At 59.6% G+C, this 55,696-nt stretch carries 61 protein-coding genes (1 of these 61 cut by a window edge); 29 read left to right on the top strand and 32 right to left on the bottom strand.

Annotation, left to right across the window (positions count from 1 at the left end):
- Positions 1–20 precede the first annotated feature (20 nt).
- Positions 21–254 carry a hypothetical protein gene (locus TL5118_RS09800; RefSeq protein ID WP_058260783.1) on the bottom strand — a complete coding sequence of 78 codons (234 nt, stop codon included), beginning with the start codon at positions 252–254 and terminating at the stop codon, positions 21–23.
- 370 nt (positions 255–624) lie between these two features.
- Positions 625–1,005 (bottom strand): VOC family protein, encoded by a 381-nt coding sequence (locus tag TL5118_RS09805; protein ID WP_058242439.1) that lies wholly within the window; start codon positions 1,003–1,005, stop codon positions 625–627.
- Between the two features lie 39 nt (positions 1,006–1,044).
- Between TL5118_RS09805 and TL5118_RS09810 the strand changes: the two genes are divergently transcribed.
- Positions 1,045–1,590 carry a winged helix-turn-helix transcriptional regulator gene (locus TL5118_RS09810; RefSeq protein WP_058242438.1) on the top strand — a complete coding sequence of 182 codons (546 nt, stop codon included), beginning with the start codon at positions 1,045–1,047 and terminating at the stop codon, positions 1,588–1,590.
- 90 nt (positions 1,591–1,680) lie between these two features.
- On the opposite strand, the gene TL5118_RS09815 is transcribed toward TL5118_RS09810, so the two are convergent.
- A complete protein-coding gene (locus tag TL5118_RS09815) occupies positions 1,681–2,817 on the bottom strand; it encodes an acyl-CoA dehydrogenase family protein (RefSeq protein WP_058242437.1) in 1,137 nt (378 codons plus the stop codon).
- Positions 2,818–2,962: 145 nt separating this feature from the next.
- Here TL5118_RS09815 and TL5118_RS09820 point away from each other — a divergent pair, with 145 nt between their 5' ends.
- Together TL5118_RS09820 and TL5118_RS09825 are read left to right on the top strand one after the other, a co-directional pair.
- Positions 2,963–3,382, top strand: a complete 420-nt coding sequence (locus TL5118_RS09820) for a hypothetical protein (RefSeq protein ID WP_131727433.1) — start codon at positions 2,963–2,965, stop codon at positions 3,380–3,382.
- Between the two features lie 87 nt (positions 3,383–3,469).
- Complete coding sequence (locus TL5118_RS09825; protein ID WP_058242435.1) at positions 3,470–3,661, top strand: hypothetical protein; 192 nt, start codon at positions 3,470–3,472, stop codon at positions 3,659–3,661.
- Between the two features lie 17 nt (positions 3,662–3,678).
- Here TL5118_RS09825 and TL5118_RS09830 read toward each other — a convergent pair whose 3' ends face one another.
- Complete coding sequence (locus TL5118_RS09830; protein ID WP_207383446.1) at positions 3,679–4,155, bottom strand: Lrp/AsnC family transcriptional regulator; 477 nt, start codon at positions 4,153–4,155, stop codon at positions 3,679–3,681.
- A gap of 43 nt (positions 4,156–4,198) precedes the next feature.
- Here TL5118_RS09830 and TL5118_RS09835 point away from each other — a divergent pair, with 43 nt between their 5' ends.
- Complete coding sequence (locus TL5118_RS09835; protein WP_058242433.1) at positions 4,199–4,510, top strand: cupin; 312 nt, start codon at positions 4,199–4,201, stop codon at positions 4,508–4,510.
- A 93-nt stretch (positions 4,511–4,603) separates the two neighbouring features.
- Here the strand turns inward: TL5118_RS09835 and TL5118_RS09840 are convergent, their stop codons facing one another.
- The 3 genes from TL5118_RS09840 to TL5118_RS09850 all read right to left on the bottom strand — a co-directional run bounded on the left by TL5118_RS09840 (position 4,604) and on the right by TL5118_RS09850 (position 7,315).
- Complete coding sequence (locus tag TL5118_RS09840; protein ID WP_058242432.1) at positions 4,604–5,509, bottom strand: LysR family transcriptional regulator; 906 nt, start codon at positions 5,507–5,509, stop codon at positions 4,604–4,606.
- A 150-nt stretch (positions 5,510–5,659) separates the two neighbouring features.
- The gene (locus tag TL5118_RS09845) at positions 5,660–6,568 is read right to left on the bottom strand and encodes an AEC family transporter (protein ID WP_058242431.1); all 909 of its coding nucleotides are present in this window, start codon (positions 6,566–6,568) and stop codon (positions 5,660–5,662) included.
- 45 nt (positions 6,569–6,613) lie between these two features.
- The gene (locus TL5118_RS09850; protein WP_058242430.1) at positions 6,614–7,315 is read right to left on the bottom strand and encodes an ArsR/SmtB family transcription factor; all 702 of its coding nucleotides are present in this window, start codon (positions 7,313–7,315) and stop codon (positions 6,614–6,616) included.
- A gap of 101 nt (positions 7,316–7,416) precedes the next feature.
- Here TL5118_RS09850 and TL5118_RS09855 point away from each other — a divergent pair, with 101 nt between their 5' ends.
- The 3 genes from TL5118_RS09855 to TL5118_RS09865 all read left to right on the top strand — a co-directional run bounded on the left by TL5118_RS09855 (position 7,417) and on the right by TL5118_RS09865 (position 8,779).
- Positions 7,417–7,761 (top strand): NIPSNAP family protein, encoded by a 345-nt coding sequence (locus TL5118_RS09855; protein ID WP_058242429.1) that lies wholly within the window; start codon positions 7,417–7,419, stop codon positions 7,759–7,761.
- Positions 7,758–8,102 carry an antibiotic biosynthesis monooxygenase family protein gene (locus TL5118_RS09860; protein ID WP_058242428.1) on the top strand — a complete coding sequence of 115 codons (345 nt, stop codon included), beginning with the start codon at positions 7,758–7,760 and terminating at the stop codon, positions 8,100–8,102. Before TL5118_RS09855 ends, TL5118_RS09860 begins: the two co-directional genes overlap by 4 nt.
- 248 nt (positions 8,103–8,350) lie before the next feature.
- On the top strand, positions 8,351–8,779 hold the full coding sequence (locus TL5118_RS09865; protein ID WP_058242427.1) for a GNAT family N-acetyltransferase: 429 nt from the start codon (positions 8,351–8,353) through the stop codon (positions 8,777–8,779).
- Between the two features lie 44 nt (positions 8,780–8,823).
- On the opposite strand, the gene TL5118_RS09870 is transcribed toward TL5118_RS09865, so the two are convergent.
- The 3 genes from TL5118_RS09870 to TL5118_RS09880 all read right to left on the bottom strand — a co-directional run bounded on the left by TL5118_RS09870 (position 8,824) and on the right by TL5118_RS09880 (position 12,519).
- Positions 8,824–9,774, bottom strand: coding sequence for an HNH endonuclease (locus TL5118_RS09870; protein ID WP_242601766.1), 951 nt, complete (start codon positions 9,772–9,774; stop codon positions 8,824–8,826).
- Between the two features lie 140 nt (positions 9,775–9,914).
- On the bottom strand, positions 9,915–11,939 hold the full coding sequence (locus TL5118_RS09875) for an NADPH-dependent 2,4-dienoyl-CoA reductase (RefSeq protein WP_058242425.1): 2,025 nt from the start codon (positions 11,937–11,939) through the stop codon (positions 9,915–9,917).
- A gap of 109 nt (positions 11,940–12,048) precedes the next feature.
- Positions 12,049–12,519, bottom strand: a complete 471-nt coding sequence (locus TL5118_RS09880) for an Lrp/AsnC family transcriptional regulator (protein WP_058242424.1) — start codon at positions 12,517–12,519, stop codon at positions 12,049–12,051.
- 126 nt (positions 12,520–12,645) lie between these two features.
- Here TL5118_RS09880 and TL5118_RS09885 point away from each other — a divergent pair, with 126 nt between their 5' ends.
- The gene (locus TL5118_RS09885; protein ID WP_058242423.1) at positions 12,646–13,488 is read left to right on the top strand and encodes a PhzF family phenazine biosynthesis protein; all 843 of its coding nucleotides are present in this window, start codon (positions 12,646–12,648) and stop codon (positions 13,486–13,488) included.
- An 88-nt stretch (positions 13,489–13,576) separates the two neighbouring features.
- Here the strand turns inward: TL5118_RS09885 and arsH are convergent, their stop codons facing one another.
- From arsH to TL5118_RS09925, 8 genes are all read right to left on the bottom strand, one after another.
- Complete coding sequence (gene arsH, locus TL5118_RS09890) at positions 13,577–14,302, bottom strand: arsenical resistance protein ArsH (RefSeq protein ID WP_058242422.1); 726 nt, start codon at positions 14,300–14,302, stop codon at positions 13,577–13,579.
- A complete protein-coding gene (gene arsC / locus TL5118_RS09895; RefSeq protein ID WP_058242421.1) occupies positions 14,295–14,717 on the bottom strand; it encodes an arsenate reductase (glutaredoxin) in 423 nt (140 codons plus the stop codon). The genes arsH and arsC overlap by 8 nt, the downstream gene beginning before the upstream one ends.
- On the bottom strand, positions 14,714–15,409 hold the full coding sequence (locus TL5118_RS09900; RefSeq protein ID WP_058242420.1) for an aquaporin: 696 nt from the start codon (positions 15,407–15,409) through the stop codon (positions 14,714–14,716). The genes arsC and TL5118_RS09900 overlap by 4 nt, the downstream gene beginning before the upstream one ends.
- On the bottom strand, positions 15,406–15,912 hold the full coding sequence (locus TL5118_RS09905; protein WP_058242419.1) for an arsenate reductase ArsC: 507 nt from the start codon (positions 15,910–15,912) through the stop codon (positions 15,406–15,408). The genes TL5118_RS09900 and TL5118_RS09905 overlap by 4 nt, the downstream gene beginning before the upstream one ends.
- Positions 15,913–15,941: 29 nt before the next feature.
- Positions 15,942–16,271 carry an ArsR/SmtB family transcription factor gene (locus TL5118_RS09910; RefSeq protein ID WP_058242418.1) on the bottom strand — a complete coding sequence of 110 codons (330 nt, stop codon included), beginning with the start codon at positions 16,269–16,271 and terminating at the stop codon, positions 15,942–15,944.
- A 202-nt stretch (positions 16,272–16,473) separates the two neighbouring features.
- The gene (locus TL5118_RS09915; RefSeq protein WP_058242417.1) at positions 16,474–16,851 is read right to left on the bottom strand and encodes a hypothetical protein; all 378 of its coding nucleotides are present in this window, start codon (positions 16,849–16,851) and stop codon (positions 16,474–16,476) included.
- 12 nt (positions 16,852–16,863) lie between these two features.
- Positions 16,864–17,640, bottom strand: coding sequence for a DUF6478 family protein (locus TL5118_RS09920; RefSeq protein ID WP_179945275.1), 777 nt, complete (start codon positions 17,638–17,640; stop codon positions 16,864–16,866).
- A gap of 69 nt (positions 17,641–17,709) precedes the next feature.
- A complete protein-coding gene (locus TL5118_RS09925; protein ID WP_058242416.1) occupies positions 17,710–18,549 on the bottom strand; it encodes a hypothetical protein in 840 nt (279 codons plus the stop codon).
- Positions 18,550–18,749: 200 nt separating this feature from the next.
- Here TL5118_RS09925 and TL5118_RS09930 point away from each other — a divergent pair, with 200 nt between their 5' ends.
- The 5 genes from TL5118_RS09930 (at position 18,750) to TL5118_RS09950 (ending at position 24,020) form a co-directional block, all read left to right on the top strand.
- Complete coding sequence (locus TL5118_RS09930) at positions 18,750–19,664, top strand: CPBP family intramembrane glutamic endopeptidase (protein WP_058242415.1); 915 nt, start codon at positions 18,750–18,752, stop codon at positions 19,662–19,664.
- A gap of 4 nt (positions 19,665–19,668) precedes the next feature.
- On the top strand, positions 19,669–20,580 hold the full coding sequence (locus TL5118_RS09935; protein ID WP_058242414.1) for a CPBP family intramembrane glutamic endopeptidase: 912 nt from the start codon (positions 19,669–19,671) through the stop codon (positions 20,578–20,580).
- Between the two features lie 65 nt (positions 20,581–20,645).
- Positions 20,646–21,605, top strand: coding sequence for an acetyl-CoA carboxylase, carboxyltransferase subunit beta (accD, locus tag TL5118_RS09940; RefSeq protein ID WP_058242413.1), 960 nt, complete (start codon positions 20,646–20,648; stop codon positions 21,603–21,605).
- Complete coding sequence (locus TL5118_RS09945; protein WP_058242412.1) at positions 21,602–22,873, top strand: bifunctional folylpolyglutamate synthase/dihydrofolate synthase; 1,272 nt, start codon at positions 21,602–21,604, stop codon at positions 22,871–22,873. Before accD ends, TL5118_RS09945 begins: the two co-directional genes overlap by 4 nt.
- A 226-nt stretch (positions 22,874–23,099) precedes the next feature.
- Complete coding sequence (locus TL5118_RS09950; protein ID WP_058242411.1) at positions 23,100–24,020, top strand: AEC family transporter; 921 nt, start codon at positions 23,100–23,102, stop codon at positions 24,018–24,020.
- On the opposite strand, the gene TL5118_RS20915 is transcribed toward TL5118_RS09950, so the two are convergent.
- Entirely contained in the window at positions 23,970–24,956 is a 987-nt protein-coding gene (locus TL5118_RS20915) for a family 16 glycosylhydrolase (RefSeq protein ID WP_082626166.1), read from the bottom strand. The two genes, TL5118_RS09950 and TL5118_RS20915, sit on opposite strands and share 51 nt — an antisense overlap.
- A 149-nt stretch (positions 24,957–25,105) precedes the next feature.
- Entirely contained in the window at positions 25,106–25,798 is a 693-nt protein-coding gene (locus tag TL5118_RS09960; protein WP_131727434.1) for an OmpA family protein, read from the bottom strand.
- 51 nt (positions 25,799–25,849) lie between these two features.
- Between TL5118_RS09960 and TL5118_RS09965 the strand changes: the two genes are divergently transcribed.
- The 5 genes from TL5118_RS09965 to TL5118_RS09985 all read left to right on the top strand — a co-directional run bounded on the left by TL5118_RS09965 (position 25,850) and on the right by TL5118_RS09985 (position 32,383).
- Entirely contained in the window at positions 25,850–26,995 is a 1,146-nt protein-coding gene (locus tag TL5118_RS09965) for an acyltransferase family protein (RefSeq protein ID WP_058242408.1), read from the top strand.
- A gap of 119 nt (positions 26,996–27,114) precedes the next feature.
- Positions 27,115–28,506, top strand: coding sequence for a sugar phosphate nucleotidyltransferase (locus TL5118_RS09970; protein ID WP_058242407.1), 1,392 nt, complete (start codon positions 27,115–27,117; stop codon positions 28,504–28,506).
- Positions 28,503–29,249, top strand: a complete 747-nt coding sequence (locus tag TL5118_RS09975) for a hypothetical protein (protein WP_058242406.1) — start codon at positions 28,503–28,505, stop codon at positions 29,247–29,249. The genes TL5118_RS09970 and TL5118_RS09975 overlap by 4 nt, the downstream gene beginning before the upstream one ends.
- A gap of 30 nt (positions 29,250–29,279) precedes the next feature.
- The gene (locus TL5118_RS09980) at positions 29,280–31,085 is read left to right on the top strand and encodes a glycosyltransferase (RefSeq protein ID WP_082626163.1); all 1,806 of its coding nucleotides are present in this window, start codon (positions 29,280–29,282) and stop codon (positions 31,083–31,085) included.
- The gene (locus tag TL5118_RS09985; protein ID WP_058242404.1) at positions 31,082–32,383 is read left to right on the top strand and encodes a DUF3131 domain-containing protein; all 1,302 of its coding nucleotides are present in this window, start codon (positions 31,082–31,084) and stop codon (positions 32,381–32,383) included. Before TL5118_RS09980 ends, TL5118_RS09985 begins: the two co-directional genes overlap by 4 nt.
- Before the next feature lie 96 nt (positions 32,384–32,479).
- On the opposite strand, the gene TL5118_RS09990 is transcribed toward TL5118_RS09985, so the two are convergent.
- Positions 32,480–33,928: a hypothetical protein gene (locus tag TL5118_RS09990; RefSeq protein ID WP_131727435.1), complete on the bottom strand. Its 1,449-nt coding sequence runs from the start codon at positions 33,926–33,928 to the stop codon at positions 32,480–32,482.
- Positions 33,880–35,472, bottom strand: coding sequence for a DUF3131 domain-containing protein (locus tag TL5118_RS09995; protein WP_242601767.1), 1,593 nt, complete (start codon positions 35,470–35,472; stop codon positions 33,880–33,882). The genes TL5118_RS09990 and TL5118_RS09995 overlap by 49 nt, the downstream gene beginning before the upstream one ends.
- 280 nt (positions 35,473–35,752) lie before the next feature.
- Between TL5118_RS09995 and TL5118_RS10000 the strand changes: the two genes are divergently transcribed.
- The 6 genes from TL5118_RS10000 to TL5118_RS10025 all read left to right on the top strand — a co-directional run bounded on the left by TL5118_RS10000 (position 35,753) and on the right by TL5118_RS10025 (position 41,927).
- Entirely contained in the window at positions 35,753–37,762 is a 2,010-nt protein-coding gene (locus TL5118_RS10000; protein ID WP_058242401.1) for an ATP-binding cassette domain-containing protein, read from the top strand.
- On the top strand, positions 37,743–39,035 hold the full coding sequence (locus TL5118_RS10005) for a hypothetical protein (protein WP_058242400.1): 1,293 nt from the start codon (positions 37,743–37,745) through the stop codon (positions 39,033–39,035). Before TL5118_RS10000 ends, TL5118_RS10005 begins: the two co-directional genes overlap by 20 nt.
- A 67-nt stretch (positions 39,036–39,102) precedes the next feature.
- On the top strand, positions 39,103–39,933 hold the full coding sequence (fghA, locus tag TL5118_RS10010; RefSeq protein WP_058242399.1) for an S-formylglutathione hydrolase: 831 nt from the start codon (positions 39,103–39,105) through the stop codon (positions 39,931–39,933).
- Positions 39,930–40,382, top strand: coding sequence for a YaiI/YqxD family protein (locus TL5118_RS10015; RefSeq protein ID WP_058242398.1), 453 nt, complete (start codon positions 39,930–39,932; stop codon positions 40,380–40,382). Before fghA ends, TL5118_RS10015 begins: the two co-directional genes overlap by 4 nt.
- A 4-nt stretch (positions 40,383–40,386) precedes the next feature.
- Positions 40,387–41,013 carry an HAD family hydrolase gene (locus tag TL5118_RS10020; protein WP_058242397.1) on the top strand — a complete coding sequence of 209 codons (627 nt, stop codon included), beginning with the start codon at positions 40,387–40,389 and terminating at the stop codon, positions 41,011–41,013.
- Entirely contained in the window at positions 41,010–41,927 is a 918-nt protein-coding gene (locus TL5118_RS10025; protein WP_058242396.1) for an ornithine cyclodeaminase family protein, read from the top strand. Before TL5118_RS10020 ends, TL5118_RS10025 begins: the two co-directional genes overlap by 4 nt.
- 62 nt (positions 41,928–41,989) lie before the next feature.
- On the opposite strand, the gene TL5118_RS10030 is transcribed toward TL5118_RS10025, so the two are convergent.
- Positions 41,990–43,225 (bottom strand): MFS transporter, encoded by a 1,236-nt coding sequence (locus TL5118_RS10030; protein ID WP_058242395.1) that lies wholly within the window; start codon positions 43,223–43,225, stop codon positions 41,990–41,992.
- A 163-nt stretch (positions 43,226–43,388) separates the two neighbouring features.
- Between TL5118_RS10030 and zapE the strand changes: the two genes are divergently transcribed.
- Complete coding sequence (gene zapE / locus TL5118_RS10035) at positions 43,389–44,450, top strand: cell division protein ZapE (protein WP_058242505.1); 1,062 nt, start codon at positions 43,389–43,391, stop codon at positions 44,448–44,450.
- A 105-nt stretch (positions 44,451–44,555) separates the two neighbouring features.
- Here the strand turns inward: zapE and mbfA are convergent, their stop codons facing one another.
- Complete coding sequence (mbfA, locus tag TL5118_RS10040; protein WP_058242394.1) at positions 44,556–45,530, bottom strand: iron exporter MbfA; 975 nt, start codon at positions 45,528–45,530, stop codon at positions 44,556–44,558.
- A gap of 185 nt (positions 45,531–45,715) precedes the next feature.
- On the opposite strand from mbfA, the gene TL5118_RS10045 reads away from it, so the two are divergent.
- Complete coding sequence (locus TL5118_RS10045) at positions 45,716–46,348, top strand: TetR/AcrR family transcriptional regulator (RefSeq protein WP_058242393.1); 633 nt, start codon at positions 45,716–45,718, stop codon at positions 46,346–46,348.
- On the opposite strand, the gene TL5118_RS10050 is transcribed toward TL5118_RS10045, so the two are convergent.
- The 6 genes from TL5118_RS10050 to paaI form a co-directional block, all read right to left on the bottom strand.
- A complete protein-coding gene (locus TL5118_RS10050; RefSeq protein WP_058242392.1) occupies positions 46,349–46,924 on the bottom strand; it encodes an ATP-dependent Clp protease proteolytic subunit in 576 nt (191 codons plus the stop codon).
- A 79-nt stretch (positions 46,925–47,003) separates the two neighbouring features.
- Positions 47,004–48,116, bottom strand: a complete 1,113-nt coding sequence (locus TL5118_RS10055; RefSeq protein ID WP_058242391.1) for an S-(hydroxymethyl)glutathione dehydrogenase/class III alcohol dehydrogenase — start codon at positions 48,114–48,116, stop codon at positions 47,004–47,006.
- A 65-nt stretch (positions 48,117–48,181) separates the two neighbouring features.
- Positions 48,182–48,619, bottom strand: coding sequence for a c-type cytochrome (locus tag TL5118_RS10060; protein WP_058242390.1), 438 nt, complete (start codon positions 48,617–48,619; stop codon positions 48,182–48,184).
- A 120-nt stretch (positions 48,620–48,739) separates the two neighbouring features.
- Positions 48,740–49,315, bottom strand: a complete 576-nt coding sequence (locus tag TL5118_RS10065; RefSeq protein WP_058242389.1) for a TetR/AcrR family transcriptional regulator — start codon at positions 49,313–49,315, stop codon at positions 48,740–48,742.
- Positions 49,316–50,626 carry a phenylacetate--CoA ligase PaaK gene (gene paaK / locus TL5118_RS10070; RefSeq protein ID WP_058242388.1) on the bottom strand — a complete coding sequence of 437 codons (1,311 nt, stop codon included), beginning with the start codon at positions 50,624–50,626 and terminating at the stop codon, positions 49,316–49,318. It abuts the gene before it with no gap.
- 51 nt (positions 50,627–50,677) lie between these two features.
- Positions 50,678–51,103, bottom strand: a complete 426-nt coding sequence (gene paaI, locus TL5118_RS10075; RefSeq protein ID WP_058242504.1) for a hydroxyphenylacetyl-CoA thioesterase PaaI — start codon at positions 51,101–51,103, stop codon at positions 50,678–50,680.
- A gap of 153 nt (positions 51,104–51,256) precedes the next feature.
- On the opposite strand from paaI, the gene paaZ reads away from it, so the two are divergent.
- From paaZ to TL5118_RS10090, 3 genes are all read left to right on the top strand, one after another.
- Positions 51,257–53,278, top strand: a complete 2,022-nt coding sequence (paaZ, locus tag TL5118_RS10080) for a phenylacetic acid degradation bifunctional protein PaaZ (protein ID WP_058242387.1) — start codon at positions 51,257–51,259, stop codon at positions 53,276–53,278.
- Positions 53,279–53,391: 113 nt separating this feature from the next.
- Positions 53,392–53,736, top strand: coding sequence for a DUF2794 domain-containing protein (locus TL5118_RS10085; protein ID WP_058242503.1), 345 nt, complete (start codon positions 53,392–53,394; stop codon positions 53,734–53,736).
- 13 nt (positions 53,737–53,749) lie between these two features.
- Positions 53,750–54,682 (top strand): 3-hydroxyacyl-CoA dehydrogenase NAD-binding domain-containing protein, encoded by a 933-nt coding sequence (locus tag TL5118_RS10090; RefSeq protein WP_058242386.1) that lies wholly within the window; start codon positions 53,750–53,752, stop codon positions 54,680–54,682.
- A gap of 25 nt (positions 54,683–54,707) precedes the next feature.
- Here the strand turns inward: TL5118_RS10090 and TL5118_RS10095 are convergent, their stop codons facing one another.
- Both TL5118_RS10095 and TL5118_RS10100 read right to left on the bottom strand, forming a co-directional pair.
- Positions 54,708–55,568 (bottom strand): C40 family peptidase, encoded by an 861-nt coding sequence (locus tag TL5118_RS10095; protein WP_058242385.1) that lies wholly within the window; start codon positions 55,566–55,568, stop codon positions 54,708–54,710.
- Between the two features lie 3 nt (positions 55,569–55,571).
- Positions 55,572–55,696: the end of a leucyl aminopeptidase family protein gene (locus tag TL5118_RS10100; RefSeq protein ID WP_058242384.1), read on the bottom strand. 1,261 nt of this gene lie beyond the right edge of the window; only the last 125 of its 1,386 coding nucleotides appear in the window; the start codon falls outside the window, past its right edge; its stop codon occupies positions 55,572–55,574.

Genomic DNA, 55,696 nt, shown 5'->3' on the forward strand with positions numbered 1-55,696 from the left:
GACATCTAGCAGGCACTCCATCACGCCGTCAGAGCGGGGACACCGGACGGATACGCTATTTCTTTAACACTAAGCTCTCTTCCGACGAGCCAGCCAAGCTGTTCATATCCCAAAATGAATATTTCGTCTCTGAGGACTCCCAAAAGCCCTTCGTGGATCTTTAGGGCTTCCTCGATTTGGCGCGCCTCCAATCGAGTTAGATCCTTTAGCTGTGTAGTAAACCTTATGAAAATCTCTGCTTCTTTTGTGGCCATCTAAGATCTTCCCAACAAGGGTTTCTGGCAATCTCGGTTATTCGGTTGGAATAAAACAAAGGTAGTTTTGTCCGCAGAGCGGGCCAAATCACACACACCCTCCAAATACAGATGGCGCGGCGATTGCGCCAGCCGGAACTGCGGATAGCGCTGCCACGGCACATATGAACGAGTTGATTTTGAAATTCACAGGATCACCTCATCTAATTGAGCACAGTGAAACACTCTATAGGTGATCGCGCAACAAGAAGTACCATCTTTGGCGCGTAAAACTTACCTCTTCGATGGCAAAGATACGTCACCATAGAAGACCCCCGCAATGGCGGCGCCCATTGCCGGGTGAAATCATACATCGAGGCTGGACGGCGGGTTATTCGGCCGCGCCGGTCAGGTCTTCGGCCAGCATCAGCGCATTGCCGTCTGGATCGTAGAACGTCGCGGTTTTGACCATGCCTTCGACAACGTCGGTATCCCCGTCAAACTTGACTTTCGCCTGTTCCAGCTTCTGCCGCGCGGCGTCCAGACCCGCGATGCCAAACACCGGCACACAATTGCCCGGCGCGGGCTTGGTGTGCTCCCCCAGGCCGATGGTCACACCGGCGGTGTTTGTCTGCACCTCGGACCAGCCCGCCTCATCCGCGTGGTAGAGAAGTTCAAAGCCCAACATCTCCTGATACCAAGTTGCGCTGGCGTGGCGGTCTTTGACCGATAGGGCGATTGTAATTGTTTTATCTACAGAAATGAGCGACATAAGCTTTCCTTTAGAGTCATTTTATAGTAACTATACTTTATGGACATTAGGCTGTTTGTCAACATCACCTCAAGAGCCTGGGCTTTGCCCATTCTGGCGCAGCTGGATGCGGGCATTGCGGGCCGGCAAGCCCCATTACTGGCCGCAACTGGCGCCGGCCGAACTGCCTTTGCGCAAAGCATGGATCACCTGATCACGCTGGGATTGATGGAACGGAACCCGGGCTATGGTCACCCGCTGCGGCCGGAGTTTCGACTAACCCCCTTAGGAAAATCAGCCGCCAAGCTGGCAGGTGACATCCACCGCATTGCGGATGAAACGGATCGGGATTTGCTGCGCCGGTCGTGGACGTTGCCGGTTTTGGCGTCCCTACAAACCCCGCGGCACTTTATTGAGATCAAGCGGGATCTGTCACCGATCACGGATCGTGCGCTTTCACAGTCATTGAAAACGATGGAGGCCAGAAATTGGGTCAACCGACAGGTGGACGATCTGACCCGCCCACCCCGCTCGCGCTATTCAGCGGTGAGCACGGGTAGCCTGCTCAGCGATGTGACGGCCTCGGCTGTCACTTTCGTTCAGTAAAAAACGGCAGTTTCGCCAGTATGCTAAAGGGGCGCATCAGTCCGACGCCCCTTTGCAAGTTTCAGTTTGAATTCCGCAGGCCCACGGCACCTAGCCCATCAGCGACCGTGTGATGATCAGCTTCTGAATATCGCTGGTGCCCTCATAGATCTGGCAAACACGGGCGTCGCGATAGATCCGTTCCACCGGGAAATCCTGCATATAGCCGTAGCCGCCAAAGGTCTGGATCGCGTCGGAAATGATCTTCTCCGCCGCTTCTGACGCAAAGAGTTTCGCCATCGCCGCCTCGGGCAGGCAAGGGATGCCCGCGTCTTTCATCCGGGCGGCGTTCAGCACCAACTGCCGCGCGGCCTCCAGCTGGGTGCGCGCGTCCGCCAGGCGGAAGCCCACGGCCTGATGCTGCATCAGCGGCTGCCCAAAGCTTTGGCGGTCTTTGGCATAATCCACTGCCGCCTCCAGCGCGGCCTGTGCCATGCCCACGGACTGTGCTGCGATCCCAATACGGCCGGTTTCCAGGCTGGACAGGGCGATCTTGTAGCCCTCACCCTCTTCACCGATGCGCATGTTGGCGGGCACCCGCATCTCCTCAAACCGCAGCGCGCAGGTGTCGGAGCAGCGTTGGCCCAGCTTCTCCTCAACCGAGGTGACGTGGTAGCCAGGATTGCTGGTTTCCACCAGAAACGCAGTGATGCCTTTCTTGCCCTCGGACCCGTCCATACGGGCAAAGACAACAACCCATTCGCCAATCTCACCCGAGGTGATGAAGGCCTTTTCGCCATTGATCACATAGTCATCGCCATCACGTCGGGCGCGGCTGCGAATGGCCGACGCGTCAGAGCCAGCATGCGGTTCGGTCAGCGCAAAGGCCCCGATGAAGGCACCTTCACAGGCCGGGCGCAGTACGTCTTGCTGCTGCTCAAGTGAGCCATAGCGCTGCAGGATGGCATTGAAGGGCGCATTGTGCACCGACATCACGGTGGAGATCGCACCGTCACCGGCGGCCACCTCCATCAGAGCCAGCGCATAAGACACGTAGTCTGCGCCAACGCCGCCCAGTTCCTCGGGCACTGTCATCCCAAGGAAGCCCAATTCGCCCATCTGAGCCAGGATCTCAGGCTCGATCTGCTTGGATTTATCCCGCGCCGCCGCGCCGGGGGCCAGCACATCGCGGGCAAAGCTGCGCGCCATATCTTGAATCATCTGCTGGTCTTCGCTGATCACACTCATGGGGGGCTCCTTCATCGGTCTTGGGCATTGGTCCTGGGCGGAAAAACAACTTATCAGTGCGGATATTAACGCAAATCCTTGCAGAAGTTTTGCATCAGTGCTTTTCTATAGGCATTCTTTTGATGCCACATTTATGGAAAGTCCATTGTCTGACTTGTCTTCCGCCAATTCACACGAGGGTGACGCGCGCCAAGCGATCGCTTCGCCCGCGCGTAACCAGCTGACACCGCATGTAAAATGGCGCTATCAACCCGGTGACAGAAATCGCCTTGCTGTGATCATGCCCGGGTTGCTTTACCATTGCGACAAACCGCTGTTTCAGGCACTGGCACAGGAATTTCGCCAGCAGGGCATGGGGCTGCTGCAATGTGACTTTGACTATGCCGATGATCCCGACTTCATGAATGCGCCGAAAATGAATCAGCTGGATCAGATCTACCGGGACGGTAAATCGATCGGGGATCTGGTTCAGAGGCTTGGCGATTTTGATGAGATCTTTCTGGTCGGCAAATCGCTGGGCGCGATGGCCATGGCCGCGGCATTGGACAGCGGCAACTTTGACTAGGCGCGGGCGATCTGGGTCACCCCCGGCCTGCAAAACAGTACGCTTGGCGATCAGATCATCGCTCACCCCGGCCGGTCGCTGGTGCTGATGGGCGATCTGGATCCCAGCTGCCTGCCCGAAACCCTTGCGCCGCTAAAAGACGCTGCACAGGTGCATGTCGCCATCATCGAAGGTGCCGATCACGCCTTTGCCGCCAGCGATCTCTTCAGCGAAGAGGATTTGACCCAGGCCGCCATGCAGGCCCTTGCCAATTGGATGCCCCTGCGACCACACGGTTAACAGGCCACGCAAGTCTGTCACAACACCCGCAGGATCACCTGCGACCGCGCCTCAGCAATCAGGTCTGAGCTGCCAATCGCCTCATTCAGATCCGCCAAAGCCGCCACCGAGGGCAGGTTCACCCGCACAACCGCGTCCAACTCGCCGGAGAGGGAGACCACCTCAACCACACCCGTCTGCGCCGCCAAGAACTGCAGCGCCGGGTCGCAGGGTCGCTCGGCGATCCGCACAAACACCATGGCCCGCACACCGCCCGCCTGCCCGATCTGAACGCGGTAGCCCGTAATGACGCCCGCGCCCTCCATCCGTGTGATCCGCTCCTGCACGGCGGGACGGGACAGATTCACCTGCCGCGCAATCTCGGCCGTGGGCAGGCGCGCGTCCTTTTCCAATAGGGACAGGATGCGCAGGTTTGTGTGATCCAGATCCATTTCGCTCGCCTTTCCGTCGATCCGCAGGGCAATGGCGACACTCCGCAACTGGAGCCACCGCATGCCGCTAGATAGCCTGATCCTCTCAGAGACAGGAGCGTAAAGAATGCGGAAAATTGTGCCAACTGACTTCAGCCCGAAACGAGCCTGGGCCGCGCTGGACATTGAACAGATTGAGGGCGCAACAGTGCGCCTGCATTGGACGGATACAGCCTACAAGTGGCACGTGAACGATGGGCCTGAGGTCTTTGTCGTCCTAGACGGTCACGTCGACATGCACGTGCGCGAAGCGGGTGTGGAAACGGTGCTGCCCCTCACAAAGGGCGAGGTTTTTCACGCCGAAACTGGCGACGAACATGTCGCCTACCCCAACGGCCCTGCCCGTGTCCTAGTCATCGAAAAAGCCGGCAGCGTCTGACGATCCGGAAAAAAATGTGCCGAAGCGGGTAAACCACTTCGGCCAGATGCGCTGATTGGGAGGCGCGGGGAGGTAACTGTTACAAGTGCGATCTTACCAGTCGATCGGGCCCTTATCGGCAAATTCATGCACCAGGAAATCGATGAAGGCGCGCACCTTGGGCTGGGTGAACCGGCCCGGCGGGTAAACCGCGTAGATGCCTTGGGTTTCCATGGGTAGCTCAGGGATCACATCTTCGACCAGACCCGCCTTCAGCGCATCGGCGTAGAGGTAGCTGGGCAGATAGGCGATGCCCAGCCCCGCCACCGCCGCGTTCAACAGCGACTGGCCGTCGTTCACGCTCAAGCCGCCAGCGGTGCGCACTTGACGCTTCTCGCCAGAGGGGGCGGTCAGTTTCCAGACATTGCCACTGGACTGGTTGGAATAATGCAGCAGCTTGTGTTCATTCAGATCGTCGATCTTCTTGGGGCGGCCATGTTTTTCAAAATAGGCCGGCGCCGCGATCATGCGTTTGGTGGTTTCCGTCAGCTTGCGGGCCCGCAATGTGCTGTCTTCCAGCTCACCAATGCGGATGGCCATATCAAACCCTTCGGAGATCAGCTCCACGTAGCGGTTGTTCAGCACCATATTGACGTTGATCTCAGGGAAGTCTGACAGAAACTCCCCCAGGATCGGGCTCAGGTGGTTCACACCAAAATCCGTCGCGACCGAAATCCGCAGCAAGCCCGAGGGCGCCGATTGCATCGAGGTCACCAAAGCATCCGCTTCGCCCGCGTCATTCAGCACCCGGCGCGCCCGATCATAATAGGCCAAACCGATTTCCGTCGGTGACACCCGGCGGGTGGTGCGATTGAGCAGCCGCGCGCCCAGACGATGTTCCAGACTGGACACATGTTTGGACACAGCGGATTTGGAAATCCCCATCTTGCGGGCTGCATCCGTGAATCCGCCCTGATCCACGACGGTGGCAAAAGCTTCCATTTCGGTCAGGCGGTCCATTGGCGCGTCCTTTTTGATCTCAGTCTCTCTCAGGGATCAGGTATCGACGCCAAATCAGGCAGGATCTGGGCAGGGTCCAGACAATATCAGGGAATTTGCACAATCGTTCTCAGCGTGGAAACAGCGCAACAATCGGTTCTCAAACGCGCATCAAAGCACCAGTTCGATCACCGTAATCCATATTGGCAGGCTGACCGCCGCCAATAGGGTGGTCTGCGCCACCAACGTCGCGGACAGCTCCCGATCCGCCCCAAACCCGGCCGCCAGCACATGCGCAGCCGAGGCTGTGGGCAGTGCCGCAAACAGCACCAAAGTCGCTGCAATTGCAGGTTCCAACCCCAGGGTAAGGCCCAAACCCAAAGCAAAGGCGGGCAGGAGCACCAGTTTGGTCACCACAATGATCCCGCTGAACCGGTTCAACCGCGCCAGCGCGCCCCAGTTCATCGTCGCCCCCACCGAAATCAGTGCCACCGGGATGGCGGCACGGGCCAACATCTCCAGCGGGGCCATTGCAACCTCTGGAATCTGGATGCCGCTTAACCCCACGATCACGCCTGAGATGGAGGCCAGCAGGAACGGGTTTGTCGCCACTTTGGCGACGGTCTGCATCAGCGACCCGCCGCCGCGCGACAGGGCGGTCACGGCAAAAAGGTTCGCAACCGGGATCGCCAGCCCCACCGCCACGGCCAATTCGCCAAGGGGCGGGTCCATCAAGGTCTCAACCGCAACAAAGGCCATTGCGGTGTTAAACCGCCAAGAGACCTGCCAGGCGCCCGCGAAATCCACAAAGCGATCCGGCCCAAACCGGCGCGCCAGATAGCCCGCAGCCAACCCAAGGGTCAGCACTGCCCAGACTAGCGGCCCGATAGAGGCAATATCGCGCAGTTCAATCGGACGAGAGGACGCCGCCACAAAGATCAGGGCCGGGAACAGGATCTCAAAATTCAGCCGGTCCAACCCCTGCCAGGCATTCACCGACAGCCGCTTGCGGATCAGCCCGCCCAGACAGACCATCAGGAAACTGGGCAACAGCCCAAAAAGAATTGAGATAAAAATCATGGCGCCTACCTTCTGCGCCGATCTAGGGCCAAGGCCCTTATCGCTTCAAGCGAAATCCTCCTGCGGCCGCACAGCTTTGCCAAAATGCTTTTCAAACAGGTGCAGCCCCTGTGGGGTAAACTGCACCACCCGGCTGTCCGCCTGTCGCCGCGCCCAGCCCTCCTCAATGAAATGGCTCAGCAGTGCCCGCCCCAAACGGCCCGCCAGATGGGATTGCCGGGCGCTCCAATCCAGGCATTCCTTGCACATCGGCGCGCGGCTTTTGGGCAGTGATGCCAGATCTAGCCCAAGCGCTTTTAGAAACTGGCGACCGCGCGGACTGACCTGCAGATCGGGCCCAACCAGCACGCCCTGCGCCTGCAGGCTGCGAAACATCTGCACCCCCATTTCCCCAGCCAGGTGATTGTAACAGACCCGCGCCTGCCGCATCGCCTGATCCTTTGGCCCGGTCCGTGTCCGCAGATGCCCCTTGCCCGCCGCAAGCCCCATCAGCGCCTCCAGCACCTCAGCCACCTCTTCCCCGGCCAGGCTGAAATATTTGTGGCGCCCCGATTTGCGCGGCGCAACCAGCCCGCCCTCAACCAACCGTGACAGATGGCTTGAGGCGGTCTGCGCCTGCACGCCAGCCTCCTGCGCCAATTCCGTGGCTGTCAGCGCTTTGCCACTCATCAGCGCGCTCAACATATTGGCGCGGGCCGGATCCCCGATCAGCGCCGCCACCCGGGCGATATCTGGTCCATCTCTCATGCCACACCCGTCGCATATAGTTCGATCTATAGCGAAGCATAAACAGCATGCGATCCGCTAAGCAAGCCCAACACCAAGACAGCGCCAAGAAGGAGCACCCCATGCTGACCTGCATCATCCGCTATGACATTGACCCCACCAAGAAAGCCCAATTTGAACGCTATGCCCAAAACTGGGGTCAGGCGATCCCGCGCAACGGCGCCCAGCTGATTGGTTATTATGCCCCGCACGAAGGCTCCTCCACCCTCGCCTATGGCATTTACAACATCGACAGCCTCGCCGCTTATGAGGCCTATCGCGCCCGGCTCGCCGCTGATCCGCTGGGACGGGAAAACTATGAATTTGCCCAGCGGGAAAAGTTCATCTTGCGCGAAGACCGCACCTTCCTGAAACTGGCCTCTGCACCGCACGCCCCCGCCGCCAGCCCGAAAGGAACCCGCCCATGATCGCCGTCATCTTCGAGGTCGAAATCGCCGAAGGTCAACGCGACGCCTACCTCGACATCGCAGCCGAGCTGAAACCGCTGCTGCAGGAGATTGATGGCTTCCTCTCGGTGGAACGGTTCGAAAGCCTGATGCAGCCGGGCAAACTCCTGTCGCTGTCTTTCTGGCGCGATGAGACCGCCGTGCAAAACTGGCGCGCCCTCGCCGAACATCGTTTTGCCCAAACAAAGGGACGCGCGGGTATCTTTGCCGGCTATCGCCTGCGGGTGGCCGAGGTGGCGCGCGATTACGGCATGGAGGACCGGGCCGAGGCGCCCGGTGACTCGCAAGCCACACATGGCTGACGCTCTGGTGGGCAGGTCTTGCCCACCACCCATCCGCCCCTTACACCAGATGCACCGTAACCCGGAGATTTTATGTCCCGTTGAGACATGGCAGCCTTTAACGTGATCCCTTGATGGACCACAGGTGCGATCCACCAGCTGCCCCCCACGTTTGACACCTAAGACCTGCCAATCCGGCAGGCGGTTGGCGCGTGGCTTCTCTCAACATCGCCTCAAGAGAGGCACCTGACATGAAAGCAAGATCACCAATGATCCGACCCTTTAATTCAGCCGACACTGACGCCGTCATGCAGGCCTGGCACAAGGCCAGCGCCTTGGCCCATCCGTTTCTCAGCGATGAGTTAATCGCCAAGGCGGACGCCCTGATCCGTAACACCTTCCTGCCAATGGCAAATACCTCCGTCATCGAACAGGAGGGGCAAGTGGTGGGCTTCATCGCGCTGCTCGGCCATCAGGTGGGCGGGCTGTTTCTGGATCCGGCCTATCACGGCCACGGACTGGGCAAAGCGCTGATGGACCACGCCGCCCAGAGCCATCCGGTTCTGGAATTGGAAGTGTTCCGTGACAACACAATCGGCCGAGGCTTCTATGCCGCTTACGGTTTTGAAGAACTGGAGGAGAAGACCGACGACTTCTCAGGCCTGCCCGTTCTGCGCCTGCGCTACAGCACCACATAAACAAATAGGAAGGGGCCCACCCGGCCCCCTCCTTTCCCCTAGGCCTAGGCCCAGGGGGTGTCTCCCTCACTGACCACTTGCCCAAACCGGTTTTCCCGATGCCAGCGCAGGTTCTCAGGATGCGGGGCACAGCGTGGATCTGCAGGTGGCAACAGCTTCCCGGACGGGCTGATCAAGCGGTTCACAACATCCTCCGACACCTTGTTGTGCGAAATCAAAATCGTTTCCAGATCCTCAGCTACTGAGATCAACCCGCGATCAAACATCCAATGCAAGGTGCCTGAAAGGGCCAGACCGTTGCGGACCGAGTCGGTGCCGCTTTCTTCAACGGGGCGAATATGTGCCGCCTGCACTTCGGGACGTCCCCCTCCGTTTCGCAGGTTCAGACCCGACATGGCACACCGGTGGTCATAGGCCTGTCGCACTTTTCGCCGGAACACCACATCTCGATAGGGTCGTCGTACCAACCGCTCTATGACGGGCCGCTCAAAAACCAGCGGTTCCTCCGCCAAACCAGAGATATGGCCAGATGTGTGAGGATCGTAACGACGCGCCTCCTGCGCCTCCAGATCATCGGGCAGACCCAGACGGATAATCTGCGCGAAATCCGCATCTGGCAGGCGTCTCACCGCGGATTGGACCACCCCACCGCGGCGCAATGCGCCATCTTCTGCCATAAGCGCCTGTTCCATGGTCCGCCCCTCAATCTGGCGCGGCACCTCTTGGTCGAAATCCAGATAGCTCCCCGGCGCAATAAGGCCAAGATAACGCCCAGGCGATCCCGGCTTTTCGATCACCTGCTGCAACCGCGCCACCGCGAAATAGCCCCGTGGCCCTGCTTTGACAGGCTCATAGTAGACCACCCAATCGCCCACCGCCTCCTGCATGGCGCGGAGATAGGCCTTGGGAAAGTCATAAACCTTGTCGGGTTCGTCCTCGTAGATCGAACCCGGCTTGTGCATCAAAACCAGTTTCACCATTTGACCAGGAAACAAAAACCTCCTGAAATTGCAAGCGGCATGCACCCAACACGCAAAAAGGGGGGCGCCTCCGCCCCCGCTTTCATCGTTCCATAAATACTCTGGGGGAATTGGCCGTCAGGCCAAGGGGGCAACGCCCCCACCCCTGTTCAGCATTACAGGGACGCCGCCAATCGGGTCCCCTGATTGATTGCCCGTTTCGCGTCCAGTTCCGCGGCCACATCTGCACCGCCAATCACGTGGCAGGTTACACCTTCGTCTTCCAGCGCATCAGCCAACGAACGGTCGCTGATCTGACCTGCACAAAGCACAACGGTGTCGCAGTCAATCACCCGCGGGTTTTCGCGTGCTTCGCCAAAGCTGATGTGCAGCCCCGCGTCGTCGATACGCTCGTAGTTCACGCCGCCGATCATCTCGACCTGTTTCATTTTCAGCGCCGCGCGGTGGATCCAGCCGGTGGTTTTGCCCAGCCCTTTGCCCAGCGCCTTGGCTTTGCGCTGCATCAGGGTGACCTGACGGGTGGGGGCCTCGGGCTGCGGGCCGGTTTCGGCCAGACCGCCCCGGGTCTGTTCGGGATCACCAACACCCCATTCCTTCATCCATTCCGGCAGATCCAGCGTCGGGCTGTCGCCGGTCACCAGATACTCAGACACATCAAAACCAATGCCGCCGGCGCCGATCACAGCCACCTTTTGACCCACGTCTGCCTTGTCGCGCAGCACGTCGATATAGCTCAGCACATTGGCGCGGTCCTGACCGGGAATGCCGGGATCGCGCGGCACCACACCGGTGGCGATGATCACCTCGTCAAAGCCTTTCAGGTCATCAACTCCGGCCTCCACGCCCAGTTTGACCGTCACGCCGCTGTCCGCGACCCGCGCCTCAAACCAGTCGACCAACCCGTGGAACTCTTCTTTGCCCGGCACCTGCCGCGCCATGTTCAGCTGCCCACCAACGCGATCCGCGCGATCAAACACCGTGACATCATGCCCCCGCTCAGCCGCCGTCAGGGCCGCCGACAGTCCTGCGGGCCCGGCGCCAACCACGGCGATGGATTTCACCGCCTCGGTAGGGGTGATCGCCAGTTCAGTTTCATGGCAGGCACGCGGATTGACCAGGCAGGAGGTCAGCTTGCCACTGAATGTGTGGTCCAGACAGGCCTGGTTACAGCCAATACAAGGGGCGATCAGCGCGGCTTTGCCCGCCTCGGCCTTCACCACAAAATCGGCATCCGCCAGCAATGGCCGCGCCATGGAGACCATATCGGCGCAGCCCTCGGCCAGCACATCTTCGGCCACATCAGGCATGTTGATCCGGTTCGAGGTGATGACCGGAATGCCCACCTTGCCCATCAGTTTCTTGGTCACCCAGGAAAACGCCCGGCGCGGCACCGAGGTGGCGATGGTCGGCACCCGCGCCTCATGCCATCCAATGCCGGTGTTGATGATGGTGGCGCCCGCTTGTTCCACCGCCTGCGCCAGCTGCACCACCTCGTCATGGGTGGAGCCATTGGGCACCAGATCGATCATCGACAGGCGGTAGATGATGATAAACTTCTCGCCCACAGCTTCCCGCGTGCGGCGCACCACCTCAACCGGCAGGCGCATCCGGTTTTCATAAGATCCGCCCCAGCGGTCCTCGCGTTTGTTGGTGTGGGTGACAAGGAACTGGTTCAGAAAGTAGCCTTCCGACCCCATGATCTCGACACCATCATAGCCCGCCTTCTGGGCCAGCACCGCGGCGTTGACGATGTCGGCGATCTGTTTCTCGATACCTTCTTCATCCAGCTCCTGTGGCGGGAAGGGGGAGATCGGCGATTTCACCGGGCTGGGGGCGACACATTTCGGCGAATAGGCATAGCGGCCCGCGTGCAGGATCTGCATTGCGATCTTGCCGCCTGCATCATGCACCGCCTTGGTGATGACCGAATGGTTTTCGACATCTTCGTCCTTGGTCATCATCGCCGCGCCAGGCAGCACCGATCCTTCAAGGTTCGGGCCAATGCCCCCTGTCACCATCAGCGCAACACCGCCACGAGCGCGCGCGGCATAGAACTCGGCCACACGCGGCCAGTCCTTGGTTTCCTCCAGCCCGGTGTGCATCGAGCCCATGAGGACGCGGTTTTTCAATGTGGTAAAGCCCAGATCCAACGGGGCAAGTAGGTGCGGATAATCTGACATTGCGTGCCTCCCTGCGGTTAATGGCCAGTTGGCCATGACACAGGGGCAATGTCACGCTCGACGCCGCGTAAAATTGACGTAAGGGGCCGTTACGTCACTGCGTGTCACGTCAGGTTTTGCGCCCCTTGTTGGGCTTTGGATCCAGATCCGGCAGACGGTTGCGGATCAGGGAAGATTTCACAATCGAGGTATGCGTTTCGGCCCGTTCGTGCAGGGGCAGCAGGATCTCATCCAGTTCAGAAACTTTCACCAGCATCAGCCGAGCCACGAAACAATCCTCCCCCGTCACCCGATCACAGGCGGTGAGGCGCGGTTCCAGCCGGATCATCTCTTCCACGGCGTGCATCTGTTTCGACCGTGGCTTGATGCGAACGATGGCCTCCATGGTATAGCCCAGCGCCTCGGGGTCGATGCGGGCGGTAAAGCCTTCGATCACCCCCGCCTCCTGCAGACGGCGCAGGCGCTCACCCACCGCCGGTCCAGACAGGCCAACAGTTTTGCCAATCTCCGCCAGAGGTGCACGCGCATCTGCGGCAAGGACATTGATGATATCGCGGTCAGTTTGATCAAGGACTTTCATGGTGAAAGCCTTATCACAACGACACCCGTCATACCGAAAGAATTTTCCGCATTCTCCTTTCGCACCAGCGGGGACAGCACGGTTTTCGAAACCTATCCTGCAGGTAGTCAGGAAAGGATATTCACAATGGACATCAAACATATTGCCGCTTTCAGCACCGGTGACCAAGGTGGCAACCCTGCCGGTGTGGTTTTGGGGGACAGCCACCCTAGCGAGACAGAGATGCGCCGGATCGCGGCCGAATTGAACTACTCCGAAACAGTCTTTGCCATGCCGGTAGACGGTGCGCAGGATCATTGGCGGGCGCGCTATTTCTCACCCGAATCCGAGGTGCCGTTCTGTGGTCATGCCACCATTGCCCTTGGTGCAGTTCTTGGCCAACACGCAGGCGCAGGCCGCTATCAGCTGCGCCTGAATGAGGCGGACATCAGCGTGGAGGCCACCCCTAGCGACGTCGGCATGACCGCGACGCTGGCGTCGCCCCCGACCCGCAGCCGTGAGCTGAACGATGAGGAACTCAGCGACACGCTCACCCTCTTTGGCTTGACCGAGGGAGATCTGGACAGCCGTCTGAAACCGGCCTTCATCCACGGTGGGGCGGATCACATCCTGCTGCCGCTGCGCGATCGCACCACGCTGGCGGCCATGTCCTATGATCTGGATGCGGGTCGTGAGATGATGAACCACCATGGCCTTGTCACCGTGATGCTGGTGAATATCCGCGGCGATCGTGAATTTGATGTGCGCAACGCCTTTGCCTCAGGTGGTGTTCTGGAAGACCCTGCAACCGGTGCTGCTGCGGCGGCGTTTGCCGGACGTCTACGCGATGTGGGCTGGCCCCACGCGGGCAGCTTCACCCTGCATCAGGGCGAAGACATGGGCGCGCCATCGCAGATCCATGTCAGTTTGAGTGACGTGCCCGGATCCTCAGTTCAGGTCACCGGCACAGCGCGCGATATGCGCGGCTAATCCCCAAAGCCCTCCGAAACGCAAAACGGGCGGCCCAACCGGACCGCCCTTTCACCATAACATTGCCAGATGAAGTCACCAGCGGCGCCTATTCCGCGACCGCCTTGGGCATATTCACCCGCTCTGACAGTTTTTCCAGGCTTTCCACCCGTTCCGAATAACGATCCACCAGATAGGCCGATTGGCTGCGGGTCAGCAGGGTGAACTTGGTCAGCTCTTCCATCACATCGACCACACGATTGTAGAACGGCCCCGGTTTCATCCGATCATCTGCATCAAACTCATCCCAGGCCTTGGCGACCGAGGATTGGTTTGGAATTGTGATCAGACGCATCCAGCGGCCCAGAATGCGCAGCTGGTTCACCGTGTTGAAACTTTGCGAGCCGCCTTCGACCTGCATGATCGCCAGGGTCTTACCCTGCGTTGGGCGAATGCCGCCAATTGGGGCCAGCGGGATCCAGTCAATCTGGGTCTTCATGATGCCGGTCATGGCGCCGTGGCGTTCCGGCGAACACCAGACCATGCCTTCGGACCACATCACCAGATCACGCAGCTCCTGCACCTTGGGGTGATCGGCCTCAGCATCATCCGGCAGTGGCAGGCCCGACGGGTTGAACACCCGGGTTTCACAGCCCAGCCGTTCCAGAATGCGCGCGGCCTCTTCCACCATCAGGCGGGAAAAGCTGCGCTGACGCAGCGAACCATAGAGCAGCAGGATACGCGGTTTGTGGCTGGCGCGTTCAGTGGGAAACAGTTTGCTTTCATCAATGGTGTGAAAGCTTTCGTCTTGGATATTTGGGGTGGCGTCAGACAACGCAGTCTCCTTGTTCGTTCAGGATCATTTCGCCGTCCTCTTTATAAAGAGGCCCCTTGGGCCGCGTTTCGAGGAGGTCCAAAACCGCCTCAGACGGGCGGCACAGTCTGACGCCTTTGGGCGTGCAGACGATGGGCCGGTTCACCAAAACAGGGTGTTCCAGCATATGATCCAGCAGCACCTCCTCCGATACCTCTGGATCCAAAAGCCCCAGCTCCTTCGCCGGGGATTTCGTCGTACGCAGGGCGCTGCGCGGCGTCAGACCAGCCGCGGCGAACAACGCCTGCAGCTGTGGCCGGGTCCAACCGGTTTGTAGATAGTCGATGACCACCGGCTCCACCCCGCTGGCGCGGATGATCGCCAGCACATTGCGGGAGGTGCCGCAGGCGGGATTGTGATGGATGACAATGCTCATGCCTGCTCCCCTGCGGTCAGCTCTGCCTCATCCTGAGGCACTGCAAACAGAACGCCTGCCAGAACCATCGCCACCAGCGCGCCAGCGATCTGCGCAATGATAAAGCTGGAAACATCACCGGGATTGATGCCCGCAAAGGTATCCGTGAAAGCCCGCCCAATGGTCACCGCCGGATTGGCGAAGGAGGTTGAGGCGGTAAACCAATAGGCCGCAGTGATATAAAGCCCCACCATCACGGCCACGCTTTCGCTGCGGAAGCGGACCGCACCCAGAATGGTCAGCAGCAGCCCAAAGGTCGCCACACCTTCGGCAAACCACTGCGCACCGCCGGTGCGTGAGGTGGTGGAATATTGCAGGATCTCAAGGTCAAACATGCCGTGCGCGACAAGGCTGCCAAGGATAGCGCCAAGGCTTTGTACAGCCACATAGGGCGCCAGTTCAGCCCAGCGCAGATCGCCACGAATGGCCATCACCAATGACACTGCGGGGTTGAAATGCGCGCCGGAAATTGGGCCGAAGATGGTGATCAGAACCACCAGAATGGCGCCGGTCGGGATCGTATTGCCCAAAAGCGCCAGCGCCACATCCTCGGTCAGCTTATCCGCCATGATGCCGGACCCCACCACGGTGCAGACCAGCAGGGCGGTGCCCAGACCTTCGGCGGTCAGGCGGTGAAACACATCTTGCCTCATGCCGCGCCCTCCAGCTCAGTCCCGATCAGGTTCAGCGCGTTTTTCTGTGCGGCTGCATCCATCTCACCCAAGGGCAGCGCCAGGAACGCTTTCACCCGCGCCTCCATTCGCTGATGCGCCTGACGGAAGGCCGCGCGGTTTTCTTCATCGGTTTCGCCAGCGCCAGCCGGATCGGGGATACCCCAATGCGCCGACACCGGCGCACCGGCCCAATAGGGGCAGGTTTCACCAGCGGCCGAGCTGCAGACCGTGATGACATAATCCATCTGCACCGCACCCTCGCCCGAAAACTCATCCCAGCTTTTGGAGCGAACATAGGAAGTGTCATAGCCAAGCCCATCCAGCAGCTCGACCGCAAAAGGGTTCGGCTTTCCCGTGGGCTGTGAGCCAGCAGAATAGGCGCGGAACCGGCCCTTGCCCAATTCATTGATCAGCACCTCCCCCAAGACCGAGCGGGCGGAGTTGCCGGTGCACAGCACCAAAACGTTTTTGATGTCTCCCATCACAGGGATCCTTCCGTAGTCTGACCCGCTTAGCAGCAGGCAATGTCATCCAGTATCGGGCGGCACAGATCTGGATTGCCGCCACAACAATCCTCCATCAGGAAGCCAAGCAATCCGCGCAGCCCCTGCATATCCACGAAATACCGGATAGAACGCCCCTCCCGGGTGTTACGCACAAGACCCGCCTGATGCAGCACCGAGAGGCTGGCCGACATGGTGTTCTGTTTCACACCCAATGCGTCTGAGATTTCACCTGCCGCCATACCATCACTGCCCGCTTTGATCAGCAGGCGGAAGGCATCCAGACGGTTGGCTTGTGACAGGGCCGCAAAGGCAGAAAGGGCGATCATCTTATCCATACTTCATGAATTATGGATATATTTAGATTCGGCAAGTAAAAACTGTATGACACAGCCTAAGCACCGCGCTATTTCGCGGCCGGCTCTGGGTAGCGGTCGGCTGGGCCAGAATGTCAGCTGCAGCCAAGCCAAGAAACCGCCGCCCAAGACCGCGGTTTTCAAACTGGCGTTGTTCACTTGGAAGGGCGAACGTCCTTAACCGTTACAGCGTTTCCAGACAATGGCGACGGAAAGCCCGTTTCAGCATATCCAGCTCCTCCCGCAGGAGCTGGACCTCCGCCCGGATGTCATCGGCCAGCGCATCACCGGCCAGAATGGCAAAACTGCTGAGCGTTTCGCCGCTTTCCGCATCCAAAATGACAAAGGTCTGCACCCCGTCGGACAGCAATTGTGACGGGATCGGCACCCGCACCAGCCATTCCCCTTCGGTGCTACCTTCCTGCATCGAGTGACCCAAAACCGGTTTATCCAGATGGGTGACCGAGATTTTGGGCTGATAGCGCGCGCCGCGATGGGTTTGCAGCACACCCTCCCAGACCCCTTCCAGAAGCCGGGTTTTGGTCAGTTGCATTTCGCTCATGCTGCAGGCTCCTTACAGTTCGGCGCGGGGCCGGCGCGAGAAGGTCAGGTCGCGCAACACCACCTGGTTCATCTCAGGGCCCTCAAAAATCAGGTCCAGCCAGGCCTTTTCGACCCGCTTTTCGTTCAGCTTTGTATAAGCGAGATCAAATTCCACCATGATCTCTTCTTCGTGCAGCGGCAGTTCGCGCACGATCTGTTCGGTGTTGGGGCCGTGCTTGATGTTGAGCCGGGCAAAAATCTCCAGCGGCTTTTCCATCTCCACAATCGTGTCCATCCGCAGCAGGTGACGGCGTTTCAGCCCCTGAACCGCTTCGGGTGGCAGATCAATCACCAGCGACAGGAAGGATCCGTCAAACTTGAACACGTCCATACGCAGCCCGTAAGGTGCCAGATCCGCTTCGCGGGTGTTGCGCAGCTGGCGCAGGGTCAGCTCGGAAAAGGCGCAGTCGTGAAACAGCGTGACCTCTTCGCCCAGCTGGCTTTTGTTCTGCGCGCTCGACAGGCCGGGCACCGGCAAGGGTCCGCGCCACAGCGCCGGGCGCCAGCCCCAGTCAGACCCTTGCGGGCGGCGAAACTGCGTTGATCCGATGGCGGGCAGGGCCAGACGTTCATCGGCGACGTGAATCAGCTCATTCAAATGGGTGCGCAGCTCGCGCGCCTGACTGCGCTGACGGCGCAGGGCGGCCAGATCTTGGCCCGCCGCAGCGCGCGCGGCTTTGGCCCAGCGTTTCTGCACCCGTTCCGACACAAATGTCTTGATCAGATCGCTTCCCGGCATGCCTGCCATGTGGCGCGTCCCCTCTGCCCGTTTATTGCCTCATCTGCGCGGTCCTTGCCCAATCAGGGCAGCCGCGACTTAGCTGAATATACGACCAAAAATATTACGGAGTATAGGCTTAGCTTTGCCGTCTTCGGCGTCTTTCGCCGCTGGGGCCTCCGTAGTTACCTCAACCGGCAGTTCTTGCAACGCCCCCGGCGTGCCCGGGCGGGCGACCGGCCGGATGGCGCCAAGACCAGTGCGCTGCACCCGTTGCCGGGCCGGCTCCGCCCCTTGCCTTCCGGTATCCGCGGGCGCATCTGCCACCTCAAACGCCGTGGCAGGGCGCGGCCGCTGCGGGCTTTCCTCGCGGATTTGTTCGGCCAGCCACATCAGCTGCGTCAGGCCACGTTCGCCGGTTTCGGCGCTGCCTTTGGCCCCGTAAAGCGCAAGACCAACCATGTGACCATTGATCACCATCATGCCGCGCCAGTGCTTGGGATCGCTTTCCACCGACAAGGGCGCCGGATCCATCACCTGAACCACCGTCAGCCCATCGCCATGCAACCGACGCAGCACTTGCCGATCCCCCAAACCGGCGGAAACCTCTGCCGCGCTGGGTTCAGGGGCCGTGCTGTCCCGTTCAACAGCTGAAATGGTCATGACAACCGGCGGCACCTGATAGCCACTGACAAAACCCGTCAGCCGCTCGCAGGACGCCACAAGCGCGAATCCACCATCCCGGCGGCTTTTCAGACTGTCTTTCTGGATGCAGTAGCCCTGCGGCGGCACGACGATCACCTCGCCCCCGGCCAGGGCCGCGCGGGTCATCACATTGTCTTGCCGGGTGACCGCGCCATCCCCCAGGGACAGACAGCCCGACAATACTGTGGAGAAGGCGAAAAACACCGCCAAACGCAGCCCGTTGCGTGACCTCATTTTGCCTGTGCCACCATGTCGTTAACCCCCTTGCAGCGCGGTAAACCCGCACCTTTTGCGCCCTCACAAACAGCAGCTCCGTGACAACGCGGTTAAGCGTTAGCCGATGCCTGCCCGCGACCTCAAGCCGCTTTTCCATGCTCTGCCCTGTTGTCCCGGACACTGTGGCGTTAGGGTCATCTTAAGGAGATTTTGCGCAGATGAACCGCCCCGGCAGATCGCCCATCCGGGCCTATAGGGCCCATGCCAAATTTATCGCCCCCGCAGGTGATAGCGCAGCAGCATGGCGGCTGATCCCCGGGCTGGTCATGGCGGCGGCGCTGTATTTGCTGATGCTCTGGGCAATGCAAAACCTGCTGCAGATCCTACTCACCCCTGACCAATTCAACGCCTTCACCCTTTCGGTGCAAAACGGCTCCACCGCGATGGGGGTGCTTTACCTGCTATTCAGCTTTGGGTTTCTGGGTCTCGCCATCGCCATTGTCACGGCACAGATGCATCAACGCGCGCCTTTGACCCTGATCGGGCCGCCAAAGGCAGCACTGCGGCAGGGGATTGCCGTCCTAATCGGATTGATTCTGTTAAGCCTTGTGATCTGGATCCTGCCCCCCAGTGAGGTTTTGGCCCCAATCACAGACAGCAAGCCCATTGGTCGCTGGCTCATGCTGCTGCCGGTCGCATTACTGGGGATCTTGATCCAAACCAGCACGGAGGAGCTGATTTTCCGCGGCTATCTGCAACAACAGCTTGCCGTCCGGTTTGACACTCCGCTGATCTGGATGGGCCTGCCTGCCCTGCTGTTTGGCCTGCTACATTACCGCCCCGAAGCCGGTGACAGCGCCTGGCTGCTGATCCTCTGGGCAGCGCTGTTTTCGCTGATCGCGGCTGATCTCACCGCGCGGGCCGGCACCCTAGGCCCGGCAATTGCGCTGCATTTTCTGTCAAATGCCATCGCGATCCTGTTTGTCGCGCAGGATCCGGCGCTTTCGGGGCTGGCGCTTTACAGCGCGCCGATGGATCTGGCGGATCCAGTTGCGCTGCGGCAGGCGCTGACGCTGGATATCGCGCTTTTGGGACTTGGTTGGTTGACGGCGCGGCTGGTTCTGCGACGGTGAACCCATGACAGCCTATCACCCTCACCACGGCTACAGCGCAGCCGCGCGCCTGACCCCTGACCTGCCCCGGCTGGCCCTTGGCTTCGTCCTGATTGAGGTGGGCTATAAACTGGGCCTGAACCTGCTGGATGCTGTGCTGGTCAGTGCCCCGGACAGTTTTGTGGACAGCTACTATAGCGGCACCACACGCAGTGGGTTGCTGCTGCAGCTGTTTGCCTTTTCGCTGCTGATCCTCTCGGTCATCACCGTGACCCGCAAACTGCATTTTCGCAGCGCCGTCAGCCTGATCGGCCCGCCAAATCAAGCCTGGAAGGACCTGCGACAGGTGACATTGGCCTGCCTCGGGGGTTTTCTGCTGATCGAGCTGTTGCCGCCCTACTATTCCTACGCGGGCGGCGTGTGGAACATGCCGTTGGCCTGGCTGACAACTTTGCCGCTGGCCATGATCGCCCTGCTGATTCAAACCGGCGCTGAGGAGCTGCTATATCGTGGCTACCTGCAGCAGCAACTGGCGGCCCGGTTCCGCGCCGCATGGGTCTGGATGCTTGTCCCCAACCTGTTGTTCGCCGCCGCCCATTGGCAGCCCCATGCGGCCAGCAATGAGGCATGGGAATATGTGGCCTGGGCCTTTTTCTTTGGCCTCGCGGCCTCGGATCTAACCGCGCGCAGCGGCACGCTTGGGGCGGCTGTTGGCTTTCATCTGGCCAACAACGCCTTTGCCTTCCTGTTCTTTGGCGAAATGGGCAGCGCGGATTCAGGCCTTGCCCTGATGCTGTTCCCCGCGCCCGAAGCAACGGGCGACTCACTGCTGCCGCCATCCGCCCAAGAGGCCGTTTTCCCCTCTGCCCAACTGATCACTGAACTGCTGGCGATGCTGATAATCTGGCTTTCCGCCCGAATTGCCATCAGGCGCTGATTGCATTTCCGTTACGTCGGGCTTATTTGACTAGCTCACGAACGCAGCAAGCAGGGCAATCGCTCATGAACTGGATCACCAATTATGTCCGTCCGCGGATCAACTCGATCTTCTCGCGCCGTGAGGTGCCTGAAAATCTGTGGACGAAATGTGGCGAATGCGGAACCATGCTGTTCCATCGTGAACTGGCCGACAATCTAAATGTCTGCACCAACTGTGATCACCACATGGCGATCACCCCCCGCGCCCGGTTTGAGAACCTGTTTGATGGCGGCATCTTCACCGAAGTTGAGGTGCCAACGCCGATCACCGATCCGCTACAATTCCGCGATCAGAAAAAATACCCTGAGCGGATGAAAGCCGCGCAGAAGAAAACCGGTGAGAAAGAGGCCATGCTGGTCGCCACCGGCGAAATGGGCCGCACCCCGATTGTGGCCGCCTGTCAGGACTTCTCGTTCATGGGTGGCTCCATGGGCATGTATGTTGGCAACGCCATCATCGCCGCCGCTGAAAAAGCGGTTGAGCTGAAGCGCCCGCTGATCCTGTTCTCGGCCGCTGGCGGCGCCCGCATGCAAGAAGGCATCCTGTCGCTGATGCAGATGCCACGCACCACCGTGGCCGTGCAGATGCTGAAAGAGGCAAACCTGCCCTACATCGTTGTGCTGACCCACCCCACCACCGGTGGCGTGACCGCGTCTTACGCCATGCTGGGTGATGTGCAGATTTCTGAGCCCAATGCGCTGATCTGCTTTGCCGGCCCGCGTGTGATCGAACAGACCATCCGCGAAAAACTGCCCGAAGGCTTCCAGCGCGCCGAATACCTGCTGGACCACGGCATGCTGGACCGCGTGACCAAACGCACCGAAATGCGCGATGAGCTGATCACCATCACCCGCATGCTGCTGGGCCTGTCGCCTGCGATCAAAGGCGACCTGCCGGCCCCGGCACCTGCCGCCGCCAGCGAAGACAAACCCGAAGAGAGCCTGTCAGAGGCCCTCGGCGGCGCTGAGACTAACGCAAAATGAAGCAGGGTTCCGACGCCGTGCTTGCACGGATGATGGCGCTGCATCCCAAAATCATCGATCTGACGCTGGACCGGGTCTGGCGTCTGCTCGACGCTTTGGACAATCCCCAAAACGCCCTGCCGCCTGTGATCCATATCGCGGGCACCAATGGTAAGGGCTCGACCCAGGCGATGATCCGCGCCGGGTTTGAGGCGGCGGGCAACGCGGTCCATGCCTATACCTCGCCCCATCTGGCCCGGTTCCATGAGCGGATCCGTCTGGCCGGGGATCTGATCTCTGAGGCGCATCTGACCGAGATTCTGGATGAGTGCTACGCCAAGAACGATGGCGGCAACATCACCTATTTCGAAATCACCACCTGCGCCGGCCTTCTGGCCTTTGCCCGTACGCCCGCAGATTACACCCTGCTGGAGGTGGGCCTGGGCGGGCGGCTGGACGCGACCAATGTGATCGACCAGCCCGAACTGACCATCATCACCCCGATCTCCATCGATCATGAACAGTTCCTTGGCAACACGCTGACCAAGATCGCTGGTGAAAAGGCTGGCATCATCAAACGCGGCGTTCCTTGTGTTGTTGGTCCGCAGCCGGATGAGGCCATGGATGTGATCGAAGCCACTGCCGCCCGTCTGGGCGCGCCGCTGATCGCCTATGGCCAGCATTGGCACGTCTGGGAAGAGCGTGGCCGCCTGATCTATCAGGATGAACGTGGCCTGCAGGACCTGCCGCTGCCAAACCTGCCGGGCGCCCATCAGATCCAGAACGCCGGTGCCGCCATCGCCTCCCTGCGCCATCTGGGCAAGGATGACAGTGCCGCCGAGGCCGCCGTGACGCAGGCCTTCTGGCCCGCCCGCATGCAACGCCTTGCCGAGGGGCCGCTGGTAGAAGCCGCCCCTGAGGCCGAGCTTTGGCTTGATGGTGGCCACAACCCCGCTGCCGGTCAGGCCATTGGCACCCATCTGGCCAGCCTGCCGAAACGTCCAACCCACCTGATCTGCGGCATGCTCAACACCAAAGATATCTCGGGCTATCTGACCCCGATGATGCCCCATGTTGCCAGCCTGACCGCCGTGTCGATCCCGGATGAGCAAAACACCCTGCCCGCAGACGAGACCGCGCGTATGGCGCGCGAGGTCGGTATGCAGGCCTCAGAGGCCGACGATGTGCAAAGCGCACTGGCGGCGATTGTGGCGGAGGAGCCCAACGCACGGGTGCTGATCTGCGGTTCGCTTTACCTGGCAGGCGCGATTTTACGTGAAAACGGCTAACGAATCGCTCTGTTGACTGATTCGCACCGATTCGCTTAAGGTCGAATCACCGAATTCGAGGGCGGTGATCCACCGCGTGATCCCGGGGGGGACACGTTCGACGGGTTGCACAGGCAAGATGCGCTGGCACCGAAGGCCAGACCGAAGACGTCAGGCAGGGCAAGAAAGAGGGGTCGGGGCAACGGCCCCCTTTTTTGTTTCCGCCCCGCCTGTTACCGCTGTTCCCATGATCGATGTTTTACTTCAGACCCTGCCCTTCTTCCTGCTGATTGCCGTGGGCTACGGCGCGGGCCGCACAGGATTTTTCCCGGAAGAGGCCACCGCCTGGCTCACCCGTTTTGTGTTTTACTTCGCCCTGTCGGCGATGCTGTTCCGCTTTTCCGCCAACCTGACCCTGGCTGAGGTTTTCGATCTGCCCTTTGTCTGGGCCTATCTCACGGGCACGATGGCGGTCTATCTGCTAGCCACTGGCGTCGCATTGTTGCGCGGGCGCGGCGTCGAAGAGGCCGCGGTTGAAGCCCAATGCGGCGTTGTCGGCAACGTGGGTTTCCTGGGCGTGCCAATGCTGGTCATGCTTTTGGGTGAGGCCGCGATTGGCCCGGTGATGCTGGTTCTGGCCTGCGACCTGATCGTCTTTGGCAGCCTGATCGTCATCGTCATCACCGCCCGCCGCGATGGCCGCCTGTCCCCTGGCGTCTTGCTTAGCGTCGGCATGGGATTGCTGAAAAACCCGATGATTGTCTCCATCAGCTTGGGGCTTTTGTGGTCCGCCTCCACCTGGCAATTGCCCGGGCCGATCAATGATTTCCTGGCAATTTTGGGCGCCGCCGCCACCCCCGGCGCGCTCTTTGCGATCGGCGCCTCACTGGCCAGCAAATCCGCCGAGCGTCTGGCCGTGGCGGCATGGCTCAGCTTTGCCAAACTGGTACTGCACCCCGCCGCCGTTGCCGCGACGGCCTATTTTGTCTTCTCGGTGGAGGCCTACTCAGCCGGCGTTATGATCGCCGCCGCTGCCCTGCCGGTGGCAGGCAATGTGTTTATCCTGGCGCAGCATTATGGCGTGGCACCGCAACGGGTTTCGGCCACGATCCTGATCTCAACCGCGCTCAGCATCCTCACGGTTTCGGCGATCATCGCTGGGCTTTGACAGGGGCACCCCTGTCAGAAGATCCTGCAGCGGTGTGAATGTGACAGAAAGGATCCGGGCCTGCGCCCGCGTCCCTTCTGCCGTGCGCCCCGCCCAGCCCTGCAATCGCTGATCCGCGGCCCAAAGGTTAAAAAACAGATAGCTCGGCACCGCGGGTATCGCTGAGGTTTCCGCCCGAACCTCATGCACCAGCCGCCCCTCAACAAACCAGCGCAGCCTGTCGGGATGCCATTCAAAAGCATAAAGCCTCGGACCATCTGCGGCATCGAACCCCAGCGGCACCACATGGCTGTTCAGCACACCATCCACCCACCACGAGAGGTGTAGCTTGCGGGTGTCGCGACCAAGAAATTCGATGTCAATTTCATCATGACGGGTGCCATAATAGGGACCTGTGTAAGTGAAAAACCCGGTCACCACCCCAGCGCCGCGCGCCGGCTGCATTAAGGCCTCATAGCGACCAAAGTGAGTTGTAACCGTTCGCCTGAGCGATCCGCCCGTGAACCCGTTGTCTTGGTATTTTTGCGGTCTAAGCGAGAGCGTTGCACCCGCTGAAATCCGGACGTTCCTGCGTTTCCAATCGGTGTCAAAGTCCGGATGCGAAAACTGATAATCGGCGACATGCCAATCGCGCCTGTTGGGTGGGTCAAAGCGCTCGGTAAAGCCTTCGCCCCTCAAACCACCGCCTCCTTGCACGTGCAACTCTGGTGTGGCCAGCGAGCTTGATCCCGACGCCTCCTGCTCTCGGCCCGGATCAAAAGGCAAGCGCGCCCCGAGACAAGCGTCACACAGGTATGGCTGTTGTAGCCCATCAGCGTTTGCCACCGCTTCATCCGTCTGCACTGCACGCATATCCAGCGCAGGCGTCGGATTGGCAAGGGACACACCCAAAGCCAACGCCAGAAGCCAGAACCTTGGCCATTTGATCGACCCCATGTCTCTGCCCCGTCAAGGTTAACATTTGTTAACACTAACGGTGTGACGAGACAGTTTTCGGCAAATTTTCTGAAGTTATGGTTAATGGCTTGGCCTCGCGCCACCGGGCCCTTTACCAACGCAGGCACCCCAAGTTTTAGATAAGGAGCTTAGCGCACACAGGTCTTTGCCCAGATCTCAACCCGGCGATTTTCCACCGCGGTTGTTGCAAATCCGGCGAGCGGTTGCGCCTCCCCGACACCCAGCACCTCCTGCACCCGTGTGGGATCGTCCAACCGTGCCTTCAACACCTCAGCCACTTGCGTGGCACGTTGCAAAGACAGGGCCTCATTCACCGAAGCACCACCGACGCTATCAGAATGTCCGATCAACCTGAGGCAGGTCTGGCGCATGAATGAAATGTTCAGAACCTCAGACAGTTGCACGATCTGAGCCTGCGCCGCCGCATCCAGACGGCTTCCGCCCGCAGGGAAGAACACATGCGATTCCCGCATGCGCGCCTCAACACCGGCGCTAGCGCCAGCGCCGACTGTTTCACGCGCCGGGCAACCTTCGGCAATCAACTGATATTGTTCAAATATCTGCTCACACACCGCTTGCGCCGGCTGCGACGATACCGGATTTCCCCAAAACAACAACAACGACATGGGCCATACGACCCACCAAAATCTTCGATCTAATGCAAAACGGTTCATAGCGACCTCCAGCGCCAAAGCTAACAGGGCGATGCTAATAAAAGGTGAATAGATCGTAGAGATTGCGTCGCCGGGCGCGCTGCCAAACACCATCCGAATCAAACGAAAAAATCGCGCGTCCATTAACTGATTGTTGTGATTCTTCACGCAACGGTGGTGCCATCGTCGGCTCTGCGGGGCCTGCAGGAGGCTTCGGACATGCAGGACATCAAAACATCACGTCACACCTGGATCGACGGGCTACGCCTGTGCGCCGGTGTGTCGATGGTGGGTCTGCATGCCACGTCAAATTCTGCCGGGCTCCCCTTCCCGGAGGCCGCAGCGGCGGAGCGGATTGCCCCAATGCTGCTGCGCGCCGTTCTATATACCGCCCGGACAGAGCTGTTTTTGCTGATCTCGGTGTTCCTCTTACTGCTATCGCTGGATCGGCGACCGCGCGGTTATCGGGCCACAATCGCGCAACAAGCCCGCCGGCTGCTGCCCCCGTTTGTCTTTTGGACACTGTTCTACGCCCTTTATAACCTATTGAAAGCTGGCGCTTTTAATTACCATCCGCAGGCACTGGACCAGCTGACAGATCCCGTGGCATGGGCAGGTTTCCTGCTCTTGGGAGATGTGAAATATCACATGCATTTCATCCCTACGCTGATTGGTCTCCTGCTTCTCTATCCGCTGTTTTTGGCCGCCGTAACCCGCCCTTGGATGGGAATTCTGGTCATCTTGGGACTGCTTGCGAAATGGCATTTGGACGCTTGGGCCTACAGAACGCTTTGGGACAGTCCCAGCCTGCCCTATGTGCTGCGAGTGATTAAGATACTGAGCTACAGCGGCTATGGGTTTGCGGCTGCCGCCCTCGCTGGCCTTTGGCTGCGACACGGGTCAAAGCTGGCCATGCGTACCCTATGGCCACTTCTCGCGATCTGCGCCGTTTTCGCGCTGGTCCTGATGTGGCTGAAGCTGCAAACAATGGCGATCGTCATTCAGACCGGTGCCTGGGCCTACGGAAATGAACCGGGCTATTGGGCGGACTTTCTGATGCCATTGGTCTTGATGAGCCTCGCCATGCTTCTGTGTGGTCTCAATTGGCCTGAGAAGCTCGCGGTCTGGGCGCCCTATTCATTTGGCATTTACCTGTGCCACCCCATTTTTCTCGATCTCGCCGAAATCTTCATTCCAGCGGGTTGGTCGCCAAATCTGAACATTGCAACGAAGATTGCCTTTGCCCTGCCAATGACCATTTGCCTGATCCGCACAATAGCCTGTAGCCAACATCTCGGCTGGACCATTGGGCTGGGTCAATTGCCCCAAGTCACATTGCCAAAGCGGCGGTCGCTGCGCCCCTGAAAGGAGAACTCCATGCTCATCAACACCGAAACTACGGTCGCATCTCGATCCTGCGTGCCAGTTCTTATCGGCTGACGTCATCGGATCTTGGGCCGCTGCTTATGGCTCGGGAACAAATGATGAACGATGGCAGTGCGGCCACGATTGTTGACCTCGCCAAAGTTCGGCGGGTCACCTATGCCGGTTTAGGGGCACTGGTTGAATTTACTGCGCAGTTCAAGCTTGGCCAGCCACTGGCCTTCTGCAATGCCACTCCTGCGGTGGACCGGTTCATTCGCCAAAGCCCCGCCGAGCAGCTGTTGCCCTACTATGAAACCATTGAAGACGCATTGGATACCGTCGATTTCCGCCGCTGCCAGCTGGCCGGCACTAAGGCGCTGTTGCTTTGCGCCGGCAAAGGCACCCGCATGGCCCCGCTCAGCGACGACACGCCTAAACCGATGCTAGAATTGTTCGGCAAGCCGATCCTGTCGCATCTGCTGCAGCATTTGGCCCGCTTCGGCATTCAGGACGTGATGCTAAACCCCGGTCATCTTGGCGATCAAATCCTGCAGAACTTACCGCGATCCACATCACACAGATTGCAGTTTTATAACGAAGGGCAGCAGACGCCACAGGGCTGGCAGGCCAATGCCATCGGATCCGCCAGCACACTTGCCCGTTTGCAGCACCGCCACAATGCCATCGAAGACGATGTGTTTGTGCTCTGTGGCGATGCGCTGACCGATATCGATCTGGCAGACATGATGCGGCAACACAAATCCAGCGGCGCAGAGGTCACGATCGCCGCGCGCCAGGTGCCACATGCGGAATGTTCAAAATACGGGATCCTGCAGATCGATCGCAGCGGGCGCATCCGCGCATTTCAGGAAAAACCACGCCCGCAAGAGGCAAAATCGACCCTTGCCAGCACCGGTATCTACATCATTAACCCGCGCGCCCTGGTCGGCCAGGGAAATGCAGAGGGTCTTGATATTGCAGCAGACCTCCTTCCCGCGATTATGAAACGTGGCGGCCATCTGCACAGCTATGTTGCAGATTTCGAATGGGTCGACATGGGCAACCCGAAGGACTACGCGCAAGCCCATTTTATGGCGCTCCGTGGCGAGGTGAAAACGCTGTCGCCCTCGGGAGAACAGAAACGCCCCGGAATTTGGATCGCGCCGGGGGCCCGCGTGTCACGCCGCGCCAAACTTACACCGCCCTGTTATGTCGGCCCCGGGGCAACCTTGGCCGCTGGGGTCGAACTGCAAGGCCCCTGCGTCATCGGTGCCGGCAGCCGGCTAAGCGGGCCGTGCCTGATTTCAAACAGCATTATCCAACCCCGCACCTGGGTCAAACCCAGCGCCTGGGTTACGGGGCAAATCACTTCAGCCCATTGGTCGGTAGACCACCAACACGCGACGGGACAAAAACCGCGACCCTCTTTCGCGCGCTTGGATCAAGTCTGTGCCGTCGATCACAACATCCCCGCGCTACAGCAGCCAAATATGTCAGAGGTTTCGGCATGAAATACCTGAGTCTGCTGTTACTTCTAATGCTACCCAGCCCAACCTGGGCTGAAGATCGCTTTTGGATCTTATGGGAACGCTATCGCCATGTCGGCCGGGACTGCCCGAACGGGGCCGGCTGCATCGTCAAACGCGAGTTTGCCAGCCGCCCGCTAACGCCGGAATACCCCGCCAATATCTACCGCATGTTCGGCGTCATGGATCCCCGGAGCAGTGCACTGCCGGTCGAGGCCGATCACCCCGATGCCCCTGCGGTCTGCACCCCACAACAGACACAACTGGCCGTTGGTTTTGACCCTCTGGAGCTGCCAAGGTCGCTAAAGATTGAGGCTCTGCGCGGGATTAAGGCGATCCATGTCGATCTGAACAACCTGAAATCCCCACCAGGATTTTCCAACAATTTTGGTTCAGAATTACACCTCGATTTCGTTGCAATGCTGACAGAGGCCGGAATCCAAGTCGTTGACAAGGACACGATCGCCACAGTCCCGGGCCAACCAACGATGAGCCTGTTTTTCTCAATGCGCGATCCGGAAGGCCACTGCCTGTATGAATATTCAGTCTTCGCCAGCCTCAGCCAAGAGGTGATGCTGGCGCGCGATATCCGTATCAAAATCTCCGCAGGTGTGTGGTCTTTTTCGACCGGCTCCACGGCCAAGGACCACCGCGGCGACGAACGCAGCGCAATCCTGCGTGTGGCCGAAGCCTTCATTCGCGATCACAGGCAGGTAAACCCCCGTTAAACCGTCCATTTTCCGGCTTTGAGGCATAACATGCGCAGCGCCTATTTTTCAAAATTTGAGTATCGAAAGCCGCCGCGTTTTCCGCCCCTATCACCGTTGCGTCAGGCCGCCTGGCACTTCTGCGCCGGACTTACCATCGGTTTCCTGGCACTGTATCTGCATTGGCGTTGGACAGCGTCACTCAATCCTGAGGCGATGACCTTCTCAGTCGCAGTCGCCACGGCCGAAACACTGTTTGCGCTCGGCACCCTATTGTTTTTCTACGATATTTGGCAGGAGGGCGATACGCCAGAAGCGCCAGCCAGTCCCGACATCAGCGAAAATACGAATGTGCAACCGAGGCCAATCACCCGGATCGATATTTTCATCACAACCTTTGACGAAGGCTGCGAGGTGGTCGCGCCAACTCTGGCCGCCGCTCAGGCTGTGTGCTGCCCAACTGATTGCGATTTACAGATCTACCTGCTGGATGACGGGGCCAGACCCTCAATGGCCAATCTGGCAGAGCGCTACGGCGCCCGCTACCTCTCTCGCACCAGCAATATCGGCTTCAAAGCGGGCAACCTGCGCAATGGGCTGTTTCATAGCAGCGGTGATTTCGTCGTAATATGTGATGCCGACACGCGGCTCTTCCCAAGATTTTTGGACAATACACTTGGCTACTTTCGCGATGCTTCGGTCGCCTGGGTACAGACGCCGCATTGGTTCTATGACCTCCCCCGCGGCCAGACAGCCATCGCAATTCTGTCGCGGTTTGCCCCGCATTGTCCTCGATGGCTGCGCAAATCGGTCTACCGCTTAACCGCCAAACATCGCTTTGCAGCCGACCCTTTTCTCAGCGATCCCACCGTATTTTTTGATGTGATCCAACGGCGCCGCAATCGCAACTACGCATCCTTTTGCTGTGGCGCCGCATCCATCCACCGCAGGGAAGCGATTTTTGAAACCGCGCTCTTGTGTCAAAGTCGCACGAACAGACAGCAGGCGCAAAATCTAAACATAAACCCGACGCAGCTACGGCATAGGTCGGGTTTGGAACCCTATCGATTTCACGTCTCAGAGGATCTCTATACGTCAATTGAACTGCATAGTGTGCAGGGTCATCCCTGGCGCTCCGTCTACCATCCGCAGCCAGAGGCAAAAATGCTCTCCCCGCAAAGTGCCAAGGCCTTTTGCACCCAGCGTCTAAAATACGCCGGCGGCAGCATCGATCTGATCCTGCGCCGCAATCCGATTTTCCGCCGCGGTATGCATTGGCGACATCGACTGCATTACGCGGCCACATTCTATGCCCACCTGTCCGTGTTTTGGACGCCACTGCTCCTCATGGCCCCTGCCTTTTCTCTGATGACGGGCCAAGCGCCGGTCCAAGCCTATTCCGCCAGCTTTTTTCTGCATTTTTTGCCAATGGTTTTTGCCAATGAACTGGCCATGATCCTCTCTAGTAAGGGCCATAGCCTCACCAAGGGCCGCTGTTTGTCCGTCGCAACCTTGCCATTGCAGCTTAAGGCATTCTGGCAGGTGGCCAGGGGACATCGGCCTCAGTTTCCACCAACCCCCAAGACCCTATCCAGGGCCGAAGACATGCGTTTTCTTCGACCAAACCTGATGCTTGCCCTAGCCTTATTTCTGATCGCCCTCATTGGCATTTGGCAATTTCTGATGGGGCGTCCGAACTTTAGCCTGTCACTTCTGGTGGTGAACTTGTTTTGGCTCACCTGGAATTGCACCCTTCTACTCCAGCTCCCATTTGCCACTTGGCTGCATGCAATAGGCAAGTCACCTACTGCTCACCACGCTCACTTGTCCCCACAAATGAAGGAAGCAAATCCATGAGCCGCGCCACAAAAAACCTTTCCAGTCTTATCTTTTGCGCAGGTCTGGCCGCAACTGCGGGATTTGCTGTTTTGTCCGACGAAGGGTTCAACTCCACGACGCACTACACAGCCTTTCCTACTGACAGCGCTCTACTAACTCTCAAACCCAGGCGCGGACTGACAGCCAAGGACCACCAGGCCGCCAGAAATGCTTGGCAGTATTTTGAACAAAACTATCGCCCGGAAACAGGGTTGGTGGATGCGGTGGCGGGCTTTCCCTCAGGAACACTTTGGGATCAGGGGTCTTACTTGCTGGCCCTCGTGGCCGCTCACAGGCTGAACCTGATCACCGAAGAGAGCTTTGGGACAAGGGCACAATCTCTTTTGAAGAGTATTAAATCAATCGAGCTCTTTGAGGAGAAGCTACCGAATAAAGTCTATAACACCCAAACGCTTGCGATGGTTGACTACCAAAACCAGCCCGTTCCTAGTGGGATTGGCTGGTCCGCACTTGATGTAGCGCGGCTGCTCTCTGCTTTCCGTATGTTGGAAGTTCACCATCCCGAATATGGTGCAGACCTGCGGGCAATATTGGCCCGATGGGATCTGACCGCCATGGCGCGCGAAGGTAGGCTTTATGGTGCTCATGTGACTGAAGCCGGAACGGAATTCTTGCAGGAAGGACGCATTGGATATGAGCAATATGGCGCTCGGGCCGCCGCGCTTTGGGGCTTGGATGTCTTAGATGCGGTGAGTGCCAAGCCGATTGTGCAATGGCGCCAAGTCGCAGGTGTTTTACTGCCCACAGATCGCCGCAGTCCTGAACAGTTCACCGCAATCACCCCAACGCTCAGCGAACCGTTTTTCTTGCAGGCGCTCGAACTCGGTCTTTCATCTGAGGGGCATCTTATGGCCAGTAAAGTCTATCTGGCGCAGGAAAACCGATTTCGTGATGACGGCATTCCAACAATGGTGTCAGAATCCCATATCGATCAACCGCCTCATTTTCTCTACATGTCGATCTTCAGCAATGGGGAAGACTGGGCCGTGGTGGACGAGCACGGCGGAATGCACCCGGATCTGCGTAGCATAAGCTTGAAAGCCACGTTCGCCTGGGACGCGATTTTTGAAACTGAATACACACAAATGATTCGACAGCAATTGGCCGACCTTGCCCATCCCGCGGGTTGGGCCTCGGGCAAATACGAAATAGATCTGCGCCCTAATGAAATCTATACTGCCAATACAAACGCCGTGGTTTTGCAAGCGCTTTACTACAAGCAGTTTGGGCCAATGCTGACATCTATCACGCGCTAACAGGTGTGCTGGAATACACGCTTTGTCGCATCCTAGGGTCGACGCAAATCTCTTTTCCAAAAGAGAATAGCGAACACTTGGTGGTCAATCTGATGACTAATGAGTGTCCCCAGACACTTCGGGGGCCAAAATCGGCAACGCGGCAGAGGCGAAGTAGTCAGACAATAGACGGTATTCGCGCACTGTTACTGGCATCGACGGCTTAACTTCTACCTCAATCTCGGGAGTTGCAGCCTCGATTTCCATGATCTGGGGCTGGTTAATTTCCCCCCATAGGGATTCGAGCAAATCCGACTGGATCGGCGGAGAGGCAACAGTGGTCACACTCGGGGTGTAAAGGTCTTCCGGCGTGGCCAGTGCACCGTCATCTTGCAATTCCTGCTCCGCCAGCTCCAACACAGCCACTGCTGTGCGCAGGTCAAGACCCAATTGCTCCACCAGATAGGTCAGTTTTTCTGTGGTGCGGTGTTCAGTTGTCTGACCGTTTTTTACCTCAGCCATTGATTGAGAGGGAAGGGAAACAATCTCTTCTACAACAGGCTGAGTGATCTGCGGTGAGACGGGATCACGCAAAAGCTGCACCTCGTCTGTCAAGTCAAGCAACAGCTGCTCCAACCTGGCCACCTCATCGGAGGTGGAGGCGATTTCCTCCCCCCCTGCCACCTCCGGTGGGCGACGCAATGCAGTCACCATGTCCCGCAATTCCTGCAGTTGGGCATCGATGCGATCGGGTGACAACCCAGCGGGCCCAGGCGCAGCTGGTTGCGTAATGGCAATGACTTGTGGCTGCGGCGTCGGCGATTGCCAGTTTGTCGTCTGCACCCGTCCCTGGCTGGGAGTATTGGTCCGAGAATTCGGTACCGGCCAACCACGCGGCAAAACCGCATAATCCTGACGGGCAGCAACCCAGCGCAGGTAAGCAGTCGTGGCAACAAAACCCCGTAGCGAATGACGACTAACCTCTTCACCGCCCCGACGGACGATCAACTCCACCGATGAGGCCAGCAAGTTTTCCATTTGAAGGTCAAGAGGTTGTAGCACCCGTTCGGGGATCTGGATCTCACTCACGCCTTCTGACAGATAGAAACCGTCGCCGGCGATCACCCCTTCAAGCGTCAGCTGCAACTGGCCCTGTGGCGTAAGAAAGACGGTCAGGCCTGCCTTACGACCATGGCATTCCTGAGTGCGCGATTTACACAGCACCTCGAACACATCGACATCCAACCTTGGATTAGGGGAAAACCGCGCATAACCATCTGGATCAAAACGGAAATACACACCTTCGACCAGACCTTCCTGAAAGGTTGGCCAGCCAAAGGCACCACGCAGCGATTGCCGCGCCTCACTGGCGCCAATTGCAAAGGGGATGGAGGTGTCCACGATAGCGTTTTCCGCGGTGAACTCCTCCACCCGAGCGGTTGCGGTTTGCGCCAAGCTGTGACCACCCGCGACAACATGTGAGAGCGCAACAAGCGCGAAGAGGCTTAACTGTTTCATCAAAAATCCGCCTTTTCCTGGATAGAGTGACGCAATGCCGGCAGCCAATCCCGCTTTTGCGGCGGGTCGGGGTAATTTCGCCGCAACCGAATGTCCTGATCCCGGTATGCGGTGTACCAAACCTCAGTCTCACCGCGATACGGGGTCAGAATTGTGCCCTGAACCTTATGCAGCAGCGCTGTCAGAATGATCCCGTTGTTGTTGGCGGTGAAGATCGCAACGCGGCCCTGGCCCCGTTCATATAGCCCTTCGTACATGCCGTTTTCAGGATCATAGAGTTCGATCATCGCCTCAAAGAGGACATCGGTGTAATCACTGTCCCAAAGCGCCCAGAGGCCCAGTGCCGCTTTGGCTGAAACGGCCGCATGATCGGGCACATAATCCCCCCGTGGCGTGACCGTATTCCAGGGATAGCCGTCGGAGAAAATCGTATCGTAGGTGAAATAGGGGGGGCCTTTGACGTTATGTTCTGACCGCGCGGTCATAAAGCCGGTGCGCCGCCAGCGGTTTTCCTGCACCTGATATATCCGATCCGCGAATTCCGCTCGCCAACCATCGCTGTGTAGCCAATCCGGCGTGACATCATCATGGGGCAGATCAAATCCCAGCTCCATCCCGTCCTGCAGGTAAGACTCGGTCACTACATAGTTTTGGGAATGAAACACCCGAGGGTCGCGGCCATCATAGGGCACCTGAACGCCGAAAATGGAGGCGGTCAGGAACGGTTCCGCCCGGTGGGCCAGCAGCGGGCGAAATCCCCAGAGGGCAAAACCTTTGGCTGCATATTCCTCATAGCCCAGCCGGCCCTCTTGCGCGTACACCGTCTCCCCGGTTTCTTTGTCGACATAGGTGCCGAACATCAGCCCCTCATCGTCGATGACATTGCTGAAGTCCCATTTCAGCAGCACGGAATCGATGGTGTTTGCCAAATAGGGGTAGCGGTTCTTGCAGATCCGCATCCAGACCAGGAAGCGACCGATATCAAGGGCGGAATATCCGATTTCGCCGGGCTTATTAGTATAGTCCACCTTGGCGCCGGTTTTGGTGTGATACACCTTGTTAGGTAGCTCTTTCCGGAACAACTCCAGTGACTTTATCGTGGTCAATAGTAGCGTAATCCGCTGATCAAATTCGGTTTTTTCGATGATGCACAGCTCATAGGCCGCGACCATCCCCGCGATATAGGATGCTGTGTCCCACAATGTGGTGGAGGGGTAGTTGCCAACCGAATTGGCCAGCCCGGTGTTTTCCTGCGTGAACTTTTCAAAATAGTGCCAGGCCACCTTTGCGGCACGTTTTTCCCGTTCGCTCAGGAAGCCGCGCCGGGCGCGATATTTTCGCACATAGGCGTTATGCGGCGTGTAGCCCGAAACGCGATCCAAGCCACGATCCAGCTTGTCAAAATAGTCATCCGGCATGTCACACATGCGGGGCGGCGTTTCGCGCAATGCCTCGCCTTCAACCAGGCTGAGAGTTGCACTGGGCAGGTTGCCACGCATCAGGGCAGGAATGTCATCCAGCGCACCACCGGCAATGATCGGAATAACCTCTTCTTCCTGTTGCAGGAAAATCTGCCGTGCCGTGACACCCACTGAATAGCTCGTACCGCTAAGCACCAAAATCGCAGCGCATAACACTACCCCTCCCCAGAAAGGGGATCGTCGTTTGGGGGTGTTTGGGGTGCGTGGCATCACGGCCTCCGTTGCGATTCCCTCCTATGGAACACCAAAGCCCTTAACAAATAGCGACCAAACCGCCTGTTCCTGCAGCGGCACGCATCCGGCGCCCCAACCGGCGCAAGTTTCTGCGTTGGTACAACCCAATCTTAAGAAGTGCCGGTTACACAGGGCTGAGATGGCAAGGAAACCGATCATGTCACAGACCCAAACGCCCCTAGAGCATACCGCAGAAGCCGTTGAAAAAATGGATGAAAAGGAAAGGTCCGCGCTGGTTATGCAGGATCGCAGCCTGCCGCTCTGGGCGTCGGTGCTGTCGGCCGGGTTTACCTTTGGCAGCGCGCTCTGTGTGCTTTCCCTCACCGTCTTTGCGGTGTTTTTGCATAAACTTGTCGCTATTGAAGGCATTGAAAGCCTTGCGCTGCTGTTAGGGGCCACAGCGCTGGTGCCGATCCTTGGCATGGTGTTGTTTGAAACCGGTCACGCGCGTGCCCTCGCCGGGCTGCGCCCGTTGCGCAAACGCAGCGGTGCCATGGGCCCGGCCCTGCTGGCCGTTCTAGCACTGGGTGGGCTAGCGACCCTGCATCCCCTGCTGGCACTGCCTGCGCTTGCGGGATGCATATTGGGGTGGCTTATCAGTATTCCACTGTCGCGCTGGCTGCCGCGCGATCCGGGCTGGGATATCCTGCCGGCGGAGGCGACGTCACTGCTGATAGGTCGCGACCAGCACGGTATTGACCTACTGAACGCGCCCGCCAAACCACATGCCTTTATAATGGCATTGCTGAAATCCATGCGTCTGGCGACTTTCATCAGCAGCTTTGCCCTTGCCTGTTGGCTGACCCTGCATGAGGTGCTGAGCGCCGCCGCAATCGCACCCACCGCCTTGATCAGCTACGGTATTGTTCTGGCGATCACTGACGTCTTTCTGCTGCGGTCTGAGATCGCGCCAGAGGTTGCGAAACAGGCCAGCAGCGTCACAGCCATCGCCGCGGTCGAGGGTGACACTGGGTTAGACGGCGGGTTGAAGGTTGAACATCTGAGCGTCAGCGATCGCGACGGTCATAAACTGCTGCAGGATCTGTCATTTCAACTGACAGCTGGCAGTGTTACGGGCATCACCGGCGACAGTTTCGCCGGGAAATCTTTGCTGCTAAAGGCCCTGACCGCCCCGCATGATCTGACTAATCTGGCGGTATCCGGACACGTATCGATCCACGGGCAATCGCCCTGGCATCGCAGCGGCCGGGAACGGGATGTGGATTTGATCTATCTCGGGGCACAGCCCCGGGTACTGCCGGGCAGCGGTGGCGATAACCTCTATTGTTTTAGATCTCCGGACAGCCCGAGGGGGGAGCATTTGCTAAAATCCCTCGTCCACAACAGCGATGTGGCTCAACATATTATCGCCAGCCCAGATGCAACAACTCTGTCAAACGTCGAACAGAAAGCGCTGGCCTTCGCGCGCGCCTTTTATCTGCGCCCCGCTGCCTATCTGGTTGATCGTCCCGAAGACGGATCCAGCGAATTACTGCGCGGCACCTTTTTGACCCGCCTGCGCGAGGAGCGCCGGCGTGGGGCAATTATCCTGCTGGTCACCGAAGATCGGGTACTGCTGGAAGAATGTGATCAACTGATCGTGCTGCAAAATGGACGATTGGTCGAAATGGCCTCAGCCACAGAGATACGCGATCGAGAATCCTCAGGCTGGCAACGGTTTGTGGGAAAACGCGATCTCGACAGCGAGGAGGCGCTGGACAGTTGGATCTGTGCCCAGTTCCGCCGTGATGGCGATGATGCCAACAGGCGGGCGGTCTGTATGGTCGCCAATGAAATGCTGGCGCTGGCCTGCTACGCCACAGAACCGGGTATGGGACCCGGCGCCGTGACGGGCACCTCGCCACCTGGGGACACGGTGTGTTTTGAGATTAAGCTTTTTGCCGGCCATTGCATCCTGCGGCTGCAACAGGCGCAGCCACTCTCCAGCGGCGCATTGGCGAAAGCCCAAAGCGATGCGGACAGCGATCGCGCGCTGACGCAGGCCCCGCTGGCGCGTATCCTGCGCGATAGTATGAGCGTCGAAAACACCGTCCACAATGGATCAAACTGGCTGCAGGTTGCCATTTCCATCTACGATCCACGCAAATCCAGCCCGCAAAGCACCCCCACGTCGGAGACGACAGCAGATGCCCTCAACCGCTCATAAATCTGTCACGCCGCGGCGGTTTCGGCTTGCTCCGGTGATCTGGCTGATCACCTGTTGGGCGCTCCTGACGGTTGGGGCTGTGGGCGCGTTTTTTCTATCGCAAACCCATCAGTTGAACGCCCCCATCGTGTTAAAAGGCGCACTACAGGCCGCGGAAACACCACAGGATTTGCTGCTACCGGCGCATATTCCGATGGGGGAGTTTCTGGTGCAGCAAGGCACCGAATTGACCGAGGGGACCGCGATCTTATCCTTCGATGTCAAAGCGCTGGAAGATCGCCAGAAATATCTACAAAGCGCGATCATGATCAGTTCCAGCGCGCAGGACTGTCTGCTCAACCAGGCCCGCCTGGAGGAATATGAAAATGCGGCGCGTGACCTTGAGGGCACCGTGCGGCTGGATATGCAAACCGCGCTCAGCGCCTGCCGGTTGCAGCATCAAACCATTGCGCTGGACCGGCTGGAACTGCAGCAACAGCTGCAGCAGCTGCGCCATCGGGGTCAATTGGTGCAACAGAACCTCACACACGCCCTTGCGGATGTCTCAGGCGTTGAGCGCGAATCCCTGCGCCTGCGAATGGCGCTGGTTGCGCTGCGGTTTTCGGCCGAAGAACAGGTGCTGGAACTGCAGATCGCGCGCCAGATCACCGCGCAGGACAGCGCGCTGGTTGATCAGGCCAAGGCGGTCGCGCAGGACCGCGTGACTCTGGAACAGCAACTTGCCCGGGTTGAGGCCTATCTGGCAGATCCGCATCTGCGCAGCCCCGCACCCGGACAACTGCAACGGATACGACCATTGCCACCGTCCAGCCGCTATGATGACGACATCGTCATTGCCCAATTGAGGATCATACAGGATGCCTATCACGCCCAGGCGATGATCCCTGCCGCGCGGGGCAGTGCCCTTAAGGTGGGCGACAGCGCTTTACTGCGGCTGGCGGGCCTGCCGCTGACCGCGCCCAAAGTGCCCGCCCGCCTGACGGCCATCGACACCGTGCCGGGGCAAATGTCTGAACAGGGGCAGAGCCAACTGACCCTGACCCTGCACCCTGATCAGATAGACGCGCCGCTCTGGCGTGATCAGGTGATCCGCAAGCTGGAATTGATGAACGGCCGGTCACAGGTTGAGGTGATCCTGCCGCGCACCACATTGGCCGAGGTAATCAGCCGTCAGCTGCCACCGGGTCTGGCGGATCTGTCTTGGCCAACTACCCTCGCAGCGGCCTTTGCAAAGCAAACTCCTCTCTTGCCCCTTGGGGATGTGGCGCGGTAGCCATAGGCAACCCAAATCACCGGCGTTCCCCGGGCCGGGCGCGCCCCTGGGAGAGAGAGGATAAGACATGGACGTGATTTCCGAAAACCGCTGCTTCGGCGGCACCCAAGGGGTATACAGCCACCGGTCTGAGGCCACCGATTGCGATATGACCTTTGGCCTGTTCCTGCCGGAGGAGGCTGAGGACGGCCCGGTGCCGGTGCTTTGGTACCTCTCCGGCCTGACCTGCACCCATGAAAACGCCATGGTCAAAGCCGGGGCGCAGGCCTGGGCGTCGGAGCAGGGCCTGGCGCTGGTCTTCCCCGACACCTCACCACGTGGTGACACGGTGGCCGATGATGAGGCCTATGATCTGGGCAAAGGCGCCGGCTTCTACGTCAACGCGACCGAGACCCCCTGGGCGCCGCATTACAACATGTGGGACTACGTGACCGAGGAACTGCCGCGGCTGATCACCGGCAATTTTGCAATTGACGAAGAACGTCAGTCGATCACCGGTCATTCGATGGGCGGGCATGGCGCGCTGACCATGGCGATGCGCCTGCCGGGCCGGTTCCGCTCGGTCTCGGCCTTTGCACCGATCTGCCACCCCACCGCCGGGGATTGGGGACGCAAGCAGTTGCAGGCCTATCTGGGCGACGCACCAGACGCCTGGGCCGCCCATGACGCGACCCTGCTGATGCGCGGCGAAGGGCTGGACATTCCGCTGCTGGTCGACACCGGCAGCAATGATCAGTTCATCGACCTGCTGATGCCCGAAGCCTTTGCCGAAGCCGTGAACGCCCGCCGCGTGCCGGCCCAGCTGCGGCTGCAGAAAGGCTATGATCACAGCTATTTCTTCGTCTCGACCTTCATGGAAGATCACATCGCCTTCCACGCTGAGGCGCTTTATTCATGACGATCCTCTACGTCGATGCGGATGCCTGCCCGGTCAAGGCCGAGGCCGAGCGGGTTGCCACCCGCCACCGCATTGCAATGAAACTGGTCAGCAACGGCGGCCTGCGCCCGTCACAGAACCCGCTGGTTGAGAGCGTGATCGTGCCCGAGGGACCGGATGTCGCCGATATGTGGATCGCCGAACGCGCCACAACGGGTGACGTGGTGATCACCAATGACATCCCGCTGGCGGCCAAATGCGTTGCCGCGGGGGCGCTGGTTCTGAAACCCAATGGCGAAGCCCTGACCAAGGCGAACGTGGGCAACGCCCTGGCCACCCGCGATCTGATGACCGACCTGCGGGCCGCGGATCCCTTCCGTCAGGGCGGCGGACGGCCGTTTTCCAAGGCCGACCGGTCCCGTTTTCTGGACGCATTAGAACGGCAAATCCGCGCCGCGATGAAAGGGTAAGGCAGTGTCACATATCCCCAAAACGGTGGTTTTCGATCTGGGCCGCGTGCTGGTTCATTGGGAGCCGGAGGCGTTTTATGACGCCGAGATTGGCCCTGAGAGGCGCAAGGCGCTGTTCGCGGCGGTGGACCTTTATGGGTACAATCTGCGGATTGATCTGGGTGAAGCACCAGAGCCCGTGATGCGCGAAGCCGCGGCGGCGCACCCGGATTACGCCGATGAAATCATGATGTGGGCGGAGCGCTGGATCGAGCTGTTGCCCGGGGCCATCGACCATTCGGTGCGCCTGCTGAAAGCGTTGAAGGCAAAGGGCCACCACGTGGTCGCGTTAACCAACTTTGGCCGCGAAACCCTGGCCATCGCTGGGGCGCATCATCCGTTTCTGACCCTGTTTGACCAACGGTTTGTCTCGGCTGAGCTGGGGCTGGCGAAGCCGGATCCTGCGATCTATCAGGCGGTTGAAGAGGCGACAGGACGCGCGCCGCGGGACCTGCTGTTCACCGATGACACAGCCGCCAATATCGACGCCGCCGCCGCGCGGGGCTGGCACACCCATCTCTTTACCACCCCGCAGGGCTGGGCCGACTGTCTGGTCACCCATGGCGTCCTGACGGCGCAGGAGGCTTCATGAGCATCACCATCATCCCCTTTGACGAGGGCGAGTCGCATCTGAACTGGCTGGATTTCACCGCCGCTTTGGCCAAGGGTCACCAGCTGCCGAAGGCCGAAATCGCTGATACTTTCCTCTACCGCGGCAAGGACACGCTGCTGAACCGCGCCGCCTGGATTGACGGGCTGGGGCTGGCGGTCAAATCCGCCACCATCTTCCCCGGCAACCCCGACAAGGGCACGCCGATGGTCAATGGCGGCGTCTCGCTCTATGGCGATCAGGACGGCTTGCTGGAGGCGCTGGTGGATTTCCATCTGGTGACCAAATGGAAAACGGCCGGTGACAGCCTCTTGGCCGCCACCCGTCTGGCGCGCCCTGACAGCCGCAACATCCTGATCGTGGGCGCTGGCACTGTGGGCCGGTCATTGCGGCAGGCCTATGGCGCAGCCTTCCCCGAGGCGACGTTCACCATCTGGAACCGCACCACCGCCAAGGCCGAAGCCTTCGCCGCCGAGTTTCCCGGCATGCAGGTGGCGGAAGATTTGGAAACCGCAGTGAAGGCCGCCGATATCGTCACCAGCGCCACGATGGTCACCGAACCGATCCTGAAAGGTGAGTGGCTGCAACCCGGCCAGCACATCGATCTGATCGGCGCCTACCGCCCCGATATGCGCGAAACAGACGATACCGCGCTGCAACGTGCCAGCGTCTATGTCGACAGTTTTGACACCACCATCGGCCATATCGGTGAGATTGAGATCCCGCTGCAATCAGGCGCCCTGAAACGCGATGAGATGATTGCAGATTACTATGACCTGGGCGCGTTCCAGCGCCGCTCTGACGATGAGATCACGCTGTTCAAAAATGGTGGCGGTGCCCATCTGGATCTGATGACCAGCCGCTACATTTTGGACGCTTGGAACGCAGCGGACTAAGCCCTGCTAACGCTTTAAAGCCAAAAACGCCGCCCTAACTGGGCGGCGTTTTTTTGGTCGGATCAGGCCATCGCCTCAATCCGTTTTTCCCGCACCGGCAGGTGGATCAGCGCTGAGAAGGCGCCAACCCCTACGCCGACCCACCAGACAGCCTCATACGAGCCATAGGTGTCATACATCCGGCCACCCAGCCAAACGCCCAGAAAGCTGCCCAGCTGGTGGCTGAAAAACACGATGCCATAAAGCGTACCCATGTAGCGCAGCCCGTAAAGATGCGCGATCAACCCCGAGGTCAGCGGCACCGTGGCCAGCCAGAGCGACCCCATGGAGATCGAGAAGATCAGCACCGTGGTCGGTGTCATCGGGGTCAGGATAAAGGCCGCTGCGATCACCGTGCGCAGGGCGTAAATCGTTGCCAGCAGGTATTTTTTGGAGAAGCGATTGCCCAGCCAGCCCGCGAAAATCGTGCCGGCGATATTGGCCAGACCAATCAGCGAAATCGCCACAGCGCCAAGGGCTGAGGTGGTGGTGATCCCCATCGAATGCAGCACGCCACCGGGCATGATCGGGCCACACATTTCGGTCACGAAGGCCGGGAAATGCGCTGTGACAAAGGCCAGCTGATAGCCGCAGCTGAAAAAACCAAGAAAGATCATCGTGTAGCTGGGATCCTTCAGCGCCTTTTTCAGGATCTCGCCCATGCTTTCCTGCAGTTCCGCCTTGGTTGCCGCCTCGGGCGCGCGCATCATCGGCAACAGCAGCAGAACCGCAAGGATCGCCGCCGCGAAACACAGGAACACCGACTGCCAGGTCATGAAACCCAGCATCCATTCCGCCATCGGCGCACCGATCACCTGCCCGCCAGACCCGGCTGCTGTGGCAATCGCCATCGCCATCGACCGGTTCTTGTCAGAGGCCGCGCGTCCAACCACGGCGAGGATCACACCAAAGCCGGTGCCGGCGACGCCGAAGCCCACAAAAATCTCATAAAACTGATGCGCTCCGGGCGTGGTCGCAAAGGCCGAGGCCACAAGGCCAATCGCATAGAGCACCGCGCCCATCACAATCGCTTTGCGGTCGCCCATTTTTTCGGCGATGGCGCCGAAAATCGGCTGACCGATCCCCCAGGCCAGGTTCTGAATGGCGATGGCCAGACTGAATTCGGCCCGGAGCCAGCCGAACTCCTCAGCGATTGGGATCTGGAACACCCCGAAAGAGGCGCGGATCGCAAAGCCTGTCAGGATGATGATGCAGCCAACGATCAGAACAGGCGTGAACAAAGGGGCAGATTTCTGCATGGCGGCCTCTTGAATTTGGTCAGGGTTTATTCCCTATGCGTGGAAAATTAGCCTGTTAACAATTGAGCACAAGGTCAATTCAACATTTGTGAAACCCCAGGCCACAACTGGTGATGACCCGCGCCCCCTTCCCCCATCGGGCGCGATTGGCTATCAGCAGGGCATGAGCAGTCTAATCGATCTTTACGCCCAGCGTGTTGCCTCCGGTGAGATCACGGTTGATCCCGCACAAGAGGCCGTCCTGCCCGAGTTTGAGCGCATCCGCGCCGAACTGGCCAAACCCGTGAAGAAAGGGTTCTTCCGCAAGGCCCCGCCGCCGCCCAAGGGGCTGTACCTTTGGGGAGGTGTGGGACGTGGCAAGTCGATGTTGATGGATCTGTTTGTGGACCAGCTGGATGTGCCTGCCCGGCGGGTGCATTTCCACGCCTTCATGCAGGAAATCCACACCGCGATGCATCAGGCCCGTCAGGACGGTATCGAAGACAGCCTGGCCCCGGTGGCCGAGAAGGTGGCCAAAGAGGTCAAGGTACTGGCCTTTGATGAAATGCAGATCACCGACATCACCGATGCGATGATCGTGGGGCGCCTGTTTCAGATCCTGTTTGATGCCGGGGTTGTGGTGGTCACCACCTCAAACCGGGTGCCCGATGACCTCTATAAAAACGGGCTGAACCGCCAGCTGTTCCTGCCTTTCATCGATATCCTGAAGGACAAGATGTGCGTCTGGGAACTGGTCAGCCCCAATGACTACCGCCAGAACCGCCTGCAGGGCGAAGAGGTCTATTTCACCCCCATTGATGAGGCCAGTCGGCAGAAAATCCGTGAGGTCTGGGAACACCTCAGCGGCGGGCCGGCGCAACCGCTGATCCTCAAGGTCAAAGGCCGTGAGGTGGAAATCCCGCAGTTCCGCAACGGCGTCGCCCGGGCCACTTTCTATGATCTTTGTGGCAAGATGCTGGGCGCTGGCGACTATCTGGCGCTGGCGGAAACCGTGAAGGTTCTGATCCTCGAAGACATTCCACGTCTGGGGCGTTCAAACTTTAACGAAGCGAAACGTTTCGTAACGCTGATCGACGCGCTTTATGAGGCCGGCACCCGTTTGGTCTGCTCCGCCGCGGACCAGCCCGAAAGCCTCTATATCGAAGGCGAAGGCGTGTTTGAATTTGAACGCACCGCCAGCCGGTTGCGGGAAATGCAATCGGCCAGCTGGGGCAAGGACGGCTGAAACAGCCCCCGCCCCTTTCAATGATCCGAAAAATACTCTGGGGGTGAATGGCACCAAACGGGTGCCAGAGGGGGCAAAGCCCCCCACCCTGCCGCTTGAGGTTCGCTACCCCGATCCGATCAGCACACCCGCAGCAAAGACCAATGCGCCGCCCAGCACCACCTGCAGTGCGGCCCGCAGGAATGGGGTTTCCATGTATTTCTTCTGGATCCAGGCAATGGCCCAAAGTTCCAGAAACACCACCGCAAAGGCGATCAATGTGGCGGTCCAGAAATCCGGGATCAGATAGGGCAGCGCATGGCCCAGCCCGCCCACCGTTGTCATCACCCCTGAGGCGACACCGCGCTTGAACGGGGAGCCGCGACCGGACAGCTCGCCATCATCTGACGCCGCTTCGGTGAAACCCATGGAGATCCCCGCCCCGACCGAGGCCGCAAGACCAACCAAAAAGGTGGTCCAGGTGTCCTGCGTGGCAAAGGCGGTGGCAAAGATCGGCGCCAGGGTTGAAACCGAGCCGTCCATCAAACCGGCCAGACCGGGCTGCACCCAGGTCAGAACAAACTGGCGCCGCGCTGTGCGCTCTTCGTCGCTGCGCTGATCTGGGCCTAACAGGCGATTCTCCAGCGTCTCCGCGTGATCGGCATGGCCTGCCTCTGCCGCAGCCAGATCCCCAAGCAACTGACGGGTGTCAGCATCTTTTGTCTGGCTGGCGGCTTTCAGATAGAACGCCTCCGCCGCGCGTTCCATCGCGGCGGCCTCGGTCCGGATCCGCTCTACCCCGAGGTTTTCCAACAACCAGACGGGCCTGCGCGCGTGAAAGCCCGCAACATGTTCGCGGCGGATCAGCGGCACATGATCGCCAAACCGCTGTTTGTGCAGGGCCAGCAGCTGACGACGATGATCATCCTCTTCCGCCGCCATACCGTCGAAAATCGCCGCGCTGTCGGGGTAGTCTTGGCGCAGCTGCTGCGCATAGCCCCGGTAAATGCGTGCATCATCTTCTTCGGATGAAATGGCCAGCGCCAAAATCTCTTGTTCCGAGAGATCGCGGAATTTCCGCCGGTGTATTGAAAATCGCATGGGAACCCCCAACTTAGAATAGTTCTAAGTTATGATCTAACCCACCGCAGTGCAACCCATCGCTTGTTTAAACTGAACTGCTCAGTTTATAGTGACAGCCTGCTGACACACGCCCGCAACCGATTCCCGCCCGCCAGAAAGACGACGCATCCTGGTCCGTCTCGGGCCCCGCCAAAAGGACCCACATGTCGCAAGCTGTCAAAGAAGTCATTCGCACCGGACGTAAGTTTGATCAGGTCCTGCAGGGTGCACGTGAAGTGTTTATGGCAGATGGGTTTTCCGGCGCCTCAGTGGATGACATTGCCAAGGCGGCAGGTGTTTCCAAGGCGACGCTCTACAGCTATTTCCCCGACAAGCGGCTGCTGTTCACCGAGGTAGCGCGCAATGAATGCCAGCGTCAGGCGGATGAGGCGCTGGAGCTGACCGATCTGGAAGCCACCCCACGTGAGGCGCTGATGCAGGCGGCGGTACAGATCACCACGATCATCACCTCTGAATTCTCTCAACGGGTGTTTCGGATCTGTGTTGCTGAGGCCGATCGTTTCCCCGAACTGGGGCAGGAATTCTACGAAAGTGGCCCAATGCTGGGCCGGGCACGGATCACCGAGTATCTGAACTGTGCAATTGAGCGCGGCGAATTTGAAATCGAAGACATGGAACTTGCCGCAGATCAGTTTTCTGAACTTTGTAAAACCGATCTGTTTGCCAAGATGGTTTTCGGCATCCAGACCAAATTCTCGGAAGCTGAAATTGAACGTATCGCAGCGGGCGCGGTTGACATGTTCCTGGCCCGCTACGGTACTGAAAAATCGCGCTGATCAGCCCAGCTGATCCGCCCGTTCGATCACCTTATCCAGCAACCCGTAGGCCACCGCCTCATCCGTGGTCAGCCAGAAATCCCGCTGGGTGTCTGCACTGATCTTTTCAGGGGTCTGGCCTGTGGCTGCGGCAAACAGGTTGTCAAACCGTTCCCGCATGATCCGGATCTGTTCAGCCTGGATCTGCATATCGGTCACCTGACCGCCGATCCCGCCTGAGGGCTGGTGCAGCAGGAAACGGGTGTTGGGCAGGCAATAGCGGTCTTCCTTCTCTGCCCCGATGAAGATCAGCGCGCCTGCACTGGCTACCCAACCGGATCCGATGGTGCGGACCTTGGGGGTGATGAACTTGATCATGTCATGCACCATGTCACCACTTTCGACGTGACCGCCGGGGGATGAGATGAACATGTTGATCGGATCGTCGCTTTCTTCGGCCAGCGCCAAAAGCTGTGTGACCACTTTGTTTGCCAGCTTGTCGTTGATCTCCCCCGTGACCAGTACGCTGCGGCTTTTGAGAAACAGCGAAGCAAAGGCGCCCCCGCCCTCCTCGCTCTTGTCGGTGTCTTTACTCATGTGAATGCTCCCTAAACACAAATGCGCCGCCCGAGGGGCGACGCATTTCGACGTAGGGCAGTTTTCCGGTTGGGAAAGATCAGTACACAACCACCGAGCGGATAGATTCGCCAGCGTGCATCAGATCGAAGCCTTTGTTGATGTCCTCCAGCCCCATGGTGTGGGTGATCATCGGATCGATCTCAATCTTGCCGTCCATGTACCAATCAACGATTTTCGGCACATCGGTCCGGCCACGTGCGCCGCCAAAGGCAGTGCCGCGCCAGCTGCGGCCCGTGACCAGCTGGAACGGACGGGTGGAAATCTCGGCGCCCGCCGGGGCCACACCAATGATGATCGATTCACCCCAGCCTTTGTGTGCCGATTCCAGCGCGGTGCGCATCACCTGCACGTTGCCGGTGGCGTCAAAGGTGTAATCCGCACCGCCGCCGGTCAGTTCCACCAGATGTCCGACCAGATCACCTTCGACCTCGGTCGGGTTCACGAAATCGGTCATGCCGAATTTCTTGGCCATTTCCACCTTGGCGGGGTTCAGGTCCACGCCCACAATCTGATCCGCACCGGCCATGCGCAGCCCCTGGATCACGTTCAGACCAATGCCGCCCAGACCAAAGACGATGGAGCGGTTGCCGATCTCAGCCTTGGCGGTGTTGATCACCGCACCGATGCCGGTGGTGACGCCGCAGCCAATGTAGCAGATCTTATCAAACGGTGCGTCAGGGCGCACTTTGGCCAGCGCAATCTCGGGCAGAACCGTGTGGTTTGAGAAGGTCGAGCAGCCCATGTAATGCAGGATCGGCGTGCCATCCAACATCGAGAAGCGGCTGGTCCCGTCAGGCATCACACCCGCACCCTGGGTCGAACGGATCGACTGGCAGAGGTTGGTTTTCGGGTTCAGACAGTATTCACACTCACGACATTCCGGGGTGTAGAGCGGGATCACATGGTCGCCCGGCTTCAGGCTGGTGACACCGGGGCCCACCTCCAGCACCACACCGGCGCCTTCATGGCCCAGAATGGCGGGGAACATGCCCTCAGGATCGGCGCCCGACAGGGTGAATTCATCCGTATGGCAAATGCCGGTGGCCTTGATTTCCACCAGAACCTCACCGGCTTTCGGGCCTTCAAGGTTCACTTCCATAATTTCCAGCGGTTTGCCTGCTTCTACGGCAACAGCGGCTCTTGTGCGCATTTTATCCCTCCCGCGACAATATCGGGCAGCGGTTGAGCGGCCCGTTCAGGTGCCCGTTTACAGGGTCACTTCTTGATACGGTAGACTTTATGACATCCACCGCAACTTTGGCCAATGGCGCCAAGGCCGGCCTTCAATGTCTCCAATGATGAGGTATCCAGCGCCTCCAGGGCTACGTCCATAGCGACCGCTTTGGCGGAAAAACCGTCCCAGTCACTCCAGATCGCGGGGGCGGCTTCGCTGGCCGGGTCCTGCGCGGCCGGTTTGAACGCGGGCTGCACCTTGGCCGAAGCTTTCAGCAGCTTGGTCTTTGCCGTTTCGGCCTTTTTGGCATCAAAAGGCAGCTTGCCTTTGGCCATGCCACCGATCGCGCCCATGTTGATGCGGATCTCTTCCATGACCATCATGCGGGATTTGACCTGCGGGTCACTGACCCCTTCATGTGCCAAAGCGGCAGTGGCCAATCCCAGTGTCAGAACGAGGGGTAGGGCTGTGATCTTCATGGCGAACCTCTGTATCGTTTTGACCAGACTATGAGATTTCGCCGCAAAATGAAGATATTAAAAAGGGACACACGAAGTTGTGCATCCCTTAGTGTTCGAATTCAACCAGGTTGCCCCGGGTCAGAGTGCCCGCAGGCCGCCCACAACAAAATCGGTCGCCAGTTCCGCATAGGCTTCGCGGCTCAACCCTTTGCCCGGGCGATGCCACATGTAAAACCAGTTCAGCACCGCAAAAACGCTCATCACAGCGGCGCGCAGACGGTCCGGGTGGTTCTGCAGATCCGGGGCCACAGAAATCACTGTGTCAGACATGATATCCACCAGCCGCAGCTGCAGACCAATCAGCGGTTTTTGTTTGTCTTCCGGCAGAACACCCAGCGCGTCCAGCTGCAGTTTATGTTCCGCATCGGCGCCGGCGTATTCCTCAAGGATGGCGGCAATCAGCCCGCCCATCCCGGCACCGCGCTGACCTTCGACAACCTCAACAAGGTCGCTCAGATGTTCATCAAGGATGTCAAACAGCAGATCCTCTTTCGAGGCCCAGTAGTGATAGATCAGCGCCTTTGACACCCCACAGGATTTGGCCGCGCCGGTCATTGAGGCACGGTCAAACCCATGGGTCGCAAAGTAAGCTGCAGCACCCTTACGGAGCGCTGCGCGTTTTTCATCGTGATCGCGTGCCAGTCCGCGCGCCATTCAACTCTCCTTGGGGCGGTTGTCGACGATGCGCACGGCCTTGCCTTCGCTGCGCGCCACCTGCCCCGGTTCTGTTACATTCACCTTGACCGAGATGCCGACATTGGACTTCACCTTGCCGCTCAGGGATTTGGCCGCGGCGTCGCGCGCATCGGCGCTCAGCCCTTCGGCCAATTCCACATGCACCGTCATCAGGTCCATACGGTCCGGTCGGCTCAGTTCGATCTGGAAATGCGGCGCAAGGGCGGGCACATCCATCAGCTGCTCTTCGATCTGGGTCGGGAAGACGTTTACACCGCGCAGGATGATCATGTCATCACTGCGGCCGGTAACTTTCTCCATCCGGCGCATCGAACGCGCTGTGCCGGGCAGCAGACGGGTCAGATCCCGGGTGCGATAACGAATGATCGGGAAGGCCTCTTTGGTCAGGGAGGTAAAGACCAACTCACCCAGTTCCCCATCAGGCAAGACCTCTCCGGTCTCAGGGTCGATGATCTCGGGGTAGAAGTGATCTTCCCAGATGTGCAGCCCGTCTTTGGTTTCCACACATTCGTTGGCCACGCCGGGGCCGATTACCTCGGACAGGCCGTAGATGTCCACCGCGTGCATATCAAAGGCGTCTTCGATTTCCTTGCGCATGGCATTGGTCCAGGGCTCCGCGCCAAAGATCCCCACCTTCAAAGGGCTTTCGCGCGGGTCACGACCCTGTTTGGCATATTCGTCAAGGATCGACAGCGCGTAAGACGGCGTGACGGTCATGCCATCGGCCTGAAAATCCTCAATCAAACGCACCTGGCGCTGGGTCATCCCGCCTGAGACCGGTACAACGGTCAGCCCCAGCTTCTCGGCGCCGCCGTGAATGCCCAGACCGCCGGTGAACAATCCGTAGCCGTAGGCGTTGTGCAACACATCACCCGACCTCAGGCCGGAGGCGCGCAGCGATCGCGCCACAACATCGTTCCACATCTCCAGATCGTTTTTGGTATAACCCACCACCGTCGGCTGCCCCGTCGTGCCTGAGGAAGCATGGATCCGTGCGATCTGTTCGCGCGGCACGGCAAACAGACCAAAGGGATAATGATCGCGCAGATCTTGTTTCACGGTGAAGGGAAACTTGGCCAGATCCGCCAGGGAGGTCAGATCGTCGGGGTGCACGCCAGCCTCATCAAAGGCCCTTTTGTAAAAAGGCACGTTGTCATAGGCGTGGCGCAGCGACCATTTCATCCGCTGCAATTGCACCGAGGCAATTTCATCACGCGATGCGGTTTCGATATGTTCCAGATCACCCTGCTTGGGGGAGAGATCTTTCATGGGTAGTCCTCCAAATATCCCACACCGCCTCCACGCAGCGCAGGGTCATTCTCATTCCTCGAAATGCTGGCCTTTGATCTGCCGCGACAACCCGCGAAACAGCGCCACCTTACGGCCGTCTTCACCGGTCACGGTCACATCGTATACGCCCGAACGTCCGGTTTTGGACTGTTCCACCGCCGTTGCGGTCAGCAGTTCACCCGGCTGACCGGGGGCCAGATAGGTGATGGTGTTTTCCTGTGCCACAACCAGTTGGTTGTAGCTGTTGCAGGCAAAGGCAAAGGCGCTGTCAGCCAGCGTGAAGATATAGCCGCCATGACAGATGCCGTGGCCGTTCAGCATCTCATCCCGCACCCGCATGGTCAGAACGGCGCCGCCCGGGCTGACCGCGGTGATCTCCATCCCCAAGTCCTGACTGGCCTGATCGGTGGACCACATGGCCTGCGCCGAACGCGTTGCCCGGTCCTCGGCGGTGATCTCACGGTCAGTGATCGGATCTGTCATCTAAGGCTCCTCTTCCTTGGCTCTACCCTGCACAAAACCGACCGATCGGTCAATAGTGTTGAAATCTGAATTTATCTGGCGCATGCTAGGGCAAATGCCCGATGCGGGTTTCGAAAGGATTGCGAGATGCTGACACCTGAAAGCTATGCCTGCGGCCAATGGGTCGCCCCCGGCGAAAACGCCACCGAGATCACCGGCCCTGTCACCGGTGAGCCTATTGCCCGCGCGGGCGGTTCTGCGTTGGACATGCAGGCAATGCTGGACTTCGCCCGCACAAAAGGCGGCCCTGCCCTGCGCGCCATGACCTTCCACCAGCGCGCCAAGATGCTGAAGGCACTGGCGACCTATCTGGATGGCCGCAAAGACGAACTTTATGCGCTGAACCCGATGACAGGGGCGACCAAACGGGACGGTTGGGTCGACATCGACGGTGGCATCGGCACAACCTTTGTCATCGCTTCCAAGGGCCGCCGTGAAATGCCGGACGGCCATGTCTATCTGGACGGCGATGTGGAGCAACTGTCACGCAACGGCACCCTGCTGGGGCAGCATATTGCTGTGCCGCTGCAAGGGGTTGCGGTGCATATCAACGCCTTCAACTTCCCCGTCTGGGGCATGATGGAAAAGCTGGCCCCCACCCTGCTGGCCGGTGTGCCCGCGATTGTGAAACCGGCCACCCAGACCTGTTACCTGACCGAAGCCTGTTTCCGCATGATCATCGATTCGGGCCTCCTGCCCGAAGGGGCCGTGCAGCTGATCGTCGGCCGCACCGGTGATCTGCTGGACCGATTGACCGCGCAGGATGTAGTCAGCTTCACCGGGTCCGCCGACACCGCCGCCATGCTGCGCGCCAACCCCAACCTGGTGGAAAACTCCACCCGGTTTGTCGCCGAACAGGACAGCCTGAACGCCGCGATCCTTGGCGCTGATGCCACCCCGGACAGCCCTGAATTTGCGCTGTTTGTGAAGGAAGCCGTGACCGAAATGACCACCAAAGCGGGCCAAAAATGTACCGCCATGCGCCGGCTGATCGTGCCCGCGACCCAGTTGGAGGCCGTGATTGAAGCCATGAGCGCCAAGCTGGCCGCACTGACCATTGGCGATCCGTCGGACAAGGCAAACCGCATGGGCGCGCTGGCCTCGATGGGGCAGAAAGCCGACGTGCTGGAAAAGCTGGCCATCCTGAAGAAAGAGGCCCGCGTGGTGCATGGCGATCCCGACAGCCTGCCGGCGGATCTGGCCTCCTGCGCGTTCCTGCCGCCGATCCTGCTGGCCTGCGATGATCCAGACAACGCCGTATCGGTGCATTCGGTGGAGGCCTTTGGCCCCGTTTCCACCCTGCTGCCCTACCGCGACACCGCCCATGCCGCAGAGATTGCCAACCGTGGCGGCGGCTCGCTGGTTGCCTCGCTCTTCACCAATGACCCCGCCATCGCGCGTGAGGTCACGCTGGCTTCTGCCGCCTGGCATGGCCGCCTCTATGTGATGGGCCGCGCCTCCGCTGATGAGGCCACCGGCCATGGCTCCCCCCTGCCGCATATGATCCACGGCGGCCCCGGCCGCGCCGGTGGTGGTGAGGAATTGGGCGGCGTGCGCGGCGTTTTGCACTACATGCAGCGCACCGCCATTCAGGGCAGCCCGGACGTGCTGACCGCGATCACCGGCACCTGGATCAAAGGCGCAGCGGAACTGACCGGCCCCAGCCACCCGTTCCAGCGCACCTTCCGCGAAATCCAGATTGGCGAGACGATCCACACCGATCCACGCATCATCTCGCTGGAGGATATTGAACATTTCGCCCATTTCACCGGCGATACCTTCTACGCGCATATGGATGAGGAGGCCGCAGCGGCGAACCCCTTCTTCCCCGGCCGTGTGGCGCATGGCTACCTGCTGTTGTCCTTCGCGGCGGGCCTGTTTGTGCAGCCCGATCCCGGACCGGTTCTGGCCAACACCGGCCTTAACAGCCTGAGCTTCCAGAAACCGGTCAGCCCTGGTGACAGCGTGAAAGTGCGCCTGACAGCCAAGCGCAAGACCCAACGTACGGATGAGTATGGTGAAGTTGCCTGGAACGCGACACTGACCAATCAGGACGGCGATCAGGTGGCGGAATATGAGCTACTGACCATGGTGGCCTACGAACGCTAAACGACCAACAATGCAGCTGGGGCGGCGGGGAAACCTGCCGCCCATTGCTCTCTGGAACGGTATGGGGCCTCGTGGGGCTTGATTTCGTCGCCAATCAGCGCGACTCTGGCTTTATGAATATCGAGCAGCCGACACCCTTTCCCCGCCCACCTGTGCCGGAGCAGGTGTCCTTTCATCGCACCGAACTGGCCGTGATCCTGTCGCTTTACGGGCGGATGGTGGCCGCTGGCGAATGGCGTGACTATGGCATTTCGGCCCTGCGCGACCGGGCGGTTTTTTCGATCTTTCGCCGCACCGCTGAAAACCCGCTCTACCGGATTGAAAAACACCCGAAACTGCGCCTGAAGCAGGGCCAATATTGCGTAATTTCGATGGACGGGCAGGTGCTGAAGCGCGGCAATGATCTGAAGACCGTGCTGCGCGGGCTGGAACGCAAGCTGATCCGCGCAATCGACTGACGGGGAAATTTTCATGCAAATTCAGAACGTTGCCATTCTTGGCGGCGGCCTTATTGGGGCCAGCTGGGCCGCCCTGTTCCTATCGCGCGGGCTGAGCGTGGCCATTGCAGACCCACGGGCTGAGGCCGAAGGCTTTTGCCGCCAGTTGATCGCAGAGGCCTGGCCGCATCTGGCGGCGCTGGCCACGATTCCTGAGACCCCGAATTGGGACGCGTTGCAGTTCAGCCAATCCATCGCTGAGGCCTGTCAGGGCGCTGAACTGGTGCAGGACTGCGGCCCCGACCGGATTGAGGTCAAACGCACCATGCTGGCCGAGGCTGAAACCACATTGCAACCGGAGGCGATTTTTGCCTCCTCCACCTCCTCGCTGATGGCCAGCGATATTCAGGCAGGGGCGCGCCATCCCGAACGGGTGCTGGTCGCCCATCCGATGAACCCACCGCATTTGGTGCCATTGGTTGAACTGGTCGCGGGCGACCATACGGATCCGAATGTGATCGCCGCCGCGCGGCAGTTTTATGACGCGATGAACCGGGTCACCGTCATTGCGCAGAAAGAGCGGCCCGGTCATATCGCCAATCGCCTGACCTCAGCGCTCTATCGCGAGGCGGTGAACATCGTCGCGGAAGGCATCGCCACGGTGCAGGATGTGGACAAGGCGATTGCCTATGGGCCCGGTATGCGGTGGGCCCTGATGGGACCGCATCTGATCTATCATCTGGGTGGTGGGCCCGGTGGTTACCGCCACTATCTGGATCACCTCGGCCCGACGCAGGCCGAACGCTGGAAAGATCTGGGCACACCCGCACTGACACCCGAGTTGATTGAGACGATGGTCAGCCAGCTGGATGCATCGCTGGCTGAGGTCGATGATGCGGCGTTGAAATCCAGCCGTGACGCCGCCCTGGTCGCCCTTGCCAAGCTGAAGCAGGACTTGCCGGTCTAGGCCGGTCTAGCAAGGCCCGACAGGATCAGACAGCCGGTTTCTTGAGCCTTGGCAGCCGCTTATGCGACGTCACGGGGCCATCCCCAGCGGCGATGATCCGGGCAATGGCGACATCCATATTTTCGTAGGTGGTGGTCATGCTGCCCGCATTGGCGTGCAAGATCCGGTTTTTGCCTGCCACCAGCGCCACATGTCCTTTCCAGAACAGCAGATCGCCTTTGCGCGGCTGAGTGCCCTCTGGCAGGGCGCGGCCCAGCTCGGCCTCTTGTTGATCGCTGTCACCGGGGCAATCAATTCCGCAGGACAGGCAGGCCGCCTGCACCAGACCGGAACAATCGATCCCCCAAATCGAATTGCCCCCCCAAAGGTAGGGCGTGCCAAGATAGCGTTCCGCGACCATCAGCAGATCATGGTCCCGCGCGCCCGCGTCGCGCAAATGAATCAGCGGCACGAAGCCATCCGCCACCACGAGGAAGCCGTTTTCCTGCCCCCGCGCTGACAGGCCCGAGCCGAGGCTCAGCGCCATGCGTTCGCGCGATTTGAAGTTCGGTTCCGAATAGATGTGGGTTGATTTGGCAATAACCCGGTGGGTGGGGGCGCGGCGATCTTCCAGATCCTGCGCCTGAACATAACCCACGTAACCGTCGCGCAGGGATTGCACGAAACACCAGCCATCGCGCGTTTCATAGCGCATCACCGGTTCACCCAGCACCAGCTGACGTTCCCGCCGTCCCAGCGGCGCATTCAACAGGTCCACCACAGGCCGTGCGACAATCCGGGTATCCCCCTCAACAAATCGCGGCGCGTCAATCAGGCCTTTCAGCTTGCTGGCTGCGACACGGGCGTTGGCGGGCAGTTGGCGGCGGTCCTTGGTCAGCGCGGTCATCGATCAAAGCCCCAGCAGATCTGGCAGGGCCTCCAACAGGGCGCGCGCGCCCATGCCGACGCCCCCCTTGGGACGGGCCGGCGCGGCGCTTGGCTGCCAGCCGTAAACGTCAAAGTGGCTGTAATTCA

Origin of the sequence: Thalassovita autumnalis (assembly GCF_001458255.1) — a bacterium.
GTDB lineage: Bacteria > Pseudomonadota > Alphaproteobacteria > Rhodobacterales > Rhodobacteraceae > Thalassobius > Thalassobius autumnalis.

Coding starts and splice junctions, on each gene's coding strand:
- paaZ (WP_058242387.1), top strand. CDS start 51,257: ATGCTGACACCTGAAAGCTATGCCTGCGGCCAATGGGTCGCCCCCGGC.
- TL5118_RS10060 (WP_058242390.1), bottom strand. CDS start 48,619: ATGAAGATCACAGCCCTACCCCTCGTTCTGACACTGGGATTGGCCACT.
- TL5118_RS10030 (WP_058242395.1), bottom strand. CDS start 43,225: ATGCAGAAATCTGCCCCTTTGTTCACGCCTGTTCTGATCGTTGGCTGC.
- TL5118_RS09930 (WP_058242415.1), top strand. CDS start 18,750: ATGAACCGCCCCGGCAGATCGCCCATCCGGGCCTATAGGGCCCATGCC.
- TL5118_RS10025 (WP_058242396.1), top strand. CDS start 41,010: ATGAGCATCACCATCATCCCCTTTGACGAGGGCGAGTCGCATCTGAAC.
- TL5118_RS10015 (WP_058242398.1), top strand. CDS start 39,930: ATGACGATCCTCTACGTCGATGCGGATGCCTGCCCGGTCAAGGCCGAG.
- TL5118_RS09910 (WP_058242418.1), bottom strand. CDS start 16,271: ATGGATAAGATGATCGCCCTTTCTGCCTTTGCGGCCCTGTCACAAGCC.
- TL5118_RS09920 (WP_179945275.1), bottom strand. CDS start 17,640: ATGGCAGGCATGCCGGGAAGCGATCTGATCAAGACATTTGTGTCGGAA.
- TL5118_RS10095 (WP_058242385.1), bottom strand. CDS start 55,568: ATGACCGCGCTGACCAAGGACCGCCGCCAACTGCCCGCCAACGCCCGT.
- TL5118_RS09945 (WP_058242412.1), top strand. CDS start 21,602: ATGAAGCAGGGTTCCGACGCCGTGCTTGCACGGATGATGGCGCTGCAT.
- TL5118_RS09900 (WP_058242420.1), bottom strand. CDS start 15,409: ATGAGGCAAGATGTGTTTCACCGCCTGACCGCCGAAGGTCTGGGCACC.
- TL5118_RS09865 (WP_058242427.1), top strand. CDS start 8,351: ATGATCCGACCCTTTAATTCAGCCGACACTGACGCCGTCATGCAGGCC.
- TL5118_RS09805 (WP_058242439.1), bottom strand. CDS start 1,005: ATGTCGCTCATTTCTGTAGATAAAACAATTACAATCGCCCTATCGGTC.
- TL5118_RS10055 (WP_058242391.1), bottom strand. CDS start 48,116: ATGCGCACAAGAGCCGCTGTTGCCGTAGAAGCAGGCAAACCGCTGGAA.
- paaK (WP_058242388.1), bottom strand. CDS start 50,626: ATGAAAGATCTCTCCCCCAAGCAGGGTGATCTGGAACATATCGAAACC.
- TL5118_RS10050 (WP_058242392.1), bottom strand. CDS start 46,924: ATGAGTAAAGACACCGACAAGAGCGAGGAGGGCGGGGGCGCCTTTGCT.
- mbfA (WP_058242394.1), bottom strand. CDS start 45,530: ATGCGATTTTCAATACACCGGCGGAAATTCCGCGATCTCTCGGAACAA.
- TL5118_RS09830 (WP_207383446.1), bottom strand. CDS start 4,155: ATGCGGTGGCTCCAGTTGCGGAGTGTCGCCATTGCCCTGCGGATCGAC.
- TL5118_RS20915 (WP_082626166.1), bottom strand. CDS start 24,956: ATGGGGTCGATCAAATGGCCAAGGTTCTGGCTTCTGGCGTTGGCTTTG.
- TL5118_RS10000 (WP_058242401.1), top strand. CDS start 35,753: ATGTCACAGACCCAAACGCCCCTAGAGCATACCGCAGAAGCCGTTGAA.
- TL5118_RS09965 (WP_058242408.1), top strand. CDS start 25,850: ATGCAGGACATCAAAACATCACGTCACACCTGGATCGACGGGCTACGC.
- zapE (WP_058242505.1), top strand. CDS start 43,389: ATGAGCAGTCTAATCGATCTTTACGCCCAGCGTGTTGCCTCCGGTGAG.
- TL5118_RS09980 (WP_082626163.1), top strand. CDS start 29,280: ATGCGCAGCGCCTATTTTTCAAAATTTGAGTATCGAAAGCCGCCGCGT.
- TL5118_RS09825 (WP_058242435.1), top strand. CDS start 3,470: ATGGGCGATCTGGATCCCAGCTGCCTGCCCGAAACCCTTGCGCCGCTA.
- TL5118_RS09860 (WP_058242428.1), top strand. CDS start 7,758: ATGATCGCCGTCATCTTCGAGGTCGAAATCGCCGAAGGTCAACGCGAC.
- TL5118_RS09970 (WP_058242407.1), top strand. CDS start 27,115: ATGAACGATGGCAGTGCGGCCACGATTGTTGACCTCGCCAAAGTTCGG.
- TL5118_RS09855 (WP_058242429.1), top strand. CDS start 7,417: ATGCTGACCTGCATCATCCGCTATGACATTGACCCCACCAAGAAAGCC.
- TL5118_RS09925 (WP_058242416.1), bottom strand. CDS start 18,549: ATGAGGTCACGCAACGGGCTGCGTTTGGCGGTGTTTTTCGCCTTCTCC.
- TL5118_RS09845 (WP_058242431.1), bottom strand. CDS start 6,568: ATGATTTTTATCTCAATTCTTTTTGGGCTGTTGCCCAGTTTCCTGATG.
- TL5118_RS09810 (WP_058242438.1), top strand. CDS start 1,045: ATGGACATTAGGCTGTTTGTCAACATCACCTCAAGAGCCTGGGCTTTG.
- TL5118_RS09875 (WP_058242425.1), bottom strand. CDS start 11,939: ATGTCAGATTATCCGCACCTACTTGCCCCGTTGGATCTGGGCTTTACC.
- TL5118_RS10065 (WP_058242389.1), bottom strand. CDS start 49,315: ATGGCGCGCGGACTGGCACGCGATCACGATGAAAAACGCGCAGCGCTC.
- TL5118_RS09975 (WP_058242406.1), top strand. CDS start 28,503: ATGAAATACCTGAGTCTGCTGTTACTTCTAATGCTACCCAGCCCAACC.
- TL5118_RS09885 (WP_058242423.1), top strand. CDS start 12,646: ATGGACATCAAACATATTGCCGCTTTCAGCACCGGTGACCAAGGTGGC.
- TL5118_RS09880 (WP_058242424.1), bottom strand. CDS start 12,519: ATGAAAGTCCTTGATCAAACTGACCGCGATATCATCAATGTCCTTGCC.
- TL5118_RS09915 (WP_058242417.1), bottom strand. CDS start 16,851: ATGAGCGAAATGCAACTGACCAAAACCCGGCTTCTGGAAGGGGTCTGG.
- TL5118_RS10045 (WP_058242393.1), top strand. CDS start 45,716: ATGTCGCAAGCTGTCAAAGAAGTCATTCGCACCGGACGTAAGTTTGAT.
- TL5118_RS09840 (WP_058242432.1), bottom strand. CDS start 5,509: ATGGACCGCCTGACCGAAATGGAAGCTTTTGCCACCGTCGTGGATCAG.
- TL5118_RS09850 (WP_058242430.1), bottom strand. CDS start 7,315: ATGAGAGATGGACCAGATATCGCCCGGGTGGCGGCGCTGATCGGGGAT.
- arsC (WP_058242421.1), bottom strand. CDS start 14,717: ATGAGCATTGTCATCCATCACAATCCCGCCTGCGGCACCTCCCGCAAT.
- TL5118_RS09935 (WP_058242414.1), top strand. CDS start 19,669: ATGACAGCCTATCACCCTCACCACGGCTACAGCGCAGCCGCGCGCCTG.
- TL5118_RS10005 (WP_058242400.1), top strand. CDS start 37,743: ATGCCCTCAACCGCTCATAAATCTGTCACGCCGCGGCGGTTTCGGCTT.
- TL5118_RS09985 (WP_058242404.1), top strand. CDS start 31,082: ATGAGCCGCGCCACAAAAAACCTTTCCAGTCTTATCTTTTGCGCAGGT.
- fghA (WP_058242399.1), top strand. CDS start 39,103: ATGGACGTGATTTCCGAAAACCGCTGCTTCGGCGGCACCCAAGGGGTA.
- TL5118_RS09815 (WP_058242437.1), bottom strand. CDS start 2,817: ATGAGTGTGATCAGCGAAGACCAGCAGATGATTCAAGATATGGCGCGC.
- TL5118_RS09905 (WP_058242419.1), bottom strand. CDS start 15,912: ATGGGAGACATCAAAAACGTTTTGGTGCTGTGCACCGGCAACTCCGCC.
- TL5118_RS10085 (WP_058242503.1), top strand. CDS start 53,392: ATGAATATCGAGCAGCCGACACCCTTTCCCCGCCCACCTGTGCCGGAG.
- TL5118_RS10090 (WP_058242386.1), top strand. CDS start 53,750: ATGCAAATTCAGAACGTTGCCATTCTTGGCGGCGGCCTTATTGGGGCC.
- TL5118_RS09950 (WP_058242411.1), top strand. CDS start 23,100: ATGATCGATGTTTTACTTCAGACCCTGCCCTTCTTCCTGCTGATTGCC.
- accD (WP_058242413.1), top strand. CDS start 20,646: ATGAACTGGATCACCAATTATGTCCGTCCGCGGATCAACTCGATCTTC.
- TL5118_RS09835 (WP_058242433.1), top strand. CDS start 4,199: ATGCGGAAAATTGTGCCAACTGACTTCAGCCCGAAACGAGCCTGGGCC.
- TL5118_RS09800 (WP_058260783.1), bottom strand. CDS start 254: ATGGCCACAAAAGAAGCAGAGATTTTCATAAGGTTTACTACACAGCTA.